The 53,199-nt window shown below is 66.7% G+C and carries 56 protein-coding genes (2 of these 56 running past the window's edge); 30 read left to right on the forward strand and 26 right to left on the reverse strand.

The window, feature by feature from the left end; genetic code table 11:
• From ACOHWE_RS10255 to hrpB, 3 genes are all read right to left on the reverse strand, one after another.
• Positions 1–87 carry the start of an inorganic phosphate transporter gene (locus ACOHWE_RS10255; RefSeq protein WP_420666146.1) on the reverse strand. Its footprint begins 1,395 nt before the window's first position, so only the first 87 of its 1,482 coding nucleotides appear in the window; the start codon lies at positions 85–87; its stop codon lies beyond the left edge, outside the window.
• A 92-nt stretch (positions 88–179) separates the two neighbouring features.
• Complete coding sequence (locus ACOHWE_RS10260) at positions 180–638, reverse strand: NUDIX hydrolase (protein WP_420666147.1); 459 nt, start codon at positions 636–638, stop codon at positions 180–182.
• A 243-nt stretch (positions 639–881) separates the two neighbouring features.
• Positions 882–3,344 (reverse strand): ATP-dependent helicase HrpB, encoded by a 2,463-nt coding sequence (hrpB, locus tag ACOHWE_RS10265; RefSeq protein ID WP_420666148.1) that lies wholly within the window; start codon positions 3,342–3,344, stop codon positions 882–884.
• 233 nt (positions 3,345–3,577) lie between these two features.
• On the opposite strand from hrpB, the gene meaB reads away from it, so the two are divergent.
• From meaB to ACOHWE_RS10285, 4 genes are all read left to right on the forward strand, one after another.
• Positions 3,578–4,555 carry a methylmalonyl Co-A mutase-associated GTPase MeaB gene (gene meaB / locus ACOHWE_RS10270; protein ID WP_420666149.1) on the forward strand — a complete coding sequence of 326 codons (978 nt, stop codon included), beginning with the start codon at positions 3,578–3,580 and terminating at the stop codon, positions 4,553–4,555.
• A gap of 229 nt (positions 4,556–4,784) precedes the next feature.
• Positions 4,785–5,075, forward strand: coding sequence for a 50S ribosomal protein L28 (gene rpmB / locus ACOHWE_RS10275; protein WP_019296104.1), 291 nt, complete (start codon positions 4,785–4,787; stop codon positions 5,073–5,075).
• 151 nt (positions 5,076–5,226) lie between these two features.
• Positions 5,227–5,580 (forward strand): hypothetical protein, encoded by a 354-nt coding sequence (locus ACOHWE_RS10280; RefSeq protein WP_420666150.1) that lies wholly within the window; start codon positions 5,227–5,229, stop codon positions 5,578–5,580.
• Between the two features lie 56 nt (positions 5,581–5,636).
• A complete protein-coding gene (locus tag ACOHWE_RS10285) occupies positions 5,637–6,137 on the forward strand; it encodes a copper chaperone PCu(A)C (protein WP_420666151.1) in 501 nt (166 codons plus the stop codon).
• Positions 6,138–6,241: 104 nt separating this feature from the next.
• Here ACOHWE_RS10285 and ACOHWE_RS10290 read toward each other — a convergent pair whose 3' ends face one another.
• Positions 6,242–6,943 (reverse strand): NAD-dependent deacylase, encoded by a 702-nt coding sequence (locus ACOHWE_RS10290; RefSeq protein WP_420666152.1) that lies wholly within the window; start codon positions 6,941–6,943, stop codon positions 6,242–6,244.
• A 50-nt stretch (positions 6,944–6,993) separates the two neighbouring features.
• On the opposite strand from ACOHWE_RS10290, the gene ACOHWE_RS10295 reads away from it, so the two are divergent.
• Positions 6,994–7,443, forward strand: a complete 450-nt coding sequence (locus tag ACOHWE_RS10295; protein ID WP_420666153.1) for a low molecular weight protein-tyrosine-phosphatase — start codon at positions 6,994–6,996, stop codon at positions 7,441–7,443.
• Between the two features lie 4 nt (positions 7,444–7,447).
• On the opposite strand, the gene ACOHWE_RS10300 is transcribed toward ACOHWE_RS10295, so the two are convergent.
• From ACOHWE_RS10300 to ACOHWE_RS10310, 3 genes are all read right to left on the reverse strand, one after another.
• Positions 7,448–8,413: a LysR family transcriptional regulator gene (locus ACOHWE_RS10300; RefSeq protein WP_420666154.1), complete on the reverse strand. Its 966-nt coding sequence runs from the start codon at positions 8,411–8,413 to the stop codon at positions 7,448–7,450.
• A gap of 196 nt (positions 8,414–8,609) precedes the next feature.
• A complete protein-coding gene (locus ACOHWE_RS10305) occupies positions 8,610–8,918 on the reverse strand; it encodes a hypothetical protein (RefSeq protein WP_420666155.1) in 309 nt (102 codons plus the stop codon).
• A gap of 253 nt (positions 8,919–9,171) precedes the next feature.
• Positions 9,172–9,354, reverse strand: a complete 183-nt coding sequence (locus ACOHWE_RS10310) for a hypothetical protein (RefSeq protein ID WP_420666156.1) — start codon at positions 9,352–9,354, stop codon at positions 9,172–9,174.
• A 409-nt stretch (positions 9,355–9,763) separates the two neighbouring features.
• Between ACOHWE_RS10310 and lepA the strand changes: the two genes are divergently transcribed.
• Entirely contained in the window at positions 9,764–11,563 is a 1,800-nt protein-coding gene (gene lepA, locus ACOHWE_RS10315) for a translation elongation factor 4 (protein ID WP_420666158.1), read from the forward strand.
• 343 nt (positions 11,564–11,906) lie between these two features.
• On the forward strand, positions 11,907–12,149 hold the full coding sequence (locus ACOHWE_RS10320; protein ID WP_420666160.1) for a hypothetical protein: 243 nt from the start codon (positions 11,907–11,909) through the stop codon (positions 12,147–12,149).
• Between the two features lie 83 nt (positions 12,150–12,232).
• Here ACOHWE_RS10320 and ACOHWE_RS10325 read toward each other — a convergent pair whose 3' ends face one another.
• Entirely contained in the window at positions 12,233–12,370 is a 138-nt protein-coding gene (locus ACOHWE_RS10325; RefSeq protein WP_420666161.1) for an entericidin A/B family lipoprotein, read from the reverse strand.
• 159 nt (positions 12,371–12,529) lie between these two features.
• On the opposite strand from ACOHWE_RS10325, the gene ACOHWE_RS10330 reads away from it, so the two are divergent.
• The 4 genes from ACOHWE_RS10330 (at position 12,530) to ACOHWE_RS10345 (ending at position 16,348) form a co-directional block, all read left to right on the forward strand.
• Positions 12,530–12,841 (forward strand): TraR/DksA family transcriptional regulator, encoded by a 312-nt coding sequence (locus tag ACOHWE_RS10330; protein WP_420666163.1) that lies wholly within the window; start codon positions 12,530–12,532, stop codon positions 12,839–12,841.
• A 229-nt stretch (positions 12,842–13,070) separates the two neighbouring features.
• Positions 13,071–13,724 (forward strand): protein-L-isoaspartate O-methyltransferase family protein, encoded by a 654-nt coding sequence (locus tag ACOHWE_RS10335; RefSeq protein WP_420666164.1) that lies wholly within the window; start codon positions 13,071–13,073, stop codon positions 13,722–13,724.
• Between the two features lie 138 nt (positions 13,725–13,862).
• Positions 13,863–15,287, forward strand: a complete 1,425-nt coding sequence (locus ACOHWE_RS10340) for a TolC family outer membrane protein (RefSeq protein ID WP_420666166.1) — start codon at positions 13,863–13,865, stop codon at positions 15,285–15,287.
• Positions 15,288–15,364: 77 nt separating this feature from the next.
• Positions 15,365–16,348, forward strand: coding sequence for a hypothetical protein (locus tag ACOHWE_RS10345; protein ID WP_420666167.1), 984 nt, complete (start codon positions 15,365–15,367; stop codon positions 16,346–16,348).
• Positions 16,349–16,675: 327 nt separating this feature from the next.
• Here ACOHWE_RS10345 and ACOHWE_RS10350 read toward each other — a convergent pair whose 3' ends face one another.
• On the reverse strand, positions 16,676–18,130 hold the full coding sequence (locus ACOHWE_RS10350) for a cobyric acid synthase (RefSeq protein WP_420666168.1): 1,455 nt from the start codon (positions 18,128–18,130) through the stop codon (positions 16,676–16,678).
• Between the two features lie 347 nt (positions 18,131–18,477).
• The gene (locus ACOHWE_RS10355) at positions 18,478–18,795 is read right to left on the reverse strand and encodes a DUF6280 family protein (RefSeq protein WP_420666169.1); all 318 of its coding nucleotides are present in this window, start codon (positions 18,793–18,795) and stop codon (positions 18,478–18,480) included.
• A gap of 217 nt (positions 18,796–19,012) precedes the next feature.
• Between ACOHWE_RS10355 and efp the strand changes: the two genes are divergently transcribed.
• Positions 19,013–19,576: an elongation factor P gene (efp, locus tag ACOHWE_RS10360; protein ID WP_420666170.1), complete on the forward strand. Its 564-nt coding sequence runs from the start codon at positions 19,013–19,015 to the stop codon at positions 19,574–19,576.
• A gap of 86 nt (positions 19,577–19,662) precedes the next feature.
• Here the strand turns inward: efp and ACOHWE_RS10365 are convergent, their stop codons facing one another.
• Both ACOHWE_RS10365 and ygfZ read right to left on the reverse strand, forming a co-directional pair.
• On the reverse strand, positions 19,663–20,199 hold the full coding sequence (locus ACOHWE_RS10365) for a hypothetical protein (RefSeq protein WP_420666171.1): 537 nt from the start codon (positions 20,197–20,199) through the stop codon (positions 19,663–19,665).
• Positions 20,200–20,337: 138 nt separating this feature from the next.
• Positions 20,338–21,072 carry a CAF17-like 4Fe-4S cluster assembly/insertion protein YgfZ gene (ygfZ, locus tag ACOHWE_RS10370; protein WP_420666172.1) on the reverse strand — a complete coding sequence of 245 codons (735 nt, stop codon included), beginning with the start codon at positions 21,070–21,072 and terminating at the stop codon, positions 20,338–20,340.
• Between the two features lie 77 nt (positions 21,073–21,149).
• Here ygfZ and ACOHWE_RS10375 point away from each other — a divergent pair, with 77 nt between their 5' ends.
• Positions 21,150–21,830 (forward strand): TIGR04283 family arsenosugar biosynthesis glycosyltransferase, encoded by a 681-nt coding sequence (locus ACOHWE_RS10375; RefSeq protein WP_420666174.1) that lies wholly within the window; start codon positions 21,150–21,152, stop codon positions 21,828–21,830.
• A gap of 29 nt (positions 21,831–21,859) precedes the next feature.
• Here ACOHWE_RS10375 and ACOHWE_RS10380 read toward each other — a convergent pair whose 3' ends face one another.
• Positions 21,860–23,719 (reverse strand): ABC transporter ATP-binding protein, encoded by a 1,860-nt coding sequence (locus ACOHWE_RS10380; protein WP_420666175.1) that lies wholly within the window; start codon positions 23,717–23,719, stop codon positions 21,860–21,862.
• Between the two features lie 194 nt (positions 23,720–23,913).
• On the opposite strand from ACOHWE_RS10380, the gene ACOHWE_RS10385 reads away from it, so the two are divergent.
• A complete protein-coding gene (locus ACOHWE_RS10385; protein WP_420666177.1) occupies positions 23,914–25,122 on the forward strand; it encodes a pyridoxal-phosphate-dependent aminotransferase family protein in 1,209 nt (402 codons plus the stop codon).
• A gap of 223 nt (positions 25,123–25,345) precedes the next feature.
• On the opposite strand, the gene ACOHWE_RS10390 is transcribed toward ACOHWE_RS10385, so the two are convergent.
• Positions 25,346–25,546: a histidinol phosphate aminotransferase gene (locus tag ACOHWE_RS10390; RefSeq protein ID WP_420666178.1), complete on the reverse strand. Its 201-nt coding sequence runs from the start codon at positions 25,544–25,546 to the stop codon at positions 25,346–25,348.
• A gap of 102 nt (positions 25,547–25,648) precedes the next feature.
• The gene (locus ACOHWE_RS10395; protein WP_420666179.1) at positions 25,649–26,761 is read right to left on the reverse strand and encodes a pyridoxal phosphate-dependent aminotransferase; all 1,113 of its coding nucleotides are present in this window, start codon (positions 26,759–26,761) and stop codon (positions 25,649–25,651) included.
• A gap of 234 nt (positions 26,762–26,995) precedes the next feature.
• Here ACOHWE_RS10395 and ACOHWE_RS10400 point away from each other — a divergent pair, with 234 nt between their 5' ends.
• The 3 genes from ACOHWE_RS10400 to ACOHWE_RS10410 all read left to right on the forward strand — a co-directional run bounded on the left by ACOHWE_RS10400 (position 26,996) and on the right by ACOHWE_RS10410 (position 28,606).
• The gene (locus ACOHWE_RS10400) at positions 26,996–27,781 is read left to right on the forward strand and encodes a crotonase/enoyl-CoA hydratase family protein (protein ID WP_420666180.1); all 786 of its coding nucleotides are present in this window, start codon (positions 26,996–26,998) and stop codon (positions 27,779–27,781) included.
• A 344-nt stretch (positions 27,782–28,125) separates the two neighbouring features.
• The gene (locus tag ACOHWE_RS10405; protein WP_420666182.1) at positions 28,126–28,344 is read left to right on the forward strand and encodes a hypothetical protein; all 219 of its coding nucleotides are present in this window, start codon (positions 28,126–28,128) and stop codon (positions 28,342–28,344) included.
• A 70-nt stretch (positions 28,345–28,414) separates the two neighbouring features.
• On the forward strand, positions 28,415–28,606 hold the full coding sequence (locus tag ACOHWE_RS10410) for a hypothetical protein (protein WP_420666183.1): 192 nt from the start codon (positions 28,415–28,417) through the stop codon (positions 28,604–28,606).
• Between the two features lie 15 nt (positions 28,607–28,621).
• Here ACOHWE_RS10410 and ACOHWE_RS10415 read toward each other — a convergent pair whose 3' ends face one another.
• The 3 genes from ACOHWE_RS10415 to ACOHWE_RS10425 form a co-directional block, all read right to left on the reverse strand.
• Complete coding sequence (locus tag ACOHWE_RS10415) at positions 28,622–29,161, reverse strand: GNAT family N-acetyltransferase (protein WP_420666184.1); 540 nt, start codon at positions 29,159–29,161, stop codon at positions 28,622–28,624.
• 105 nt (positions 29,162–29,266) lie between these two features.
• Positions 29,267–30,169 (reverse strand): fructose bisphosphate aldolase, encoded by a 903-nt coding sequence (locus tag ACOHWE_RS10420; protein ID WP_420666186.1) that lies wholly within the window; start codon positions 30,167–30,169, stop codon positions 29,267–29,269.
• Positions 30,170–30,321: 152 nt separating this feature from the next.
• On the reverse strand, positions 30,322–31,716 hold the full coding sequence (locus ACOHWE_RS10425; RefSeq protein WP_420666187.1) for an aminotransferase-like domain-containing protein: 1,395 nt from the start codon (positions 31,714–31,716) through the stop codon (positions 30,322–30,324).
• A 159-nt stretch (positions 31,717–31,875) separates the two neighbouring features.
• Here ACOHWE_RS10425 and ACOHWE_RS10430 point away from each other — a divergent pair, with 159 nt between their 5' ends.
• Entirely contained in the window at positions 31,876–32,262 is a 387-nt protein-coding gene (locus tag ACOHWE_RS10430; RefSeq protein ID WP_420666188.1) for a DUF983 domain-containing protein, read from the forward strand.
• A gap of 284 nt (positions 32,263–32,546) precedes the next feature.
• On the opposite strand, the gene ACOHWE_RS10435 is transcribed toward ACOHWE_RS10430, so the two are convergent.
• Both ACOHWE_RS10435 and secG read right to left on the reverse strand, forming a co-directional pair.
• Complete coding sequence (locus ACOHWE_RS10435) at positions 32,547–34,190, reverse strand: CTP synthase (RefSeq protein WP_420666190.1); 1,644 nt, start codon at positions 34,188–34,190, stop codon at positions 32,547–32,549.
• 172 nt (positions 34,191–34,362) lie between these two features.
• Positions 34,363–34,728 carry a preprotein translocase subunit SecG gene (gene secG, locus ACOHWE_RS10440; protein WP_420666192.1) on the reverse strand — a complete coding sequence of 122 codons (366 nt, stop codon included), beginning with the start codon at positions 34,726–34,728 and terminating at the stop codon, positions 34,363–34,365.
• A gap of 208 nt (positions 34,729–34,936) precedes the next feature.
• Here secG and nthA point away from each other — a divergent pair, with 208 nt between their 5' ends.
• The 5 genes from nthA (at position 34,937) to ACOHWE_RS10465 (ending at position 38,490) form a co-directional block, all read left to right on the forward strand.
• A complete protein-coding gene (gene nthA, locus ACOHWE_RS10445) occupies positions 34,937–35,563 on the forward strand; it encodes a nitrile hydratase subunit alpha (RefSeq protein WP_420666194.1) in 627 nt (208 codons plus the stop codon).
• Positions 35,560–36,234 carry a nitrile hydratase subunit beta gene (gene nthB, locus ACOHWE_RS10450; protein WP_420666196.1) on the forward strand — a complete coding sequence of 225 codons (675 nt, stop codon included), beginning with the start codon at positions 35,560–35,562 and terminating at the stop codon, positions 36,232–36,234. Before nthA ends, nthB begins: the two co-directional genes overlap by 4 nt.
• A complete protein-coding gene (locus ACOHWE_RS10455) occupies positions 36,231–36,563 on the forward strand; it encodes a nitrile hydratase accessory protein (protein ID WP_420666197.1) in 333 nt (110 codons plus the stop codon). The genes nthB and ACOHWE_RS10455 overlap by 4 nt, the downstream gene beginning before the upstream one ends.
• 377 nt (positions 36,564–36,940) lie before the next feature.
• Entirely contained in the window at positions 36,941–38,236 is a 1,296-nt protein-coding gene (locus ACOHWE_RS10460; protein ID WP_420666198.1) for an adenylosuccinate synthase, read from the forward strand.
• On the forward strand, positions 38,236–38,490 hold the full coding sequence (locus tag ACOHWE_RS10465; RefSeq protein ID WP_420666199.1) for a DUF2842 domain-containing protein: 255 nt from the start codon (positions 38,236–38,238) through the stop codon (positions 38,488–38,490). The genes ACOHWE_RS10460 and ACOHWE_RS10465 overlap by 1 nt, the downstream gene beginning before the upstream one ends.
• 161 nt (positions 38,491–38,651) lie before the next feature.
• On the opposite strand, the gene ACOHWE_RS10470 is transcribed toward ACOHWE_RS10465, so the two are convergent.
• Positions 38,652–40,694 (reverse strand): chemotaxis protein CheA, encoded by a 2,043-nt coding sequence (locus ACOHWE_RS10470; protein ID WP_420666201.1) that lies wholly within the window; start codon positions 40,692–40,694, stop codon positions 38,652–38,654.
• A gap of 160 nt (positions 40,695–40,854) precedes the next feature.
• Here ACOHWE_RS10470 and ACOHWE_RS10475 point away from each other — a divergent pair, with 160 nt between their 5' ends.
• Entirely contained in the window at positions 40,855–41,544 is a 690-nt protein-coding gene (locus ACOHWE_RS10475; protein WP_420666203.1) for a thiamine diphosphokinase, read from the forward strand.
• Here the strand turns inward: ACOHWE_RS10475 and ACOHWE_RS10480 are convergent.
• From ACOHWE_RS10480 to ACOHWE_RS10490, 3 genes are all read right to left on the reverse strand, one after another.
• Entirely contained in the window at positions 41,516–42,445 is a 930-nt protein-coding gene (locus ACOHWE_RS10480; protein ID WP_420666205.1) for a DMT family transporter, read from the reverse strand. The two genes, ACOHWE_RS10475 and ACOHWE_RS10480, sit on opposite strands and share 29 nt — an antisense overlap.
• Before the next feature lie 63 nt (positions 42,446–42,508).
• Entirely contained in the window at positions 42,509–43,882 is a 1,374-nt protein-coding gene (locus ACOHWE_RS10485; RefSeq protein WP_420666207.1) for an L-serine ammonia-lyase, read from the reverse strand.
• On the reverse strand, positions 43,882–44,589 hold the full coding sequence (locus tag ACOHWE_RS10490; RefSeq protein ID WP_420666208.1) for a glutathione S-transferase family protein: 708 nt from the start codon (positions 44,587–44,589) through the stop codon (positions 43,882–43,884). Before ACOHWE_RS10490 ends, ACOHWE_RS10485 begins: the two co-directional genes overlap by 1 nt.
• Before the next feature lie 211 nt (positions 44,590–44,800).
• On the opposite strand from ACOHWE_RS10490, the gene rpiA reads away from it, so the two are divergent.
• From rpiA to ACOHWE_RS10520, 6 genes are all read left to right on the forward strand, one after another.
• Positions 44,801–45,589, forward strand: a complete 789-nt coding sequence (gene rpiA, locus ACOHWE_RS10495; protein WP_420666209.1) for a ribose-5-phosphate isomerase RpiA — start codon at positions 44,801–44,803, stop codon at positions 45,587–45,589.
• A 167-nt stretch (positions 45,590–45,756) separates the two neighbouring features.
• Positions 45,757–47,112, forward strand: a complete 1,356-nt coding sequence (gor, locus tag ACOHWE_RS10500) for a glutathione-disulfide reductase (RefSeq protein ID WP_420666210.1) — start codon at positions 45,757–45,759, stop codon at positions 47,110–47,112.
• Positions 47,113–47,182: 70 nt separating this feature from the next.
• On the forward strand, positions 47,183–48,328 hold the full coding sequence (hflK, locus tag ACOHWE_RS10505; RefSeq protein ID WP_420666211.1) for an FtsH protease activity modulator HflK: 1,146 nt from the start codon (positions 47,183–47,185) through the stop codon (positions 48,326–48,328).
• Complete coding sequence (gene hflC, locus ACOHWE_RS10510; protein WP_420666213.1) at positions 48,328–49,335, forward strand: protease modulator HflC; 1,008 nt, start codon at positions 48,328–48,330, stop codon at positions 49,333–49,335. The genes hflK and hflC overlap by 1 nt, the downstream gene beginning before the upstream one ends.
• On the forward strand, positions 49,335–49,529 hold the full coding sequence (locus ACOHWE_RS10515) for a DUF2065 family protein (RefSeq protein ID WP_420666214.1): 195 nt from the start codon (positions 49,335–49,337) through the stop codon (positions 49,527–49,529). Before hflC ends, ACOHWE_RS10515 begins: the two co-directional genes overlap by 1 nt.
• Before the next feature lie 224 nt (positions 49,530–49,753).
• Positions 49,754–51,187, forward strand: a complete 1,434-nt coding sequence (locus ACOHWE_RS10520) for a DegQ family serine endoprotease (RefSeq protein WP_420666216.1) — start codon at positions 49,754–49,756, stop codon at positions 51,185–51,187.
• 764 nt (positions 51,188–51,951) lie between these two features.
• On the opposite strand, the gene ACOHWE_RS10525 is transcribed toward ACOHWE_RS10520, so the two are convergent.
• Both ACOHWE_RS10525 and ACOHWE_RS10530 read right to left on the reverse strand, forming a co-directional pair.
• Positions 51,952–52,620, reverse strand: coding sequence for a Crp/Fnr family transcriptional regulator (locus ACOHWE_RS10525; RefSeq protein ID WP_420666217.1), 669 nt, complete (start codon positions 52,618–52,620; stop codon positions 51,952–51,954).
• A 123-nt stretch (positions 52,621–52,743) separates the two neighbouring features.
• Positions 52,744–53,199 carry the 3' portion of a peptidoglycan-binding domain-containing protein gene (locus ACOHWE_RS10530; protein ID WP_420666219.1) on the reverse strand. It continues 87 nt past the right edge of the window, so 456 of the gene's 543 nt are visible here — the last part of the coding sequence; its start codon lies off the right edge, out of view; it ends in the stop codon at positions 52,744–52,746.

Below are 53,199 nucleotides of genomic sequence, written 5' to 3' on the forward strand. Positions count from 1 at the left end.
ATAGGAGGTGGCCAGTTCCAGCTGGGAGATCCGGTTCAGATCCTTATCCAGCGTATTCCATTGCGGGCGCTCAGGTGCGTCGCTCATCTTGCATGATCCCGGTTGTGGCAGGTTGCGCCGGCGCCTAACGCCCCGCCCGGGCAGGTGCAAGCTTTCGTCGTAAAAATGTCACATAATTTTTACAATTGACGCAATACGGCCTGCAGCTGCGGCTCATGCACCAGTTCCGCGGCCTGTTCGGGCGTCATCCACTCGCGTCTGCGGCTTTTGGCTTCGGGGTAGTCGTCAGCCAGCTGCTGCACCTCGGCGGCGAAGATCAGGGTGGTCACCGGCTCCTCGGTGCCATTGCCGCGGCGCTTGAGGTAGAAATATTCCCCGATCGGCTCGGACGAGATTTCGGCCTTGGCCACGCCTGCCTCCTCCCAGGCCTCCTGCAATGCGGAGCCGGGGCCGTCCTTGCCGGTGATCGGCCAGCCCTTGGGGATGATCCAGCGCCCGGTGCCGAGGCTGGTGATCATCAGAACCTCCTTGCCCTGCGCACCTTCGCGGTAGCAGAGCGCGGCAACTTGCAAGCGGTTCGGTCTTTGCAGGAGCGGCCTCAGGATTTCCTCCCAGGCGCGGGTCAGGGTGCGGGTCATGACTGCTCAGCCTTTTTCGCTGTTGTTATGGTGCCGTCGGGTCAAGTGGACAGATAATATAGAGGCAAGCCCTGAATGCAAGGTTAATGCCTGTGCGCGGCGCACGGCAGGGTTGCGCTGAAGGCCGCCAGAGGGGGGGACCGGCCAGGGCGGCTTCCGTCCGCCGCGGGGGGCAAGGGGTATGCGCCCGGGGCGGTTGGGCCGGGCAGCACGGCGTTCTGCCTGCCGCCGCAATGAGGGCCCCTATTTGCGTCGTTTGGCCCGCAGCGTCGGGTCTTCGCTTGCCGGGTCTTCGGGCCAGGGGTGCTTGGGGTATTGCGCGCGCATGTCTTTGCGCACGTCTGCGTATGACCCCTCCCAGAACCCGGGCAGGTCGCGGGTGATCTGAATCGGCCGCTGGGCCGGCGACAGGAGCGTGATCTTCAGGGGCACACCGCCAACCGAGGGATGCCGGGTGACACCAAATAGCTCTTGCAGGCGCACCTCGATCTCGGGGTCTTCTCCGCCGTAGGTAATTGGGATCTTGCGCCCCAGCGGGGTGACAAAACTGCCCGGGGCTTCGCGATCCAGGAGCTGGGTCTGCTCCCATGTGAGCGCGGTCTGCAGCGCGGGCAGGAGATCGAAGCGTTTCCAGTCAGCAGCCGTCCTCACTCCGCCCAGCATCGGCAGCAGCCAGTCCTCCAGCCGCGCCATAAGGCCGGAGACAGAGAAATCGGGCATGTCGTGGCCGTCACCGCGCACCAGCTCCACCCGCGCCGCCAGCCGCGCCGCCGCGCCCTCCAGCCGCAGCCCGAGGTCGCGCACACCGTCGAGCATTGCCCGCGCCACGGCATCTTCGGGGGCGTCCTTCCAAAGCCGGTCCTCCAGCACGATGGCACCGAGGCGTTCCTGCCGCCGGGCCACCACCCGGCGCTCGCGGCGGGACCATTCGCATATCTCCGCCCAAGCGATCTGCTCCCCGAAAAGCTCGCGGATTTCACTCAGCGGGATCTGTGCTGCCATCCGGATCCTGGCTTCGCGCGGGTTGCCGTCGGTGTCGAGTGCCACCAGGAAAGGCGCGCGGGCGAGCGTGTCGGCCTCGTCCAGCACCGCGCCCTTACCGCCCGAAAGCACGAAGCGCGGCGCCTCGCCCTTGCGGCGCTGGCCGATGCGGTCGGGGTAGGCAAGCGCGGCCATAGCGGCGGGGGAGAGCGGCGTGCGGGCGGTTTTGCCAGCCTGATTCTCCAGGCGCCGCGCCTCGCTCTTGATGCGCTCCAGCACTTGCCGGCTGAGCTGGTACGGGCGGCTTCGTTCGAACATGCGGGGATCGCGCAATGCGTCCAGCCGCAGGGAGAGATCGGCAGGCGCACCGCGCAGGGGGTCGCGCTCGGCCAGAAGCGCGGCGAGCGGCGCCGCGGCCGGGCCTGCGTGCAGCAGCATGTGGCCGAGCCGCGGGTGCAGCGGCAGTGCGGCCAGCGCCTTGCCATGCGCGGTAATCCGGCCCCGGCTGTCGAGCGCGCCGAGCATCCGCAACAGCCCTTGTGCTTCCGCCAGCGCGCCCTCTGGCGGCGGGGTGAGGAAGGCGAGGTCTTCGGACCCCGCGCCCCACAGCGCGAGCTCAAGCGCCAGCCCGGTCAGGTCGGCTGCTTCGATCTCGGCGGGGGGGAAGGCCATCAGCGCGCCTTCTTCGCCGCGGGTCCAAAGCCGGTAGCAGATGCCCTCCGCCACACGGCCCGCGCGGCCCTGGCGCTGGGTGGCCTCGGCGCGGGTCACCTTTTCGGTCACCAGCCGCGACATGCCGGCGCCGGGATCAAACCGCGCGCGCCGGGCCTGGCCCATGTCCACCACCACGCGGATGTCCTGGATGGTGAGCGAGGTCTCGGCAATCGAGGTCGCCAGCACCACCTTGCGGCCCTCTGGCTCGGGGCGGATGGCGGCGCGCTGCTCGGCAAAGGGCAGGGCGCCGAACAGCGGGCGGATGCGGCAGTTGCCCGGCAGGCGCTTTTCCAGCGCAGTAGCGGCACGGCGGATCTCGCCTTCGCCGGGCAGGAACACGAGGATGCCGCCACCGGGATCGCCGGAGGGGTTGCGGGTCTCCGCCTCGGCCTGCACTACGAGATCGACCAGTGCATCGAGGCGGCGCGCCCGGACGGGCAGGGGGCGGTCAAGCCATCGCGTCTCCACCGGGTAATTGCGGCCTTCGGAGGTCACCATTGGCGCCTCCATCAGAGCCGCCACCGGCCCGGCGTCCAGCGTCGCCGACATCGCCAGCAGCATCAGATCCTCGCGCAGGGCGCCCGAGACCTCGAGGCAAAGTGCGAGGCCGAGGTCGGCATTGAGCGAGCGTTCGTGGAATTCGTCGAAGATCACCGCGCCCACACCCGGCAGGTCCGGGTCCGATTGCAGCATCCGGGTCAGGATGCCCTCGGTCACCACTTCAATGCGGGTGGCCTTGGAGACCTTGGCATCGCCGCGGATGCGGTAGCCCACGGTCCCGCCCGCGCGCTCGCCCAGCGTCTCGGCCATGCGCTCGGCCGCAGCGCGGGCGGCGAGACGGCGGGGCTCCAGCATCACGATACGGCCCTGTATCAGCCCTGCCTCCAGCATCGCCAACGGCACCCGCGTGGTCTTGCCCGCGCCGGGCGGGGCCTGCAGCACGGCGCGCCCGCAGCTGCGGAGCGCGCCGAGCAGGGCGGGCAGGGCGTCGTCGATTGGCAGTCGTGTCATGGGGCTGGTGCTGGCGCTGGTCATGACGCGCCTTATCGCCAATGGCGGCGGCAAGGTCTAGCGCAGCCGCATCCGGCCCCGCAGGAGGTTTGCGCAAAACCCCTGCGCTGCGGCGGTTTTGCCGCCTGCGCCGGCGCCGGCGGTGCGCTAGGGTATGCGCCAAGGCTTCGGCCTCTGGACATTGGGGGCGCTGCTGCGTCAACTACGGCCGAATGAGCGCGAAGGGAAGGCGGATGGACATTGCAGAGCTGAGCGAGCGGATACTGGAGGGCAACCGCCGGGCCCTGGCGCGGGCGATCACCCTGGTGGAAAGCGGCCGCGAGGATCACCGCGCCCAGGCCACGGAGCTCCTCGCAAGCCTCGCCAAGCGTCACCGCCAGGCGCTGCGCATCGGGCTCTCCGGCACGCCGGGCGTGGGCAAATCCACCTTCATCGAAAGCTTCGGCATGATGCTGACGGGGATGGGCCTCAGGGTGGCGGTGCTGGCGGTGGACCCGAGCTCGGCACGCTCCGGCGGCTCGATCCTGGGCGACAAGACCCGGATGGAGCGGCTCAGCCGGGAGCCGAACGCCTTCATCCGCCCATCCCCCAGCCAGAGCCACCTGGGCGGGGTTGCCCGCCGCTCCCGCGAGGCGGTGGCGCTGTGCGAGGCCGCGGGCTTCGACGTGGTGCTGATCGAGACGGTAGGCGTTGGCCAGTCGGAAACCGTGGTGGCGGAGATGTCGGACCTGTTCCTCCTGCTGCTGGCACCCGCGGGCGGCGACGAGCTGCAGGGGGTGAAGCGCGGCATCATGGAGATCGCCGACCTGATTCTGGTCAACAAGGCTGACGGCGCCCTGAAGCCGGTGGCGAGCCGCACCTGCGCCGACTACGCGGGCGCGCTGCGGCTGTTGCGCAAGCGGTCGCAGGATCCCGAGGGCTACCCGAAGGCGCTGATGGTTTCCGCAGTGGAGGAGCATGGGCTGGAGGAGGCCTGGAAGGAGATTCAGGCGCTGGCCGGTTGGCGGCGGGAGACCGGCCATTGGGACCGCACCCGGGCGCAGCAGGCCCGCTACTGGTTTGCGCAGGAGGTGCGCCAGGCGCTGCTGGCGCGGCTGGACACCCCGGAGGCCAAGGCCCGTATGGCGGCCCTGTCGGAGGCAGTGGCGCGCGGCGAGGACAGCCCCTCTGCCGCGGCGCAGGCCATGCTCGAAAGTCTCGGCGCGGCCTGAGCCTTCTTCTGGCCCGATATATCCCCGCCTCAGGCATGGCCCCGCCCGGGGCCATGCCCTATGCTGGGCGGCAAGATGCTGGACGGGCCATAAAACGAACGCATACGGCTTGACCCCGGCGGCGATTCCTCCTACACGCATCCAACCAGTTTTCGGGCGCAGCCAATGGCCGCGCCCCTTGTGATTTGGATCCGGGCTGCCCGGACCTCGAGAAACGAAGGATGATGATATGTCGCGCCGTTGCGAACTGACCGGAAAAGGCCCGATGACTGGCAACAATGTCAGCCACGCCAACAACAAAACCAAGCGCCGCTTCCTGCCCAACCTGAACGATGTGACCCTGCAGTCCGAAGTTCTGGGCCGTGGCGTCAAGCTGCGCATCTCCGCAGCCGCCCTGCGCTCGGTTGACCACCGCGGCGGCCTGGACGCCTTCCTGGCAAAAGCCAAGGACGAAGAGCTGTCTGCCAACGCGCTGAAGGTGAAGAAAGAGATCGCCAAGGCGCAGGCCGCCCAGGCCTGATTTCCCTGGCCTGATCCCTTCATCGGATCACCGGATTTGACGCGCCGCGCATGAGAGATCATGCGCGGCGTTTTCCTGTGCGCGATCTGCCGCGGCCGTGGTGCGCTGCCGGGCCTTGCGGGCGTCCGCGCCCAGCGGCATATCTGCCGGTATGAAGCGGCTCTCTCGCGCATATTTCGGCCTGCTGCTGGCCCTCACTGCCGCGCTCGCTGCGCATGGCGCCGCAGCGGCGCAGGGCGGCGGGATGGCGGCGCAGCAGATGGTGATCTGCACCGGCAACGGTGCGGTTACTCTCTACGTTGACAGCGAAGGCCGCCAGGTGCCGCCGCCGCACCCGTGCCCCGACTGCGTTATGCAGCCTTTGGATGCACTGGCGGTGTATCCCGCGCAGCTGGCGCTCTGGCGCCGAAGTGCCACGCCCGCGGGCTCCGGCGCGCAGCCGGTCCTGCCGCGGAGCCGCGCGCGCTTGTCTGTCCGGGCCCGTGCGCCGCCTGCGATGGTCTGATCCTGCACCAACAGACACTTCAAAGACATGCACTGATATTCAGAAGGAGACAGATCATGTCCCTTAAATCACTCGTTTTTACGGCCGCCGCCGCCTGCACTCTTTCCTTCCTGCCGTTAGCCGCTCTGGCGGAGGAAGGAAAAACAGTGATGGTGGAGGATGCCTACGTACGCGTCGCCTCCAAGGCCGCCAAGGCTGGCGCAGCCTTCATGAAGATCGCTAACAACGGCGCCGGGGACGACCGGCTCATTGAAGTACGCTCGGACGTGGCGGCGCGGGTGCAGCTGCACACGCATGAGGCTGGCGACGGCGGCGTGATGAAGATGCGTCATGTCGAGGACGGTATTTCCATTCCGGCCGACGCAGGCCATGCGCTGAAACGCGGCGGCGATCACGTGATGTTCATGGGCTTGAAGCGCAGCTTGGAACATGGCGATACCGTGCCGCTGACCCTGGTCTTCGAGAAGGCGGGCGAGATCACCCTGCAGGTGCCGGTGGACCTGGAGCGCAAGCCGGAGGCGCATGGCGGTCTGGATCACTCCGGCCACTCCAACTGACACTTGTTCCGCAGAGGGGCGGGCGCGGCGGCAGGCTGCGCTGCGGCCCTCCTCCGCGCCTAAAGCCCGGATGCCTGGCCTGCGGGCATTTTGCCGCCCGGCGGCTAGCGGAGCAGCTCCGCTACCCAGGCGGGGACGATCTCGCTGGCCGGGCCGAAGCGGCGCACGGCGAAGCGGCTGGCCATGGCGGACGGCGCGAGGTTCAGCTCCACCGTATGCGCGCCCGCCATTCGTGCCTCCTCGACAAAGCCCGCCGCAGGGTGAACCTCGCCGGAGGTGCCGATGGCGGCAAAGAGATCCGCCTCCGCCAGATGCGCGCAGATCTCCTCCATGAAATAGGGAAACTCGCCGAACCAGACCACGTCCGGGCGGCCTGCGGGGGCCGCGCAGGCGGGGCAGGGCTCCTGCGGCTGCATCTGAAGCGGCGCTTGCCAGCGGTGGCCGCAGGCGGCGCAGAGCGCGCCTGCGAGCGTGCCATGCATGTGCAGCACGCCCTGCGCGCCTCCCGCTTCGTGCAGGCTGTCGACGTTCTGCGTGACGATTACCACCTCGCCCTCGTGTTCGGCCTGCAGGCGGGCGAGTGCACGGTGCGCACCATTGGGGGCGGCCTCCGCCGCCTGGGCGCGGCGGGCATTGTAGAAGCCCTGCACCAGTGCGGGGTCGCGGGCAAACCCTTCGGGTGTTGCCATATCCTCGATCCGGTGCTGCGCCCAAAGCCCGCCCTCGTCGCGGAAGGTGCCAAGCCCGCTTTCGGCGGAAATCCCGGCGCCGGTCAGGATCACCAGTTTTGCGGCAGGCTTTTCCATCTGCGCCAAACCTCCTATCACGGGGCCTGCACCTAAGGAGCCCCATTCCCATGCCTACCCGCATTCTGTTTGTCTGCCTAGGAAACATCTGCCGTTCGCCCGCAGCCGAGGGAGTGTTCCGCGCGCTGTGCCCGGAGGTGCAGACCGACAGCGCGGGCACGTCTTCGTACCGCATCGGCGAGCCGCCCTACGGGCCGATGCAGGCGGCGGCTCGGGCGCGGAGGCTGGACATCTCGGACCTAAGGGCGCGGCAGTTCCGGGCAGAGGACTTCGCCGCTTTCGATTTGATCGTCGCAATGGATGGCGAAAACCTCCGCGATATCGAGGCGCTGCGCCCGGCCGGCAGCGCTACGCCGGTGAAGCTGTTCACCGACTTTGCGCCAGAAGCGGCCGCGGACCACGTTCCCGACCCGTACTACACCCGCGATTTCGACGGCTGCCTCGACCTGATCGAGGCGGCGGCGCAGGGGCTGAAGCAGCGGCTGAAGGCGGCGCAGTGAGGGCCTAGTCCTCAATCACCCGGAAGTCCGGCGCCAGGAAGGGCAGCTGCTGCACCGCCGGGCTAATCATCTGCGAGTGTACCAGCCGCCGCACTGCCTGGGCCACGTCCTGCGGGACCCGGCCCGCCCAATCGGCGGCGGTGAACAGCGAGATCGTGCGCGCGTGCTGGCCGAAGGGCAGCGGGAAGACCTCGATCTCGCCGTGGAAGCGGGCCGCGCGCATGTAGCCGAGCGGCGTGGTGATGGCCCAGCCGATGCGCCGCGCCACCATTGCCATCAGTGCCAGGTGCGAGCCGATCTCGAAGCGGTTCTCGAAGGTCAGCTTTTGGCGTGCGAGCTGTGCCTCGATCTGCTGCGAGATCAGCTGGTCGCGGGCATAGCGCAGGAAGGGCAGGGCGGCGAGCTGCGGGGTGATGTCGCCGATGGACGACAGGAAGCCCTGCGGCGCCACCAGGAGGAAGGGATCCTGCACCAGCGGATATTCCACCAGCCCCTCGTGCGGCTCACCGCTGGCGGCGGCGACCGCGATATGCAGTTCGCGCGCCTCGACCGCCCGCACGACATCGTGGCTGGAGGCGGTGATCATCTTGAAGCGGCAGCGGGTCAGGCTGTCGGCCAGGATGGTGGCGAGCCGCGGCGTCAGGTCGTTGTCGAAGTCGTCGATCAGGCCGATCGACAGCTCCGGCAGGTGCGAGAGGTCCATCACGGTGAGCTCGCTCTGCGCCAGCCGCAGTTCTGAGAGCACGACGCCGGTGCGCGCGAGGAAGTTACGCCCCGCAGGGGTCAGTACCATCGGACGGCGGCCGTGATCGACAAGCGGACAGTCCAGCGCCTTCTCGAGGTTTCGCAATTGCTGGCTGACCGCTGGCTGGCTCAGGCCTGTCAATTGTGCTGCCTGGGCGACCGAGCCGGTCTTGGCGAGGGCCTCGAAAACTTCGAGCCCGCGCAGGGTAACACCTTTCATCAACATGCTAGCGCTCCAATACCTCGCCCGTGTTGTTGAGCCTTGCCCGGTGCCGGTCAAGGGGGCGGATCGGCGCGCTTTTCCCCCCGGGTAAAATTGCCGCAGGGGAAGATGTCGGGCGCTACTCCCCGAAAACGGGAAAAGGCGCCCCTGGGGCGCCTTTTGCAGTACCGCGGATGCGGCGCGGAAGGTGTGCCGCGGCTCAGCTGCAGGCGCGCGCGGCGGTGTCGCCGAAGGCTTTGTAGCGCTGCCACAGGCGCTCGTCGCTGCGGCGGCTGGACTGGCGCACGACCTGGGCCTGATGCGGATCGCGGAACCATTTCGACACTTTACGCTGTTCTGCCCGGGTCAGCTTGTGGCTGGCAATCTTCTGGATGCAGCCGCAAAGGGCGGGCGACGCACCGCGGTCGGACTGGCGGCAGGCGTTCTCGATCACGCCGGCCCCTGCGGAGCCCGGCGCCACCGCTGCCAGGCTGCCCGCGCAGAGCGCGGCCAAGAGGAAATGCTTCATCAACTGTGCCCCATTCTATTTTTTTCGGGCCCGCCAAGTAGCGGGTCTGCTTGACGGACGCAGTATGCCGCAGGCCCGGATGCGGTTCAATCGTGGTTAACCAGAAGTTTGGCCAGCAAGGAGTCCGGCACGCGGGGGGAAGCGGGTTGAGGGGCGGCGCTTTGCCGGTGATGTCACCCTGCCGGGCGCGTCCGGCCGGGCCGTCCCGGCGGTTCAGTCCGGCCGCGCACGGGGCGGCGCGGCCGGAGCGGTGTCAGGCCTGGTTCGGCCCGCGCATTGAGCGGATCGCCTGGCGCACCGCCTTCCAGTCACTGGCCTCGTCACTTTTGCCGGCCTCTTCGCATTGCCGCATTTTCTGTGCGGCTTCGGCTTCGGCCCGGTCGCCATGCGCGCTGTAGAGCGCACGGGCATATTCGGCAGCTTTCACGGCATCCATCATGGGTGTCCTCCAAGTGTTGCAGCCAAGTACGGGACGCTTCGCGCGTCCGGCGCGTGGCGGCACTATAACGTATTTCCGCCTGGTTCGCACAGTGGCTGGTAACAGGCCAGCAGCCGGACTTCCGGACGGCGCGGCCGGGCGGCGCGTGGCGGTGTTCCGGCCGCGGACATGTTCCGCAGGGAACGCCGCCCCGAACGGCCGTCCGATGGAATGGCACCGGGGAATGGTACTGGCTCCATTCCAGCGGGCCGGGCCCCCGGACCGGCAGGCACGGGCGACGTTCCGCCAGCCGTGACGGGAGCAAGGCGCCCAGCCCTCTGCCCGGCCCGGGAAAGCGTGCGCCGCCCACCGTCTGCCCACGCAATCCACCTTGACCAAAGCCGAAATCCAAATCATATCCCACCGCATGACAGACCTCGCTCATATCCGTAATTTCTCCATCGTCGCCCATATCGACCATGGCAAATCCACCCTTGCCGACCGGCTCATCCAGGAGACCGGCACGGTGCAGGACAGGGACATGAAGGCGCAGCTGCTCGACGCGATGGACATTGAGCGCGAGCGGGGCATCACCATCAAGGCCAACACCGTTCGGATCGACTACAAGGCGCAGGACGGCGAAACCTATGTGCTGAACCTGATCGACACCCCCGGCCACGTCGACTTTGCCTATGAGGTCTCCCGCTCGATGCGTGCGGTCGAAGGCTCGCTTCTGGTGGTCGATTCCACGCAGGGGGTCGAGGCGCAGACGCTCGCCAACGTCTACCAGGCGATCGACGCAGATCACGAGATCGTCCCGGTGCTGAACAAGATCGACCTCCCGGCGTCGGACTGCGACCGGGTGGCAGAGCAGATCGAGGACGTGATCGGCATCGACGCGAGCGGCGCCATCCAGGTCTCGGCCAAGACCGGCCAGGGCATCAAGGAAACGCTGGAAGCGATCGTCCAGCATCTGCCGGCACCCGAAGGCACCCGCGATGCACCCTTGAAGGCGATGCTGGTCGATAGCTGGTACGACAGCTACCTCGGCGTGATCGTTCTGGTGCGGATCATGGACGGCGTGCTGAAAAAGGGCATGCGGGTCAAGTTCATGTCGAACAGCACCCTGCACCACGTCGACCGCATCGGCGTTTTCCGCCCGGCGATGCAGGTGGTGGACGAATTGGGGCCGGGCGAGATCGGCTTTCTCACCGCCTCGATCAAGCAGGTGCGCGACACCCGCGTCGGCGACACCATCACCAATGACCGCAATGGCTGCGAAAAGCCGCTGCCGGGCTTCAAGCCCGCCCAGCCGGTGGTGTTCTGCGGATTGTTCCCGGTCGACTCGGCCGAATTCGAGGACCTGCGCGACGCCATCGACAAGCTGGCGCTCAATGACGCGTCGTTCAGCTTCGAGATGGAAACCTCCGCCGCCCTCGGCTTCGGCTTCCGCTGCGGCTTCCTTGGCCTGCTGCACCTCGAGGTGATCCGCGACCGGATCGAGCGCGAATACGATATCGACCTGATCACCACCGCTCCGAGCGTAATCTACCACGTCTACATGAAGGACGGGGAGATGATCGAGCTGCACAACCCCGCCGACATGCCCGACATGTCCAAGGTCGGCCACCTGGAGGAGCCGCGCATCAAAGCGACCATTCTGGTGCCGGATGACTACCTCGGCGACGTGCTGAAACTCTGCCAGGACCGCCGCGGCATCCAGATGGATCTCTCCTACGCCGGCTCCCGTGCGATGGTGGTCTATGACCTGCCGCTGAACGAGGTGGTCTTCGACTTCTACGACCGGCTGAAATCGGTGACCAAAGGCTATGCGTCCTTCGATTACCAGATGATCGGCTACCGGGAGGACAACCTGGTGAAGATGTCGATCCTGGTGAACGACGAGCCGGTGGATGCGCTCTCCACCATGGTCCACCGCGACCGCGCCGAGATGCGCGGCCGGGCGATGTGCGAGAAGCTCAAGGACCTGATCCCGCGCCACATGTTCAAGATCCCGATCCAGGCCGCCATCGGCGGCAAGGTGATCGCCCGCGAGACCCTGTCGGCGCTGCGCAAGGACGTGACCGCAAAATGCTACGGCGGCGACGCCACCCGGAAGCGGAAGCTTCTGGACAAGCAGAAAGCGGGCAAGAAGAAGATGCGCCAGTTCGGCAAGGTCGAGATCCCGCAGGAGGCGTTTATCTCGGCGCTGAAGATGGACAGCTGAGGCTGTCCGCACTTCAGCTCCTGCGGTGGAAGCGCCCCACCGAACTCAACTGAAAGACGGGGTCAAGACCCCGTTTTTATTGCCGAGTTGTCCAGTATTCCGCCCGGTCGGGACTCGGCATCGCCTCCGCCCAGGCCGGTCGCTGCCCTCTGCGGGGTAATCGAACACCGGAAGTTTCCCGAGAGATATGCATGGGCGTGCAATCCCGCCTGCTGCTGGCTTCGGGGCCCTCCGTCCCTATGCGCCACTCTCCGCCGGTCCTCAGCCTCCCGGCAACTCTCCGGATGAAAATGCCCGCGTTCCGTGTTATCCTCCGGACGGTTCACCTGGGGAGGATGAAATCATGAAATACCTGACTTGGGCCGCAGCCTTCAGCCTGCTGGCATCACCCGTTTTCGCAAGCCAGTGCCCCTCCGACATTGCCGCCATCGATGAGGCGATTGCCGCGGGCACCGAGCTTTCGGAAGAGGATCTGGCGCGGGTTCAGGAGCTGCGCGACGAAGGCCAGGAACTGCATGACGCCGGCGAGCATGACGCCTCGGTCGAGACCCTGGCCCAAGCCAAGGAGATGCTCGGGATCGAATGAGACCGGCGGCGGCCGGCAGAAAAACGAACGCCCGGCGGCTGACCGGGCGTTCTCCTTGTGTTGAGCGTATCAGCAGGAAAAACTCAAAAGCTGTTCTGCACGTCTTGCGCGGCGCCGGTGATGGCCTGGCCGGCCTTGGAAATGTCCCGGCCCGCGCCCTTTGTGGTCTCGCAGGCCGCAAGGCCGAGGCAGGCCAGTGCGATTAATACGGTGCGAATCATGTCTGTGTCCTTTTTCGGCCGCCGGGGCGCGGGTGGGTGTGAACGATTTTCCGCATTGATTGCGGGCCCCCCATATCCTGCGAGTTCATCGGTAGAGGTCAATATGCTATGGTGCGCCCACGTTAGGGTGCGCGACAACCGAAGCGGAGGAGGCGAAGTATGGAATTTTCCATGTCGAAGGAACTTCTTGAAGGTAAGCGCAAGAGACCCGCAGGGCGGCTGGCTGACTCGCAGCCCATTCCCGCCGCACCACGCAGATCCGGCCGCGGCATCCTGGCCCGGCGCGCCGCGGCAGCGCCGCTTGCGGAATCCGCGCCGGTCTGCATTGAAGAGCTGCGCGCCATCGATGCGGCGCTGGCCCGCCTGCGGGAAGGCTCCTACGGCTATTGCCAGATCTGCGGCGATGACATCTCCAGGGAATGGCTGAAGGAAAGCCCCTCATCGCCCTTCTGCTACAGCTGCTCGGAGTAGGGCAGGAGCCGCGCCGGGCGGCGGCGGGAGGTTCCACGGATCTGGGTCTCAGAACTTGAAATGAAGACTGCGGCGTCCGGAGTTTATCCGGGCGCCGTTTCGCTGCGGCCTGCGGCTTATCCGCCGCAGCCAGCGGCGCACCCGCGGCATTCCGGCAAGGGCCCCGTTGCCGTGCCGCAGCGGATGTGCCACAACCTCAAATAACAGACTGAACAGACGAGTTTAGCAGATGCCCGATTTCGCCGAACGCCGCCGCATGATGGTCGACACCCAGGTGCGGCCCTCGGATGTCACCAAATATCCGATCATCGAGGCGATGCTCTCGGTCCCGCGCGAGCAATTTGTTCCCGCCGGCCTGCGCGAAGCGGCCTATGCCGACAAAAATCTGGACCTCGGCGGCAACCGCGTGCTGCTGGAACCGCGCACCTTCGCCAAGATGCTCGATGCGCTGGATATCCGGGGCGACGAGCTGGTACTCGATGTGGGCTGCGGGCTGGGCTATTCCAGCGCCGTTGCCGCGCAGGTGGCGCAGATGGTGATCGGCGTCGAAGAGGACGCGCAGATGGCGGGCGAAGCGCAGTCGCTGCTGACCGGCACTGCTGCTGACAACGCAATCGTGCATGAAGGGCCGCTGTCCGAGGGTGCCAAGGAGCACGGGCCTTACGACGTGATCCTGGTGCAGGGCGGCGTGGAAGAGCTGCCCGCGGCGCTGGAGCAGCAACTGAAGGATGGCGGCCGGATTGCGGTGCTGTTCATGTCCGGTGCCCTGGGCGAAGTGAAAATCGGCTACAAGAGCGCGGGCCGGATCTCCTGGCGCTTTGAATTCAACGCCACCGCGCCGGTGCTGCCGGGGTTCGAGGCTGAGCGGGCTTTCGCGCTTTAAGCCGGGCACGGGCACAGGCGGGGGCGGAGCCGCCCCTGCAGCGGCCCGCGGCGGGCAATATCAAACGCCCCGGCGCCAAGAGCGGCGGGCATTAGCAACACTCCGCGGCGGGTGGCGCGGCAAAGGATTGGTCAAGTGATGCAGAAGAGATTTCCAGCGGGCATTCTGAAGACTTTGGTTTTTGCAGGCGGCGTTGCCGCCGCTGGGCTGGCCCCGCTGAGAGCGGCGGCTGACAATCTCACCGACGCGATGATCGGCGCCTACCGCACCAGCGGCCTCCTGGATCAGAACCGCGCCCTGTTGCGGGTGGCGGACGAGGATGCGGCAATTGCTCTGTCGGCCTTGCGGCCGGTTGTGCAATGGACCATCGACGCCAGCCACAGCTATTCGCGCGGCCCGTCACAGGGCAGTTTCTTCTCCGAGTCGACCCGCAACACGCTCTCCACCCAGCTGCAGCTGAGCCAGCTGCTTTACGACGGCGGCGCCACCCGCCTGCGCCGCCAGGCCGCGCAGGAGCTGGTTCTGGCGACCCGGCATCAGCTGATTAGTGTAGAGCAGCAGGTTCTGTTCAGCGCCGTGCAGGCCTATGTCGGCGTGCTGCAGGCGCAGGAACTCGTGGCCCTGCGCCGGAACAACCGCCGTTTGCTGCAGGAAGAGCTGAAGGCCGCGCAGGACCGTTTCGAGGTGGGCGAGGTGACCCGCACTGATGTTGCCTTGGCCGAAAGCCGCGTGGCAGCCGCCCGCGCCAGCGTGACCGACGCCGAAGGCGACCTGCTCACGGCGAAAGCGACCTACGCGCAGGTGGTCGGCCGCGCGCCCGGGCCGATTGCCGGTCAGCCCAGTTTGCCGCCGCAGGTCTCGCCGCTTGCCAAGGCGCAGGCGATCGCCCTGCGCAACCAGCCTGACCTTCTGAGCCAGCAGCGCTCGGTCAGAGCCGCCGACATCGTGGTGCAGGCCTCAACCCGCGACCTCGGCCCCAGTGTCAGCCTGTCCGCCCAGGCCGGCGTCAGCGAGGATCTGAACGACGGCGACAGCACCAGCAACAGCACCAGTATCGGCGTGCGGATGACGCAGGACCTCTATGCCGGTGGCCGCAACGCGGCGCAGCGGCGCCAGGCGATCGCCCGCGCCGATGCAGAGCGCGGCAGCCTCGTCACCGTGCAGCGCCAGGTGCAGCAGGCAGTCAGCGCGGCCTATTTCGATGTCGAATCCGCCCGTGCCAGCCTGGTCTCCTCGAACGAGCGCGTGCGCGCTGCGCGGGTCGCCTTTGACGGCATCCGTGAGGAGGCAACGCTCGGCGCGCGCACCACGCTCGACGTGCTGCAGGCCGAGCAGGAACTGCTCGACGCCCAGACCGAGCGGGTGCAGGCCCGGGCCAACCAGGCAACGGCGGCCTACCGGCTGCTGCAGGCGCAGGGTCTGCTGACCGCGGCTCACCTCGGCCTGCCGGTGGAGATCTACGATCCGGCGCTCTACTACAACCTCGTGAAAGACGCCCCCGCCCATGTCAGCAAGCGCGGCAAAGACCTGGACCGTGTGCTCAAGGCCTTGCGCCGCAACTGAGAATCCAGCTGATTGTTGTGCGGGAGCCGGAAGGCCGTTACACTCTTCGTAAAAAGGCAAGAGTGGTAATCCGAAACATGTCCGATCCCGTTACGCATGCCGAAATTGAAGACGTGCTGTCCTCGATCCGCCGCCTGGTGAGCGAGGACGGCCGCCCGCCGGAAGCGGCGCCAAAGCCGGCTGGGCGGCTGGTCCTGACCCCGGCCTTGCGGGTGCATGAGGGGCCGGAGCAGTCCGGGCACGCAGGTGCAGCCGCGGCAGATGCCGCGCAGGTGCGGGCGGAGGCTGCGGGCGTTTCGCCGGTGCTGGACCTTCTGGCCGGGCCGGATTGCCTGCAACTCCGAAGCGCCGACGTGATAACGGACGCGAAAGCTGACGCCGGTCCCAGGATGGCTGCAGAGGCCGCTCCTGCAACCTCTGCCGGGAACGGAGTACCGCCCGTCCGGGAAGATCAGGCGGGCCCAGCCGGGGTTCCGCCCGCCCCGGAAGATCATGCGGGCCCAGCTGGTGCACCAGACGCCGAAGCATTCAGTTCCGAAGCACCCTGGGCCGATCCGCGTGCCACGCTTTTTGCCGCTGCAACTTCTGCCCCGCGGATTAATGGCGCCTCAGACACCGCGGGCAGCCGTGCGGCCTCAGTTCTGCAGAAGATCGCCGAGCTGGAGGCCAAAGTCGCCCAGTCGCCCGGCGATTGGGAGCCCGACGGAGTCCCGCAGGATGCATTTTCCGGCACCGCGGCCGGGACCATCTCCTGGCAGGAAGAGCCGGAGCCGGAGAAGGAGAAGGAGGTTGAGGCGGCTGACACCGGGGCGCACGGTGAGCCGGCAGACGCCGAGGGGCGTCTTGGCGACGGCGTGGCGGAAGCCGCCTTGACCGATGCCGCACTGGAATCTCTGCCGCCGGAGGCCGCGTATCACGATGAAGACAGTTTGCGGGATCTGGTGTCCGCCATCGTGCGCGAAGAGCTGCAGGGCGCGCTCGGCGAGCGCATCACCCGCAATATCCGCAAGCTGGTCCGCCGGGAAATCCACCGCGTGCTGGCGACCCAGGACCTGCTCTAGGACGGCATTTCCGGTGTGAGGCACCGGCTGCGCCGGGCTCTGGCCAGCCGCCAGCGCTCCGCCGCTGCGCTTTCCTTTCCAGCGCGCCTGCTGCGGTAGCTTGCAAAGCGGACAGGGCCGCGCTGCGACCCGCCCCGGGGCTTTTGGTGAGAATCCCGCGCCAGTTGGGCGGCGCGCGGTTCTGCGGCGGCGAAAGGCGCCTTTCAGGAACGGCAATTCCGCCGGGAAGGCGTTGCGCGTTTCGATCGAACCGGAAAGCCTGATTGCAGGCAGGCAACGCGGGAGAGCGCAGGACGCCGCTGTCTGCGGCTGCCTTGGCTGGCGCTTTCAGAGCCGCACCGGCGCAGCCAGCTCCAGCAGACGCGGCAGGTCCATGTAGCGTTCGAGGTGCTCCGCAAGCGCGTCCAGCGTTTCCTCCACCCCGGCCTCGTAGCCCGCCTGGCTGGCGTGCCCCAGGCTGGCGAGAAATTCGGCCCGGAAGGCATCGGAGGAAAACAGCCCGTGCAGATAGGAGCCACGCACCCGGCCGCAGCGGGAGACCGCGCCTTCGGGGCGGCCATCGACACTCAGCCAGGCGCGGGCGCAATCGGGGCCGGTGCTGCGGCCCATGTGGATCTCGTAGCCGGTGACCGGCAGGCCGCTGCCTTGAGTCTGAGCCTCGGTCAGGGTCACGCGTTTTTCCACTGCCATCGTGGTCTCGACATCCAGGAGCCCGAGCCCCTCGGCGGTGCCGGGGCGGCCGTCTGCGCCCAACGGGTCGGCGATGCTGCGGCCGAGAATCTGGTAGCCGCCGCAGAGCCCAAGCACATGGCCGCCGCGGCGGTGGTGTGCGCGGATGTCGATGTCCCAGCCCTGGGCGCGCAGGAAGGCGAGATCGCCCAGCGTCGACTTGCTGCCGGGCAGGATCACCAGATCGGCATCGCCGGGCAGGGCGCGGCCGGGAGGCACGATCTCGACGGTGACGCCGGGTTCCGCCGCCAGCGGGTCGAGGTCATCGAAATTGGCCATCCGCTCCAGCTGGGGCACCACCACCTTGCAGGCGCCGCCCCGGTGCGAGGCGATGTCCATCATATCCTCGGCCGGCAGTTTCCAGGCGTCGTTGAACCAGGGGATCACCCCCAGCGCGGGCCAGCCGGTGCGGCGCGCAATATCGTCCCGGCCCGCGTCGAACAGGCTGAGATCGCCGCGGAAGCGGTTTACGATGAAGCCCGCGACATGCTCCAGGTCCTGCGGCTCCAGCACCGCCTGGGTTCCAACGAGCTGCGCGATGACCCCGCCGCGATGAATGTCGCCGGCCAGCACAACAGGCACCTGTGCGGCGCAGGCAAATCCCATGTTGGCAATGTCGTTCCTGCGCAGGTTGGTCTCGGCCGGTGAGCCCGCACCTTCGATCAGAACCAGATCGGCATCAGCGGCGAGCCGCCGGAAGCTCTCAAGCGCGGCTTCCAGAAGGCCGGTCTTGTCGCGCAGGAAGGAGCCCGCTGCCATGCTGCCGCGGCGCTTGCCCTGCACGATGAGCTGGGCGCCGGTGTCGGTTTCTGGCTTCAATAGGATCGGGTTCATGTCGGTATGCGGCGGGCGCAGGGCGGCGCGGGCCTGCAGCGCCTGGGCGCGGCCGATCTCACCGCCCTCGGGGGTGACGGCGGCGTTGTTGGACATGTTCTGCGGCTTGAAGGGCGCAACCTTCAGGCCGCGGCGCGTGAACGCGCGCGCCAGCCCCGCAACGATGAGCGACTTGCCGACATTGCTGCCGGTGCCCTGGATCATGATCGCCCGTGCCATTGCCCGCTCCCTGCCAATTCTGCCCGAAATGCGCGTCTGCCGGGCCTTCAATAGCAGGTTAGCGGCGCCGGTCCAGCGCGGCTGTGCCGCTTCCGGCACCTTCCGGTCCGGCGGCGGCGCTCATCCGCGCGGCAGCGATTCGGCGGGGCTGAGTACTCCGTCGAAAGGGCGCAAGGATCTGTCGGGGTAAATATCAATTCCGCCTGTCAGATCGCCCCGAATATGCGCCGCTCTCCGTTTTGAAACCGCAGTCGCCTTCACCAGGGGCCAGCGCGGACTGCTGCCCCCGCAGAAAAGAAAAACGCGCCCCAGGGGGACGCGCTTTTCAGCTAACATGGCAGGCGGCTTCAGGCCGCTTCGGCCTGTGCCGCGTGGCGGCGCTCGCTCTCTTCGCGCGACAGCGCAACCGAGGTCCGCACACCGCGGCCCACGAATTCCATCAGTCCGGAAACCACCCGCTCGTTGGGGTCGATCCCGGCACAGGTCAGCACTTCGCGGCCGTCCCGCGAGCGGGCCCAGCGGGCGATTTGCTCGGGGCCGTTGCCGTATTTCTTGTCATCGGCGATCGCATCATCCAAAGCAGCAAGCACAACGGCGGCAAAGAGTTTGCGCGCACGGTTGCCCTGCTCGTTGTTATATGCGGTGCCGTCAACGAAATCTCGCATCTCGCTTCCTTTGTTGTTCTTGCTGTTGCAATTTTCGCCGTGGCGCTGCTTATGACGGAAGCGTGACGATTCGGGTAGCCCGCAGATGCATAGCATTCATGCAAATTGCGCATACCTTTGCGGCACGCTCACACGACATAGGTTGTCTTGCCAGCCGACAGCCCGCCAGATATAGGGGCTGTTAAGAATACATCAACCATCTGAAAGGCATTTTTCCATGCCCAAGATCAACGGCAATGAAATCCGTCCCGGCAACGTTCTGGAGCATAATGGCGGCCTGTGGGCGGCGGTCAAGGTCGATCACGTGAAGCCGGGCAAGGGCGGTGCCTTTGCCCAGGTCGAGCTGCGCAACCTGCGCAACGGCTCTAAGCTGAATGAGCGCTTCCGCTCGGCCGACAAGGTGGAGCGCGTCCGGCTGGAGCAGAAGGACCAGCAGTTCCTCTATGAAAGCGACGGCATGCTGGTGTTCATGGACACCGAAACCTACGAGCAGATCGAACTGCCCGCGGACCTGCTTGGCGAGCGCCGCCCGTTCCTGCAGGACGGCATGACAATCGTGGTTGAATTCTACGAATCCGAGGCGTTGAACGCGACCCTCCCGCAAAAGGTGACCTGCAAGATCGCCGAGACCGAACCGGTGGTCAAAGGCCAGACGGCAGCGAACTCCTTCAAGCCCGCGATCCTGGAGAATGGCGTCAAGGTGATGGTGCCGCCCTTCGTCGGCCAGGACGAGATGATCGTCGTCAACACCGAAACTATGGAATACTCCGAGCGCGCCTGAGCCCGCTCGGCCAGCCGCACCGGCACCAGCTGTGATCGCGTTTCTTCAAGCCCCGCGCCACCCGCGCGGGGCTTTGGTGTTGGGCTTCAGCCGGGTAGCTCCAGGCTGAAGCCGCATTCATCCATCATCCTGCCATAGGCCGCGGTGAATCCGTTCAGCGAGGCAGTGAGCAAGGGCTTCCCTCCGGTCCGAATTTCAACCTGGCTGCCGGATCTCATCATCAGCAACATGGGCAGATGCATAGCAGGTTGCAGCTGGCTTTCGGCCGAAATCAGGCCTTCGCGGCTGGTCCAGACCGAGGCGGAACCATAGGCTGCACCGCCATGGTCGAAAAGAAACTCTACCGTCTGGCCCGGCTCCATCAAAGTGGAGTAATGGCGGGGCGCGGTCTCGGTTACCCGTGCCATCGGGTAGAAGTCCGGCGGCCCGCCATCGCCGTCGGAGACTTCGATCCGTAATGTCGGCATTCCGTCGCCACCAGTATAGGCGGTGCAGCTGCGGCGCAGATCCTCGCCGGTGGCTACGGCCTCAACCAATGTGTGCCAGTCGCGGTAGCTCCAGTATTCCGCGGCCGCCGGTGCGGTGGCTGCGGCGGCAAGCCCGAGGGCAAATAACAGGCGCATGTCTTCCTCCTTGCGGTTGCTCCCGGCCGGAAGAGGGAAAGGGCCGGATTTTGCGGGCAGGATAGCCAAGGGACATGAACAGGCCCCTGCCGCCTGCGGAAGAGCATGGGAGGAGCGCTGGGTAAGAAGGCTGCGCGCTTACCCGTGCCAGGAAACCCGGGCGTCCCCCGCCTGCATGTCCCCGCCCGCGCGGTCAAAGCGCAGGTAGGCGATGCCCTGGCCGCCCGACTGGGTGAAAAGCGCGCCTGCCGGCTTGCCGCCTGCGGTGATTTCGGTTCCTGCGGGGGCTTTTCCCTCGACCTTGACAGTGCGGAACCCTTTGCGCAGTTCGGTCTTGTGTTTCATCCGTGCGGTTACTTCCTGACCGACATAGCAGCCCTTGCGGAAGTCGACACCGTTCAGTGCCTCGAAACCCGCTTCCAGAATGAAGGTGTCGCCGGTCAGCTCCACTCCGGTTTCCGGGATGCAGTGGCGGACCCGTATCGCGTCCCAGTCGCTGCCGTCATCGCCGCCTTCAGCGCCATACAGCCGCCATCCCATCTCCGCATTGCGCGGATCGGCAAAGGCGCCTTCCGGCGCAGGGCCGGTACCGCGCTGTACCTTCAACTCGGTCTCCCCGATTTGCACATCGGCGCGCAGCCTGTACATTGCGAGCCTCTTCTTCAGCCCCTCGGCCAGGGGCGCGGCCACGTCCAGCAGCACCGCATCGCCCTCCGGCACAAGGAAGAAATCGGCTAGATACTTGCCCTGCGGCGTCAAGAGCGCGGCATAGACCAGCCCCTGGTCCAGACGGTCCACATTATTGGTGACAAGCCCCTGCAGGAAGCTGCGGGTGTCGGCGCCGCTCAGGCGCAGGATACAACGGTCGCTCATGTCGTGGTTCCCCAGGCATTTCAACTCTTGCGCCCGTGATATAGGAACTGGGGGGGAAGAGAACAGGAAAACCCGCCATGCCCGCACCGCTGAGCATCGTGATTCCCACCCTCAACGCCGAAGAGGAGCTGCCCGCCTGTCTCACGGCGCTGATGGAAGGGTTAAGCGCCGGGCTGATCCGGGAACTGATCCTGAGCGATGGCGGATCCGGGGACGCCACCCGCCAAATCGCCGCGGAGGCAGGGGCGCAGTGGTTAAAAGGCGCGCCTTCCCGAGGTGGCCAGCTCAGGCGGGGCTGCGCCGCTGCGCAGGGCGAATGGCTGCTCATCCTGCATGCCGACACGCAGTTGGAGGCAGGCTGGGCAGCGGCGGTAACAAAGCATCTGCAGGACGGGCAGGGGCGGCCCGCCTATTTCCGGCTCCGCTTCCGCGCCCGCGGCGCAGGCGCGGCCTGGATTGCTGGCTGGGCAAACCTCCGCGCCCGGCTGTTCGGCTTGCCCTACGGAGATCAGGGGCTGCTCGTGCGGCGGCAGGACTATGACGCGGCCGGCGGCTTCCCGGACCAGCCGCTGATGGAGGATGTGGCGCTGGTGCGCAGGCTGCCGCGGCTAACCTGCCTGCCCGCCGCGGCGCTTACCAGTGCGGCGCGTTACGAGCAGCAAGGCTGGCTCCGGCGCGGCGGCCGCAACCTATTGACCCTCGTACGCTATATTCTGGGCGCCGATCCTGAGACGCTGGCGCGCGCCTACCGCAAGTAGAGCCGTCCTCCGCGCGCCTAAGCCGAACATCAGCCGAACATCAGCCGGGCCATCCGCCGGAACCAGGTCGGCCGCGACTCCTGGCGCAGCTGCCGACGCGGCGCTTGCGGGCGCACGCCCTTGGGGTCGATCACCGTCTTGCCCTCCTGGAATTGCAGCCTGTAGAGATCGGCATAGATGCCGCCACGCGCCAGGAGTTCGTCGTGCGTGCCCTGATCCATCACCCGGCCGCGGTCCATTACCACGATCTTGTCAGCGTTGCGGATGGTCGAGAGCCGGTGCGCGATCACCAGCGTGGTGCGCCCCCCCGCGAGCTTGTCCAGCGCCTGCTGCACCACCTTTTCGGATTGCGCATCGAGCGCCGAGGTCGCCTCGTCCAGCAGCAGCACCGGCGTGTTGCGCAGGAGTGCCCGCGCGATCACCACCCGCTGGCGCTGCCCGCCGGAGAGCGCCGAACCCCGCGGCCCCACCTTGGTTTCCAGCCCGTGCGCCAGCTTCGGCAGAAAATCCGCCACATGCGAAGCTTCCAGTGCCGCCTGCAGTTCCTCCTCCGTCACATCGGTACGGCCCAGCAGAATGTTGTCGCGCAGCGTCTCATCAAACAGCATCGCGTCCTGCGTCACCACGGAAAACAGGGCCCGAAGGTCGTCGGTGCGGAGATTGTTCACCTCGACACCGCCCACTGTGACGGAACCGGCCTGGGGGTCCACCATGCGGGTAAGCAGATTAAAGATCGTCGACTTCCCCGCGCCCGACGCCCCCACCAGCGCAGTGGTCTTGCCCGCCTCGGCGATGAAAGACAGCTGGTGCAGGATCTGCGAGTCGCCGTAGCTGAGATCGACGTCCGTGAGGCTGATCTCCGGCAGGCCCTGCGGGGCAGGCTGCGGGCTCTTAGGCTCGGTCAGCAGGATCGGTGCATCGAGCAGCTCCTTGATCCGCTCCAGAGAGGCGGCGGCAGCCTGCCAGATGCCCGAGATATTGGCGAGCCGCCGCATCGGTTCGAAAGAGAGCCCGATTGAGGTAAAGAAGCTCATGAATTCGCCGACGGTCTTCTCGCCCGCGATGATCTCGGAGCCGCCGTAAAGCAGCACCGCCATAAAGCCGGCCCCCGCCATGATGTCGGTCATGCCGGAAATCGACGACGTGCCAAAGGCCGATTTCACCTCGGCCGTCACCAGCCGGTCCATCAGGCTTCCGAAGCGATTATTCTGGTACGTTTCCAGACGGTTCAGCTTGATCGGCACGATGCCGTGGAAGATCTCGTCCAGCCGGGTGGTCAGCGAAGCGCTGAGATCGCGCGCCAGCGATGCTTTCTTCCGCACGTAGCGCTGCGCCATTTTGATTGGCAGCAGCAGCACCGGCACCCCGATCAGCAGCACCGCGGTCCAGCGCCAGTCGATGCTGACCGCCACCGCCAGTACGGCGATCAGGGCCATCACATCGCGGCCCGCGCCGGTGATCATGGCGCGCCAAACCGCGTCGATGGCATTCACATCGCCTTGCACCCGCTGGATCAGAAGCCCCGGCGGATACATCTGGTGAAAGGCGGGGTCCTGCCGGATCAGCCGCGCCAGCATGTCCTTACGCAGATGCGCCGCGGACGTCTGGGAGACCTTGCTCAGCAGCACCTTCTGGGTAACGCTGGAGACACCGCGCAGGGTGAAAATGCCCAGGAAGGCCAGGCTCACCCAGAACAGCGCGCCGGTGTTGCCCTGCACGAAGACCAGATCGAACATCGGCTGCATCATGTATCCGAGCGCGCCCATGGTCGCACCCTCGAGGATCATGAATATCACCGCCACCCCCAGAAGGCCGATGTATTTGCGCAGGTAGCCGCGCCACAGCCAGCCCAAAAGCTCGCGTGCTGATTTGTACTCGGGCTTGCTCATATACGGCGGGTCCGGCAGGGAATTCGGGACATCTCAGGCCTTCTTTGACTTGCCACAGCCATTTAAGCAGCCAAGCGTCGGGGCGCAAGCGGTTCAACCCGGAGGGGAATTGACCGCCGCGCCGGTGAGGTTACTGTACCGGCGACAGGATCCGGCGGCGGCAGGCCCCCGGCAGCAGGCGGAGATTTGCGGCAATGAGCACATGGGGAAATGTTTCGGCAGGACGGCCCTATCTGGCGATTCCGGGGCCTTCGGTGATGCCGGATGCGGTGCTGCAGGCGATGCACCGGCCCTCGCCCAACATCTACGCGGGCGAGCTGGTGGAAATGACCGCCGCGATGATCCCGGACCTGAAGCGGGTGGCGCGCACCGCTCATCATGTGGCGATCTACATCGCCAATGGCCACGGTGCCTGGGAGGCAGCGCTGCAAAACACGGTGCAGCCGGGGGACAAGGTGCTGGTGCCTTCCTCTGGCCGTTTCGGCATCGGCTGGTCGGAAATGGCGGACGCGCTGGGGATTGAGGCCGAGCTTTTGGATTTCGGCACCGGCGCGGCCTGGGATCTGGAACAGATCGCGGCGCGGCTGGCGGCGGACAAGGGGCAGCGGATCAAGGCGGTGCTGGCGGTGCATGTGGATACCTCCAGCTCGATCCGCAACGACATCCCCGCGCTGCGGCAGCTTCTGAACGCGGCCGGGCACCCGGCGCTCCTGATGGCCGACTGCATCGCCTCGCTGGGCTGCGAACGGTTTGAAATGGACGAGTGGGGCGTCGACGTGATGGTCTCGGCCAGCCAGAAGGGGCTGATGGTGCCGCCGGGTCTGGGGTTCGTGTTTTTCAACGAACGCGCTGCCGCCGCCCGCGCTGCGCTGCCGCGAGTCAGCCGCTACTGGGACTGGGCGCCGCGCGCCGACCCCGGGGAGTTCTATCAGTACTTCGGCGGCACCGCGCCAACGCATCACCTTTACGGGCTGCACAAAGCGCTGGAGCTGATCCACGCAGAAGGTGTGGAGGCCGTCTGGAACCGGCACGCGCGTCTCGCCCGCGTCATCTGGGCTGCTTGCGAGGCTTGGAGCGCCGAGGGGCCGCTGCGGCTGAACGTGTCCGACCGGGCGCTGCGCTCACACGCGGTTACCGCGCTGCAGATTGGCGCTCCGCTCGGCACGCGGCTGCGTGAATGGCTGGAGCGGTCGCTGGGGCTGACGCTCGGCATCGGCCTCGGCATGGCACCGCCGCGCAGCGAAGCCTGGCACGGCTATTTCCGGCTCGGCCATATGGGGCATGTGAACGGCCATATGGTGATGGGGCTTCTGGGCGGAATCGACGCTGGACTGAAGGCGCTCGAGATCCCGCATGGGAACGGTGCCCTGACTGCAGCGGCCGGGGCGCTGAGCGGAGGCTGAGCAGTCACCGCCGCAAGTGCAATTCCCCAATCTTAGACCGGACCGCCCCGGAACACGGCCCCGGACCCGGCCGGGGCCAGGACTTGCCGTCGGCCGGGTTTTGCGGGGGGCGTTTGGTCGTCGGCGCTCCGGCAAACCTTTCTGGCATTGTCAGCCCTCGGCAGTCAGCTTCTGCGGCCAGCTGCCCTGCAGGCGGCGCGCATTCGCCAGCCGCTGCCTGCGGTCAGGCTCCACCGTCGGCCAGACGGGCCTCCAGGCGTGAAATAAAGTGGTTGATCAGCACTGCCAGCACCAGCACCGGCACCATCCCGTAAAGCATCCAGACCACGAAGAAGACCCACATCAGGTTCATTCCGGCAAAGGTGATCGCAGCGGTGAACAGATCCGGTGTGCCGTCCGGCCGTTCGGTTTCGCGCATGGCCATACTCCCAGAACAGGTTACCCAGAGATACTGTTCAAGAGAGTAGTCCGGCAGGGGTGAATGTCCGGTAAAACCCGGTTGATCTTTGTTACCGGGTGGCGGAAATCAGCCTGCCGCCCGTGCCGCCGCCAGCGCCACCGGCAGGGCCGCGGCAAAGGCGTCGAGCGCTGCATCCGGCCCGCAGCTGACCCGGATGCAGCGGTTCTGCGGCTCGGCAAAGGGCATCCGAACGAACACCCCCTGGGCCGACAGCACCTCCAGCACCGCGCGTGCGAAGGCACCGCCGCGGCCGCAGTCGATAGCGACGAAATTGGCCGCCGAGGGCAGCGGCTCGAGGCCGTTGGCCGTGGCAATTGCGGCAATCCGGCTGCGGGCGGCGGCAATACGTTCCAGCACCTCGGTCAGATAGGCGTGATCCTTCAGAGCGGCCAGCGCGCCTTCCTGCGCGATCCGGTTCACGCCGAAATGGTTGCGGACTTTGTTGAAGGCGGCGATCAAGTCCGCGTGGCCGATGCCATAGCCGATCCGCGCGCCGGCCAGCCCGTATGCCTTGGAGAACGTGCGCAAGCGGATCACCCGAGGGTCATCCGCGCGCCCCGGCCAGGCGGTGCCTTCGGGGGCACATTCCACATAGGCTTCATCCAGTACCAGCAGGCAGCCTTCGGGCAGGCGGTCGAGCAGCGGCGAAATCGTCCTGCCACCGTGCCAGCTGCCCATCGGGTTGTCGGGATTGGCGAGGTAGACCAGCTTGGCCCCGGTCTCGCACGCCTTGGCGAAGAGCGCCTCGGGATCCTCGTGATCGCCCCTGTAGGGCACAGTATGCAACGTGCCGCCAAAGCCCGCGACATGGTAGTTGAAGGTCGGATAGGCGCCCAGCGAGGTGATCACCGCATCACCCGGCCCCACGATCAGCCGTACCAGGCAGCCCAGGAGCCCGTCGATGCCTTCCCCCACGAGGATATTGCCGGGGCGCACACCATGCTGCGCCGCCAGGGCGTGGCGCAGGTCGTGGCTCTCGGAATCGCCGTATTTCCATACCTCGGCCGCGGCCTTCGCCATGGCCGCGACAGCGCGCGGAGAGGGACCGAATATGTTCTCGTTGGCGCCAAGACGGGCGGCAAAGGGCTCGCCTCGGTCGCGCTCCTGGGCTTCGGGCCCAACAAAGGGCACGGTGGCGGGCAGAGCACTGACGAGCGGGGTGTAACGGGGTCCAGTCATGCGCGCAGATAAGCGTTTCGCCGACCTCCCCGCAAGCCCCCGCGGCATGGCCATAGGCACTGCGGCGGGGGCGGGCGCGGGAATTTTCCGAACGCAGAACACCGGCCCGAAAATCTCCAGTTTCCCGCCGCTGCCGCACACGTCCTGCCCCGACGTTCCGGTGGATTCCGCGGCCGCCGCGAGGCAGGCTGGCGCGACATGGCTGCACAGGGCCAGCAGAACAGGGAGAGCGCCATGAGCCGGGTTTCCATCAGCTATAAAGACCATATCGCGCATGTGACGCTGACACGGGGCGATAAACGCAACGCACTCGACGAGGCGATGGTGAAGGCGATCATCGCCGCGGGCCAGGAGGTGGCCGCCTCCGATGCGCGCGCGGTGTTGCTCTCGGGCGAGGGCGAAAGCTTTTGTGCCGGGCTCGACCTCGGAAGTTTTGCGGGTTTCATGCAGCGCGACCTCGCGGCCTGGCTGATGGAGCGCAGCCATGAAGACGCGAACGAGATGCAGGAAGTGGCGATGGTCTGGCGCCGGGTGCCGGTGCCGGTGATCGCGGCGGTGCAGGGCGCCTGTTTCGGCGGCGGGCTGCAGCTGGCGCTCGGCGCCGATATCCGCGTCGCGGGGCCGGACGCGCGGCTGTCGGTGATGGAGATGAAATGGGGGCTGGTGCCCGACATGGGCGGTATGGTGCTGTTGCCGGGGCTTGTTCAGCCGGACGTGCTGCGCCGCCTGACCTACACGGCCGAGACGGTTCCGGCCGAAAAGGCGCTCGCCTGGGGGCTGGTGACCGAGCTGGCCGAAGACCCGCTGGCCCGGGCGCGGCAGCTGGCAGCAGAGATCGCCGCCCGCAGCCCCTCAGCCATCCGTGCCGCGAAGCGGCTTATCGCTTACGCCGAAAGCGGCGCCAGCCGGGCCGACGTGCTGTTGCGAGAAAGCGCAGAGCAGCTGGATCTGATCGGCAAGCCAGACCAGATGGAGGCGGTGGCGGCCGGGCTGTCAGGGCGGCGCCCCAACTTCGCCTGAGGACAGCGGCAGGCCGTCCCGCAACGGCCAAACCCATTGCCTTGAATTGCAATGCCGAATTTCGCTCAATTTTTCCGAAATGTGCTTCAACCGGCAAAAAGCCGCCGTCTGCCGGCGGGAAAATGCCGCGTAAAGCCAGCGCAAATGCACGTTAACCCTTTGATAACCTCCGGGGGGCGAGGGTGTCTCCAGCAAGGCGCAGAAGGGCCTGGCCAGCCGCAATTTCTTCGGGCGGCAGCTGCCTTCGCGGGGCATGGGAGTCCCTGCCGTCTTGCGATCCGTGGTGGATCCGGTTTCGGGCGGCGGCGGTCGCCCGGAGCCGGGCTTCAGAAAGGAGTGAGGCAATGCGAGTAGTTCAAAACAACCTTCGGGCAGTACAGACCAAATGGTTCATCCAGTTCGAAAGCGGCGGTCTATTGTCGCGCACGGAAAACCGGATTACTTATTTCTACGACGAGGCGCTGAGTTTCCAGAGCCGCGAGGAGGCGCTGCGCTACTTAGTCGCTAACCGGTATGCCGTCGACTGCACCGGGCTGCGCCCGTCCCTGACCGAGGCGGCCTGAGCGGCGGCGCGGCAGGTGACTCCGGAACGGCTGATAGGCGCAGGGCCAGATACTGCAGGCCGCGGCTGCCATGCCTAAAGCGATGCGGCGGCTAGCGGTCTGCCTGGGCCTGCTGATCTCGGCCGCGGCGCTGGGGTTTTGGCTCTGGATGCTGGGCGCAACCGGTTCGGATAGCTGGTTCAGCGCCGCCGCCGCCCGCCATTTCTGGCTGCCCTTCGGCACCGGTCTGGCGCTGGCGGTCGCCGCCTGCTGCAGCCGCTGAACAGTGCCGCCACCGTTACCAGAGAGCCGGGTCGTCCAGCGCCGGGACGCAGATGCAGGGGCCGGCCAGCGGCGGCATCGCGCCGCCTGACAGGCACTGCCCGATCCATCCAACGGGCTGGCTCAACGGGTGCGGCGCGGGCACCTCGGCCGGGTCCATCGGCTTGAAGCCAACCTTGCTATAGAAGGCCGGGTCGCCATAAGTGATGGCAATTTCCACCCCGGCGCCGCGCAACGCCTCCAATGCATGGCGCAGCAGGCCCTGGCCCACCCCTGTCCCTTGGCGGGCAGGTGCCACCGCCATGGGCGAGAGGATGAAGGCCGTCCGGCTGTCCTCAGCGAAAGTGAGGCGGGTGAAGATGGCGCTGCCAATCAGCTCCGTGCCGTCTTCAGCGAGGAAGATGTGAATGTCCTCCGGGGCGGTACTGGAGAGGAACCCGCGAACGAGCCGGCCGATCAGCGCGCCTTCTTCCGCTCCTTCTGAGGCGGTGAAGGCAGCGGTGAAGAGGCCAATGATGTCCTCTTCACGTCCGGTAGAGCTGTTCAGATACTGCATGCAGCTGTCTCCTGTGCTGGCGGCAAGACGGGACCGGTGTGAAAAGGGCCGCGCCCGGTTGGAGCGCGGCCCGTTCAGGCTAACTGTGCGAGGCCTCTGAGCCGCTTACACCGATGCCTCGTAGATTTGGGTGATGTTGGCGGCGAGAGCGGCGTTGTATTCCTCGTCGCTCATCGACACTTTCAGCCCCTCGGTCAGCGCCCGGCTGAAGGAGGCGATCATCTTGGGGTTCTGCGCCAGCTTCTCGCAGGCCTCATCTGTAGAATAGCCGCCCGAAAGCGCGACTACCCGGACCACGTTGGCCTGATCGGCCAGTTCGTCATAGAGACCCGGTTTGGTCGGGATGGTCAGCTTCAGCGACACCTTGGTGTCTGCGGGCAGGGCATTCAGCTCGGCGAGGATCTCTGCCCTCAGGATGTCCTCGATCGCGGCCTTGTCCGCGGCGTGGATGTCCACCTCCGGCTCGATGATCGGCACCAGCCCGGCGGCTGCGATCTGGCGGCCCACCTCGAACTGCTGCGCCACCACGGCCTTTATGCCCGCAGGATTGGCCTCCTTGATGACCGAGCGCATCTTGGTCCCGAAGATGCCCGCTTCCTTGGCGCGGGCGAGCAACGCATCGAGGTCCGGGATCGGCTTCATCACCTGGACGCCGTTTTCCTCGTCTACGAGGCCTTTGTCGACTTTCAGGAAGGGCACTACACCGCATTTCTCCCACAGATAGTCGGGTACGCGGATGCCGTCGATGGCGTTGTCCATAGTCTTTTCGAACAGGATCGCGCCGATGATCTTGCCGCTGCTGAATTCAGGTGCGGTAATGATGCGGGCGCGCATCTTCTGGATCTCGGCAAACATCTCGTCGTCGTTGGCATAGGCGTCCTCTTCGACGCCGTAGAGCTTCAGCGCCTTCGGGGTCGATCCGCCGGACTGGTCAAGCGCGGCAATGAAGCCCTTGCCAGTGGCGATGCGGTCGTATTGGTCCTGCCAGGTGGAAGCGTCTTTTGCCATAATGCGTCACTCTCTTGGAAAGGTGGGATGTCCTGCCGTGTCTATAGCGCGAATTGAACCGGAAACAACGGGGTGTTGCGCTAACACAATGGCGATTTCTGCGCGCAGGGCGGGGCCTTGTCCGGTGGCGCCGCCTGCACCCGGGCGCGGGGTCAGCCCAGCCAGTCCTTGCGGCAGACCGCATCGTTCAGCGCGGCGAGGTCGCGCCGCAGCGCGTCCAGTGGGATCGGGCCGCCGAGGCAGACCCGCATCGCCTCGGCTGGCGCGCCGGTCACCGTGAAGGCATCGCTGGGCATCAGGCCGATGCGGCATCCCGCCATCCGGCCCATCACCTCGGCCCGGCTGGTGCCGCGGGGCAGGTCGAGCCAGAGGTTGAAGGCGCCGGGTTCCGAGGCGTAGCTGCAGCCGCTCAGCACTTCCGCCGCCAATGCCTGCCGTTCCGTAGCGGCGCGGCGCACGAAGCCTTGGATCTCCGCGGCGGTGCCATCCTCGATCCACTGTCCCAGCAGCGCGAGGCTCAAGGGGGAGACCATTACATGCATTGCCCGCAAGGCCTGCGAAAACTGCCCCATAGCCTCCGCTTTCGGCACAGTGGTGCAGGCGAGCCGCAGCCCGGCGCCGAGGCATTTCGACAGCCCAGCCACATGCCAGCTCTGCCCCGGCAACTGACAGGAAATAGGCGCGGGCGCCTCCGGCGCCGTGAAGCAATAGGCGTCATCCTCCACCAGCGGCAGTTCCTGCGCACGCAGTACCGCGGCGATCTCCGCGCGGCGGGCCGTGGGTATCGTGCGGGTGGTCGGATTGTTGAGCGTCGGGTTCAGGTAGAGCGCCGCGGGCCAGTGGCTGCGGATCGCCGCCTCCAGCGCTCCGGGCAGGATTCCGTCCGCATCCGCCGCCACGCCCTGCAGCCTGAGCCCGAGTCGTGCCGCGATGGAGCGCAGCCCCGGGTAAGTTACCTCCTCGCACAGTACGGTGCTGCCCGGCTCGCCCAGAACCGAGAGGATGGCAAAGAGGCTCGCATGGGATCCGGGGGTGACCGCCAGCCGCTCCGGCGCCGCAGGCAGCCCGTTTGCCTCCATCCAGGCCGCGGAGCGGGCGCGGTCCTGGGAACTGCCGGTAACGGACTGGTAGCGCAACAGGGAAATCAGGTCGCCCGAGACCTGCGCCAGCCCGGCCTGCATCCGCGCCACGAGCGCCGGATCGTCCACCTCCGGCGGCATGTTCATCATCGGGTCTTCTTCGCGGGCGCGCTCGGGATCGGGCCTCGGGGGCAGGGTCTCGGGGGCTTTCACGAAGGTGCCGCGGCCGACGAAGCTTTCGATATGGCCGCGGCGCACGGCCTCCGCGTATCCCCGCGAGACGGTGGAAAAATCCACCGCCAGCGCCTGCGCCACCCGGCGCTGCGGCGGCAGCCGGTCGCCGGGACTTAAGTCGCCGCGGCGGATTGCCGCGCCGATGGCCTCGGCAATCTCCAGGTACCGCGGCTGCGGCGCTTCGTGCCCGGCGCGGGCGAAGCGGTCAGCAAGCTCGGGAATCCACTGTTTCACCTGCCGGGTCTCCTGCTGGCGGCGCACATGCCGTATTGTATCGAGATTGATTGGTTTAATGCCTCATGAAAAGCCGTCATGCAACAGGAATGATCGCATATTGATTGCATCGAGGCGGGGAATCGCTGTATCAGGCGGCAGTTTCAGGGAGGAAGTGCGATGCAGACGCAGGTGAGCGACGGACAGCAGGAAACGCCGCGGGCGCTGAAGCCTGCGCTGCTGAGGGGGCTGAGGCTGCGCTGCCCGGCCTGCGGGGAAGGCAAGCTCTTGCACAGCTATCTCAAGGTGAACGACGGCTGCGCCCATTGCGGCGAGGCGCTGCACCACCAGCGCGCCGACGATGGCCCGGCCTATCTGACCATCCTGGTGGTTGGCCACATCCTCGGCTTCGTCTTGCACATCGTCTATGTGCAGTTGCGCCCCGACCCCTGGACGCTGGCGCTGATCCTGTCGGCGGTCACAGTGGCGGCGTCGCTGATCATGCTGCCGCGGATGAAGGGGTTGGTGGTGGCCTATCAGTGGGCCAAGCGGATGCACGGGTTCTGAAGCCGCCCTTCGGGCAACGAAGTTGGCCGATAAACAGCGTCATGCTTCCGGCTCCGTTTGTCGCCCGGCGCCGATCACCGCATGAGGCTATGGCTGCTTTTTCTGAAGGGCCTGGCAACCGCCACACGGCACTCTGAAACAATTAAAATGCAAAAAAGGCGGGCCCTTGGCCTGCCTTTTTCCTGTTTCTCCCAGCGCCGCAAAGCGGCGCCGGGCCCAACAGGAGCTGCTCATCTGTTATGAGCATGCGACCGGCGGGAGAGCCCCGCCAGCCGCAGCAAGCCTTACACCAGACGCGAAGCTTGCTTGGCTGCGCGCACGAAATCGTCGAACAGCGGGTGCGGCGCGAAGGGTTTCGACTTCAGCTCAGGATGGAACTGCACACCGATGAACCAGGGGTGATCCGACCACTCCACGATCTCCGGGAGGCGGCCGTCCGGCGACATGCCGGAGAACTTCAGCCCGGCTTCCTCAAGCTTCTCGCGGTACTTGGTGTCGACCTCGTAGCGGTGCCGGTGGCGTTCCTCGATGTGGGTGCTGCCGTAGACTTCGGCCACTTTCGAGCCTTCCGCGAGCGTCGCGTCATAGGCGCCGAGCCGCATGGTGCCGCCCTTGTCATCGCCCACCTTGCGCTCCACGGTCTGGTTGCCGCGCACCCATTCCTTCAGATGGTAGACCACTGGCTCGAAACGCTTCTTGCCGGCCTCGTGGTCGAACTCCTCGGAGCCCGCCTCGGCCAGGCCCGCCACATTGCGCGCTGCCTCGATCACCGCCATCTGCATGCCGAGGCAGATGCCGAGATAGGGCACCTTGTTCTCGCGGGCGTATTGCGCCGCCTTGATCTTGCCCTCGGTGCCGCGCTCGCCAAAGCCGCCGGGCACCAGGATCGCGTGGAAGCCCTGCAAGTAGGGATCAGCGTCCTCCTTGTCGAAAAGCTCGGCGTCGACCCATTCGATCTTCACCTTAACCCGGTTCGACATGCCGCCGTGGGTGAGCGCTTCGGCAATGGATTTATAGGCGTCTTCCAGCTGGGTGTACTTGCCGACGATGGCCACCCGGACCTCGCCCTCCGGGTTGTAGATGCGGTCGGCGACATCTTCCCAGCGGCTGAGGTTCGGCTTCGGCGCGGGCGCAATGCCGAAGGCGTCCAGCACCGCCTGGTCGAGGCCCTCGCGGTGGTAGGCCAGCGGCGCTTCGTAGATCGACTTCAGGTCCTGCGCGGCAATCACGCTGTCGGGGCGCACGTTGCAGAACAGCGCCAGCTTTTCGCGCTCCTTCACCGGGATCGGGCCCTCGGAGCGGCAGACCAGGATGTCGGGCGCGAGGCCGATCGAGCGCAGCTCCTTCACCGAGTGCTGGGTCGGCTTGGTCTTCAGCTCGCCGGAGGCCTTGATGTAGGGCAGCAGGGTCAGGTGCATGAAGATGCACTGCCCGCGCGGCTTGTCCTGGGCGAACTGGCGGATCGCTTCGAAGAAGGGCAGGCCCTCGATGTCGCCAACGGTGCCGCCGATCTCGCAGAGCATGAAGTCGACCTCGTCCTCGCCGATGGAGATGAAGTCCTTGATCTCGTTGGTGACGTGCGGAATGACCTGGATGGTCTTGCCCAGGTAGTCGCCGCGGCGCTCCTTCTCCAGCACGTTGGTGTAGATCCGGCCCGACGAGATCGAGTCGGTCTTGCGGGCGGGCACCCCTGTGAAACGCTCGTAGTGGCCGAGGTCGAGGTCGGTTTCGGCGCCATCGTCGGTGACGAAAACTTCGCCATGCTCAAACGGGCTCATCGTGCCCGGGTCGACGTTCAGATAGGGGTCCAGCTTGCGCAGGCGGACGGAGTATCCGCGGGCCTGCAGAAGCGCCCCAAGTGCCGCCGAAGCGAGGCCTTTGCCCAGAGATGAAACAACACCGCCAGTGATGAAGATGAAACGCGCCATGAGTGTTCGGCTGCCCCCGTGAGAAGTCAGAATCTAGCTGCCCGGCGGTTTCCAGAATAGCACTAAAAACCGCAGCATCACGGGACTTCATTCATAAAGGATTCGCGCAAGCAACGCAAGGGAACCGCAAGATGCTGTTGCGGTCCCTCAAATCCTGGCTAGGTCTAGTAGTTTAGTCGGCGCTCGGCACCAGCGGTGCGTCATCGCCCTGCGCCGGCGGCAGAAGGTCGCTGCCCAGGGGCGCAACTGGCGCCTCCGGTTCGTCAGCGGTCTCTGCGCCCGGCAGGAGGATGCGGTCTGCAACCGAGCTGCCTGCCGACTTCTGCGCCGCCAAAACGGTGAGGGTGATCGAGGTGCCGATGAAGGCAACTGCCAGCACCCAGGTCAGCTTGCTGAGTGCGGTCGCGGCCGCCCGTCCGGTCATAGCGCCGCCGCCGCCGCCCATGCCCAGGCCGCCGCCTTCGGACCGCTGCAGCAGCACAACGGCGATCAGGCCCAGAGCCAGAAGAAGATGGATGATGAGAACAACGTTTTCCATGGGTCCCTGCGGCGGTTGGCTGAGTACCGGGCGGTAAATAGGGAAGATTGCCCGGAGGGGCAAGGGCGGAGTTGGCTTCCGCCGGAGCAGCCCGGGTGCGGGCCGCTCGCCAGAGTTTTGAGGCGGGCAGTGTGACGTGTGGTCCTGCGCCTCAGGTGGAGAAGTTCGGGCTGGACGTGGTATGCGCGTGCGGGGCAAAGTTTTGTCCATGCCCCATGATCATACTGGCCACCCGCACAGCCTGCTGCCGCCCGATCCCGCACTGCGCGTGAAGGCATTGGAGACGATTCTCACCCGCAAGGGGCTGGTCGACCCGGCGGCGCTGGACGAGATCATCGATACCTATGAAAACCGCATCGGCCCGCAGAACGGCGCCCGCGTGGTCGCCAGGGCCTGGTCCGATCCGGACTTCCGCGCGGCGCTGCTCACTGACCCGGACCCGGTGCTGGCCGAACTTGGCTATTACGGGCGCCAGGGCGAGCATATGGTGGTCGTGGAGAACACGGAACGGCGCCACAACATGGTCGTCTGTACCCTGTGCAGCTGCTACCCGTGGCCGCTGCTCGGCATCCCGCCCGGCTGGTACAAGTCCGATGCCTACCGCGCCCGCGCCATCCGCGAGCCGCGCGCGGTGCTGGCGGAATTCGGGGTGACGCTGCCGGAAGACACTGCCGTGCGGGTCTGGGATTCCACCGCCGAGGTCCGCTACCTGGTGCTGCCGATGCGCCCCCCGGGGAGCGAAGGCCTGGACGAGGACGCGCTTGCCGCGCTGGTCACCCGTGACAGCATGATCGGCACCGGACTGCCGCGCGCCCCCGAAGGCGGCGCACCATGACCCGCGTGCACGACATGGGCGGGCGATTCGGCGATGGACCTGTCACTTCCGAGCCGGAGGACGCCCCGGTCTTTGCCGAGGACTGGCACGCCCGCGCGCTGGCGGTCACGCTTGCCTGCGGCGCGCTCGGGCAGTGGAACATCGACACCTCCCGCCACGCGCGCGAGCGGCTGTCGCCCAAGGACTACACCCGCTTCAGCTACTACGAGAAATGGATCGCCGCGCTGGCGGATCTCCTGGTGGAGAAAGGCGTGCTCACGCGCGCGGAGCTGGAAGGGAAGGGCGCCGGGCTGCATGCGCTGGCGGAAAAGGCGCTGAAGGCAGCTGATGTGGGCGCGGTGCTGGCCAAGGGCGGACCGGCGAACCGTTCTGGCGGGCCTGCGCCGCGCTTCTCCCCAGGCCAGGCAGTGCGGGTGCGCCTGCCGGCTGGCAACCGGCTGGTCGCGGGCGGCCACAGCCGTCTGCCCCGCTATGCCGCCGGTGCCGCGGGCTATATCCAGCGGCTGCACGGCAGCCACGTGCTCCCGGACAGCAGCGCCCATGGCCTGGGCGAAGCGCCGGAGCCGCTTTATGCCGTGCGTTTCAGCGCCAGCGCGCTCTGGACGCATCCGGAACACCCCGAGGACGACGTGGTGCTCGACATCTGGCAAAGCTACCTGGAACCGGTATGAGCGGCTGCCCTGACATCTCAGCCCCGCGGCCGGTCTTCGAACAGCCCTGGCATGCCCAGGTTTTTGCGCTGACCGTGCACCTGAACGAGGCCGGGCGCTTCAGCTGGGCGGACTGGGTGCCGCGTTTTTCGGCCACCTTGAAACGGCATGGGCTGTCGCGGGAGCTGGACGGGGGCGAGGACTACTTCCGCGCCTGGCTGGAAACGCTGGAGGCAGTGCTGGCGGAGGACGGCGCCGCCCCGGCCGGTGAGGTGGAAGAGGTGCGCGGGCGCTGGGAGGAAGCCTATCTCTCGACCCCGCACGGCGCGCCGGTGCGGCTGGCGGACTGACCAGTGGGCACATGCCATAGGCGGCGGGTTGGGTAAGCGAATTCAAGCGCCGATTGAGCTACTCCTTAAGCTTCTCTTAGCTGCGGATCTGGTGCAGTTGATTACCAAGCGCGGAACAAGGCCGAAGGCCGCCGCGCATTGCCGGCGCGCGCCCACGCGGCGGCGATTTGGCTGAGGCTGGGTGGTGCCCTCGCGAAGGCGTACGGACTTTGCCGGGATAAACTGCCGGAAACGTCCCGTCGGATCGCCGCCGCACGCGTCGGCAATGCGCAGCTCACTAATGAACGAAAGCCCCTGCGGCAAAAATCCGGTTCCAATGCCGGGGCGGCAGGGCTATAGGGGGGGCTGGTTTCAACCAGAGTGCAAAAGGACCGGATATGGCCAACGTCGTCGTAGTCGGCGCCCAGTGGGGCGACGAAGGAAAAGGCAAGATCGTGGATTGGCTGAGCGAGCGCGCAGACGTGATCGCGCGCTTCCAGGGCGGCCACAACGCCGGCCACACGCTGGTGATCGACGGCAAGGTCTACAAGCTGCACGCGCTGCCCTCGGGCGTGGTGCGCGGCGGCAAACTGTCGGTGATCGGCAATGGCGTGGTGCTGGACCCCTGGCACCTGGTTAAGGAAATTGCGACCGTCCGCGGACAGGGTGTCGAGATCACCCCTAAGACCCTGATGATCGCTGAGAACACCCCGCTGATCCTGCCGCTGCACGGCGAGCTGGACCGTGCGCGCGAGGAAGCGGCCTCCAAGGGCACCAAGATCGGCACCACCGGCCGCGGCATCGGCCCGGCCTATGAAGACAAGGTCGGCCGCCGCGCCATCCGTGTTGCCGACCTCGCCGACGAGGCCACCCTGGAAGCACGTGTCGACCGCGCGCTGCAGCACCATGACCCGCTGCGCAAGGGGCTCGGTGTCGACCCGGTCGACCGCGACGCGCTGATCGCGCAGTTGAAGGAAATCGCCGCGGAAATCCTGCCCTTCGCCGCCCCGGTCTGGAAGGTGCTTAACGAGAAGCGCAAGGCCGGCAAGCGGATCCTGTTTGAAGGCGCGCAAGGCGCGCTCTTGGACATCGACTTCGGCACCTATCCCTTTGTCACCTCCTCCAACGTTATCGCGGGCCAGGCCGCGACCGGCGTCGGCATCGGCCCGGGCTCGATCGACTACGTGCTCGGCATCGTGAAGGCTTATACCACCCGCGTCGGCGAAGGCCCGTTCCCGACCGAGCTGGATGACGAGGACGGCAACCGTCTCGGCACCCGCGGCCACGAGTTCGGCACCACCACCGGCCGCAAGCGCCGCTGCGGCTGGTTCGACGCCTGCCTGGTGCGCCAGACCTGCGCCACTTCCGGCATCAATGGCATCTCGCTGACCAAGCTCGACGTGCTGGACGGCTTTGAGACGCTGAAGATCTGCACCGGCTACGAACTCGACGGCGCGCGGCTGGACTATCTGCCCACCGCTGCCGATCAGCAGGCCCGCTGCACCCCCATCTACGAGGAGATGCCGGGCTGGAGCGAGTCGACCGAAGGCGCGCGCAGCTGGGCCGATCTGCCCGCCAACGCGATTAAATACGTGCGCCGGGTGGAAGAGCTGATCGAATGCCCCGTGGCGCTCCTGTCCACCAGCCCGGAGCGGGACGACACCATCCTGGTGACCGACCCGTTCGCAGACTGATGGCTGCGGGCAAAGGGCTGAGCTACAGGGCCCGGCGGCTGTGGTCGCTGGTGATCCTGCTGGTCGGCTTGCCGCTTTACGTGGTGGCGGCGGTGACTGTGCTCAATTGGCTCGGCCGCCCGCCGCTGCTGGTGGAGCTGGCGGTCTACATCGTGCTTGGCGTGCTTTGGGCGCTGCCGTTCAAGTTCGTCTTCCGCGGGATTGGCAAGGAAGATCCCGGGGCAGTGTCCGGGTCCGATACCGGCAAGAAGTAATGCAATAGGGGAGGGGCGCTGCCCCTCTTGGCCTGCGGCCAATTCACCGCGGGTATTTCCGGTCAGAAAGCGGCCGCTGCCTTGGAGACCTCCGCAGGACGGTGTCCGGCCAAGAAACGGCGCCTCGAGGGGCGCCGTTTCTTGTTTCCGGTCCTGAGAGCTCAGCCTGCGGCGCGGCTGCCGGGCTGAAAGCCGATCTCGCCCGAAGCGGTGAACTGGCCGTTGCCCGAGCGTTCAATCTTGCCCTCGCGCAGCAGTTGGCCGAAGGAACGCAGTCCATCTTCACGGTTGAACTGGCCGCTGCCGGCGCTGCGCACCTTGTTCATCAGCTGCGGCCTGGAGAATTGGCCCCGGCCTTCGACAAAGCTCATGTAAGCCGCGGCCGCTTCGAGCAGATCCTGCAGCCCAGCCGCGCCGCATTCCGCTGCATAGGCAGCGAAACCGCTGGCGCTTTCGGCGCTTTCCTTGCCCAGCACGTCCTCGGAGACCCGGCGCGGGCGGACAGGAGCGGCTGCGCCGGAAGGCACGTCCGCTTCGCCGATGCGCTGCTCGGCCACAAGCTTGAGCGGGGCCGGGCGTTCGCCGGTTCGGCCGGCGGCTTCCGGGCGGCGCGGCCGCACGACGCTGGCGAGGTCCTGGCGGTAGGGTTCGGCACCGTCGCCGCTGTCGCTGGAGCGGTCGGCCTCGGCGGCAGCCACGGCGGCGCGCAGATGGCTGTAGGTCTCGCGCGAGGATGCGGCTTCGGGATCGTCCAGCCGGGCGTCAGCCGCGGCCATCAGGCGGTTCACGTCATTGTCGACCGAAGCCTGCGCGCGGTCAGGAGCGCCGCTTTCATCTGCCGCGGCATCCTCCGCCGGAGCGGCTCCGGCGGGAGCGTCCCCGGCAGCGGCGGTGCCTGTCAGCCGGTCCTCCGCCAGCACTTCGGGACCGGCGGGGGGGACGGCTTCAGCCTGCTCCTCTTCTTCCGGGACTGCAGCCGCGGCGGCGAGGAGTTCGGCCTCGACCTCGGCCAGCTCGCGCATCAGGTCGGCCTCGTCTTCATCCGAGAGAAGCGATTCCGCTGCGTCGAGAGGCTGCTCCTGCGGCTCGTTACTCTCCGCCGTCAGCCCGGCGGTGATTTCCTCAAGGCGGCCGCTGGCGACGGCGGCTTCGAAATCCGCGCGCTTCACCTTGGCTATGCGCGGTCCTGCCGGCGCAGCGGGCTCCGGAGCGGTTTCGGGACCTTCCGCGGATTCCGCTTCGGCCTCTTCCGCCACATCCGGTCCGGAACTGTCCCGCGGGCCTTCCAGGTCCAGGCGGTCCAGCGCGCGGGCGATTTCCGCGTCGGGCTCGTCCTCGACCGTGGAGGTTTCTTCGCGGCCGTCCTGCTCGATCGCCTGGGAGATCTCGGCGGCGGCATCCTGGAGAATGCTGTCGGCGTGCTCGTCTTCAAGAAATTCGCTTTCCGGCCCCCGCTGGGCCACGACGGCACGGATGCGCTGCAGCTTGGCGGCGATGCTGTCAGGAGAAAGCGTCCCCTGCGGCTCATCTTGCGGCTCATCGTGCGCAAAATCCTGCGCGGCTGGTGCAGTTTCGCTGGACCGGGCGGAGCCTGCGGCAAAGAATTCTTCGGCTTCGGCTTCGGCTTCGGCTTCGGCTTCGGCTTCGGCTTCGGCTTCGGCTTCGGCTTCGGCTTCGGCTTCGGCTTCGGCTTCGGCTTCGGCTTCGGCTTCGGCTTCGGCTTCGGCTTCGGCTTCGGCTTCGGGCGGGAGCTCCCCGGCCACAGCGGGCAGCCCGTCTGGCGCGGACTCCTGAACGGCTTCGGTCTCGGGTTCCTTGGCCTCCTCGGACGCTGCCTGCGGGGCAGCATGAGGCACGGCGGCGGGCGCGGGTTCGGCCTCCGGTGCCTCGGTACTATCTGCCTCGGGCTGTGGCGCCGGATGCGGGGTTCCGCCCGCGGCAGGCGGAGGGGGCGCGGAGGCCAGGGAAGGCGCTGCGGCACGCAGGTGGATGCCGCCGCCGCTGCTGCGGGCCTCGACCTGGCGGGCGATCTCGCGCTGGGCGATGCGGGCGAGCATATCGGCGTCGGGCTGCGGCGGCTCGGCACCGAAATATCGGTCGTCGGAGGCGAGGTCGCGGAAGTACTCGGCGATGGCCTTCATCGTGCCGAAGGAATCTTCGAACCCTTCCAAGGTGCAGGAAAAGGTCCCGTAGGATACGGTCAAGACTTTGTTGTTTTGTACCATTAGCGTCTCCGTCCTTGCCGCGTCCGTTGTCCCTCACTTTCGTTAGCGAAAGGACAAATTTTGCTCGAATCCGTGCAATTGATCGTATCATTTTGTGTTCACATTGTGGCTGGTTTCCAAATCTGCAAGGAATGCGCGCATGAAGCGATGGATTGTTGAGGAAACCGGGCCGGTAACCCTGGTTGGCGGCGGGGAGATTGCGCGGGGCAGCCTGGCCGAGGCGCTGGCGCTGGCACCGGTGCTGGTGGCCGCCGATGGCGGTGCGGCGGCGGCGCTGGCGGCGGGGCATATCCCGGAGGCCGTGATCGGCGATTTCGACTCTCTGCCTGCCGAGACCCGCGCCGCCCTGCCGCCAGAGCGGCTGTTTCACGTGGAAGAGCAGGACAGCACCGATTTCGACAAGGCGCTGCGCGCGATTTCGGCGCCGGTGGTGCTGGCAGTGGGGTTCCTCGGCGCGCGGCTCGACCACCAGCTGGCAGCCCTCAGCACACTGGTGCAGGGGCATGAGACACCGTGCGTTTTGATCGGCGGGACCGAGGTGATCTTTCACGCAACGGGTCCGGTGGAGCTGCCGCTGGAGGCGGGCGACGTGGTGTCGCTCTACCCGATGCAGGAGTTGAGCGGCCGCTCGGAGGGGCTGCGCTGGCCCATCGACGGGCTGACGCTGTCGCCGATGGGGCGGGTTGGCACGTCGAACCGGGCGCTGGGCCCGGTCCGGATCAGCCCCGACGGGCCGGGGCTGCTGGTGATCGTGCCGCGCCGCGCGCTGGCAGCGGTGATGCAGGCGGTCAGCCGGGGTGTCAGGCAGCAGGAGGGGCCGCGGGGGTGACGCGGGCCTTGGCGCGGGCGGTGTGGTGTTCGCGCAGCACCACGTAGAGCCCGGCCGCAACCGTCAGCGCGATCCCGGCGGTGGCCAGCGCATTGGGCAGCTCCGCGAAAATCAGCCAGCCGATGAAAGTGGCCATCGGGATCTCCAGGTATTGCATCGAGGCGAGCGTCGCGGCGGGGGCAAAGCGCAGGCTCCAGGTCATGAAGAGATGCGCCACCGTGCCGAGCGCGCCCGCAGCGGCCAGCAGCGTCCAGGTGTCCTGCGGAGGCAGTTCAAGGCTGAAGCTTGTGGAGCCTAGCGCGCCGCCGATCAGGAACACGGGCGCCAGCATCGCGGTGCCCATCGCGCCCGCCAGCGCCTGCACTGCGATCGGGTCGGTGTGCTTCGCGATTTTACGGGTAATCAGCATGAATAGCGCAAAGATCACCGCCACCGCCACTGGCCAGAGCGCGTGCCAGCCAACCTCAGCAAAGCTCGGCTGGATCACCAGCAGCGTGCCCGCAAAGCCCACAGCGCAGGCAGCCAGGCGGCGCAGGCCGACCTCCTCGCCCAGCACGTATCTGCCCAGGAGCAGCATGATAAAGGGCATCACGAACGCAATTGCCACCGCATCGGCCAGCGGCAGGTGCTTCAGCGCTATGAACATCGCGCCGATACCGCCCATCTGGAGGATCGTACGCACCACCAGCAGCGGCAGCACCTGCCGGGACACGCTGAGCGGCAGCCGCAGCGCCAGCGCCAGCGGCACCAGAAGCAGCGCCTGCGCGGCAAAGCGGATAAACACGATCTGCGCCACCGGCACGCGGGCGGCCAGCAGCTTGGCGATGGCATCGCCAAGCGGGATCACGGCACAGAAGCCCAGCATGAGGGCTATGCCAAGAAGAGGGCGGTCGTTGGTCATGGCGCCACGCTAGGGGCGGCGCCTTGGGTTGGCAAGCTGACCGTGGCGTTTTTTTGAGCGCTCTCAGCAGTTTGGAATGTTGACGGCGAGGCCGCCAAGCGAGGTTTCCTTGTACTTTTCATGCATGTCGGCGCCGGTCTGCCGCATGGTCTCGATCACCGCGTCCAGAGGCACGAAATGCTGGCCGTCGCCGCGCAGCGCCAGCGAGGCGGCGGAGACCGCCTTGATCGCGCCCAGCCCGTTGCGCTCGATGCAGGGAACCTGCACCAGTCCCTTCACCGGGTCGCAGGTCATGCCGAGGTGATGCTCCAGCGCGATTTCGGCGGCGTTTTCCACCTGTTCGGGGGTGCCGCCCATCACCGCGCACAAGCCCGCTGCCGCCATTGCCGCGGCCGAGCCGACCTCGGCCTGACAGCCCGCCTCGGCACCGGAGATCGAGGCGTTGTACTTGACCAGCCCGCCGATCGCAGCGGCGGTCAGAAGGAAGTCCTCCACGTGGCGCTCGGACGCGCCCGGCACGTGGTCGAGGTAGTAGCGCAGCACTGCCGGCAGCACGCCTGCCGCGCCGTTGGTGGGTGCGGTCACCACCTGGCCGCCGGCCGCGTTCTCCTCGTTCACGGCCATCGCGTAGACGCTCATCCAGTCGTTGATGGTGTGCGGCGCGTTGATGTTCTTGCCGCGCTCGGCGAGCAGCGCATCGTGGATCGCCTTGGCGCGCCTGCGCACCTTGAGCCCGCCGGGCAGGATGCCGTCGCGCGTGAGCCCGCGCTCTATGCAGTTGTTCATCACCTCCCAGATGCGGGCGGTGCCCTTGGCGAGGCTCTGCTCGCAGCCGCGGGAGATTTCGTTGGCGCGCTTCATCTGGGCGATGGTCTTGCCGCTCTCCCTGGCCATCTCCAGCATTTCGGCTGCGGATTTGAACGGGTAGGGGACCGGCGGACCGTCGTCGGTGTCCTTGCCCGCGGCGAGCTCCTCCTCGGTCAGCACGAAGCCGCCGCCGACCGAGTAGAACACCTGCCGCAGGATCACGTCGCCCTGGGCGTCGGTTGCCATCAGGATCATGCCGTTGGCATGGCCGGGAAGCGCCTGGTCGTAGTCGAAGATCATGTCGGCTTTGGGGTCGAAGCGCAGTTCCGGCAGGCCCTCGGGCTGCATGGTCCTGGTCTCGGCCAGCCGGGCAAGGAAGGCTTCAGCCTTCTCGTCATCGTAGGTTTCCGGCTCGAAGCCGCCCAAGCCCAGGATCGTCGCGCGGTCGGTGGCGTGGCCAGCGCCGGTGAAGGCCAGCGAGCCGTGCAGCGAGGCGCGCAGGCCGCGGAATTCAAACGGTGAGGCGCGCATCATGTCGAGGAAGCGCGCGGCGGCCACCATCGGCCCCATCGTGTGCGATGAGGAGGGGCCGATGCCGACCTTGAACATGTCGAAGACGGAGAGGAACATCAGGTGGCGGATCCTTCTGGGGGATTGGCATAAACAGGAGAAGTGAAGGGCCGGGGCCCGAGGCCTTCGGCAGCTTGCGCGGCGGCGGTGGCGGGGCGCTGCTCCAGCCCGGCGCAGAGGCGCTGCAGGCAGGGGTAGCGGCCAAGCGCGAACCACGACCGGTCGTCATTCGCCGGGTAGAGCGCCATCCAGCGCAAGAGGCAGGCGAGATAGTAGTCCAGCACCGATGGCTGCGGCGCGCCGAGCCAGGACGGGCGCTCGGCGGCGGCGCTTTCGACGCGCTTAAGGTGTGCGTGCAGGCGCTCGCGCAGCACGTGGCGCAGCTGCGTCTGGTGGCTGTCGCCGCTGCCGACGTATTTCTCCGGGTAGAACAGCATGCGAAGGTCAGCATGCAGCGTGTTGGAGGTGAAGACCAGCCACTTGAGGAACCCGGCCCGCTCGGAACTCAGCTCTGCCGGGGCCATCGCGTTTTGCCGCCCGCTGAGCCACAGCAGGATCGCCGCGGTTTCGAAAATCGGACCATCCGGCGTCTCCAGCACCGGGATCAGCCCGTGCGGGTTGAGCGCCAAATAATCCGGGCTCTGGTGCGCGCCGGCCCCGCGGTCGACCAGCTGGCAGGTGTAGGGCAGGCGCAGCTCCTCCAGGACCAGCCGGACGATCAGGCTGGCATTGTCGGGCGCGTAATGGAGACGGCAGGTTTCGGTCATGGCGCGACACTATGCACAATGGCGCGGAAAACTAGCCCGTTTCCGCCGTTTCCGATAGGAAACACGCCGCAGCGGTGCATCTTTTTCAACCCATGGCCCGATTGCCCGGAGATTTGTGGCCGGGCCGGACGAAACCCGCGCAATGGCCCCTCGCACCGCGCTGCCAATGCGCCTATAAGCGGCGCAAAAGCTTAGTACGGGAGCCTCGCTCATGACCTCAGAACTGTCGCCTGTCGACAAGGCAAAATTCGTCGCCGCCAAGCGGGCGGCCGACATGGTTGAAGACGGTATGCGTGTCGGTCTCGGCACCGGCTCTACTGCCGCCTGGCTGGTGCGCTGCCTCGGCAGCCGGGTGCGCGACGAGGGGCTGAAGATCACCGCCGTGCCGACCTCCTCCCGCACCGCCGCTCTGGCGCGTGAAGTGGGCATCAGCGTGGTCACGCTGGACGAGGCGAAATGGCTCGACCTCACCATCGACGGCGCTGACGAGTTTGACGCCGATCTGAATCTTATCAAGGGCGGCGGCGGCGCGCATCTGCAGGAAAAGATCGTCGCCACGGCCTCGGACCAGATGGTGGTGATCGCCGACGCCGGCAAATCGGTGGAGACGCTGGGCGCCTTCCCGCTGCCTGTGGAGGTGATTCCCTTCGGCTGGCAGTCCACCCGCTCGCTGATCGAGGAGACGCTGGTATCGATGGACGTTCTTGGCCGCGATACCTCGCTGCGGATGGACGGTGACGAGCCCTTCATCACCGACGAAGGGAATCACATCCTGGACCTGCACCTCAACCGCATCGGCAATCCGCGCCAGCTGTCGCTGGTGCTGAACCAGATTCCCGGCGTGGTCGAGAACGGGCTGTTCATCGACATCTGCGATTCCGTGGTGATCGGCTATGGCGACGGCAGGGTCGAGGTGCGCGACATCAACGAAGGCACCGTGGAGCAGGACCAGCTCGACGCGGGTGAGACCGAAAACCTGTTCAAGGACCTCCCCGGCTGACGGCCTTCCCCCCGCGGTCGGTGCCGCGGGGGATCACAAACGCGCGGGGTGCCGGTCCGGCAGGACCGCTGGCAGTTGAATCCCGCGCTTTTGCGCCCACTTAGGCATATGGCGTTTGGTGTCCCGTTGTGGGATACCGGATCTGGAAATGCAAAAGGCGGGACATCATGAGCTTTGATTATGATCTGTTTGTCATCGGCGGCGGCTCCGGCGGGGTGCGGGCTGCGCGGGTCGCGGCGCAGGAGGGCGCCAAGGTGGCGCTGGCCGAGGAGGACCGCTATGGCGGCACCTGCGTGATCCGCGGCTGCGTGCCGAAAAAGCTGATGGTGTTTGCCTCGGAATATTCGGACGCGCTGGAAGATGCGCGCAGCTACGGCTGGGACGTGCGCCGCGGCAGCTTCGATTGGCCTGCCTTCAAGGACAAGCTGCACAGCGAGCTGGATCGGCTCGAGAACGTCTACCGCGGTATCCTGAAAAACAACGGGGTCGACAGCTACGACCGGCGCGCCAGGCTGGCCGATCCCCACACGGTGGAACTCGCCGACGGCACCCGCAAGACCGCTAAGCACATCCTGATCGCCACCGGCGGCTGGCCCTCGGTACCGGATTTCCCGGGCTGTGAGCTGGCGATCACCTCGAACGAGATGTTCCACCTCGACAAGCTGCCCGAAAGCCTTCTGATCGTCGGCGGCGGCTATATTGCCTGTGAGTTTGCGGGTATCATGAACGGGCTCGGCGTGAAGACCACCCAGTTCTACCGCGGCGCCCAGATCCTGCGCGGATTCGACGACGAGGCGCGCGGCCTGATCTCCGAGGAAATGTGCCAGGCGGGCGTGGACCTGCGTCTCGGCACCAACGTGCTGGAGATGCGCAAGGAAGGTGATAAGATCTGGGTCAAATCGACCAACGGCCAGGAGCAGCTGTTCGATAAGGTGATGTACGCCACCGGCCGCAATCCGAACGCGGACAACCTCGGGCTGGAGGACATCGGGGTCGAGCGCGGCCGGGCCGGCGAGATCATGGTGGACGAATACAGCCAAACCTCCGTGCCCTCGGTCTATGCGATCGGCGATGTCACCGACCGGGTGCAGCTGACCCCGGTGGCGATCCGCGAGGCGATGGCCTTTGTCGAGACCGTGTTCAAGGGCAACCCGACGAAGCCCGATCATGACCTGATCCCGACCGCGATCTTCACTCAGCCGGAGATGGGCACCATCGGGATGAGCGAGGAGGAGGCGCGCGAGCGGGAGGAGATCGAGGTCTACGCGACCTCCTTCAAGCCGATGCAGCAGGCCTTTGCCGGGCGCACGCGGCGGGTGCTGATGAAGCTGATCGTCTCCAAGGCCAGCCGCAAGGTGCTGGGCTGCCATATCGTCGCACCCAGCGCGGGCGAGATGATCCAGCTGGCGGGAATCGCGGTAAAGATGGGCGCGACCAAGGAAGATTTCGATCGCACCGTTGCGGTGCATCCGACAATGTCGGAAGAGTTGGTGACCATGAAGACTCCGGTGCGCACGGCCTGAGGGCCGGGCGCACCGGCAATAACCGGAAACAAGAGCCGCCCGGCGCGGCGGAAGTTTGGATAGGAGACATATGGCGGGCAACAGTGGCGGCCCCTGGGGGGGCGGAGGCTCATCCGGCGGCGGAGGAGGAAACCGGGGTGACAAGGGCGGCAGCGGCGGTGGCGGCGGACGCAGACCCGATGACCCCCAGATCCCCGAAATCGACGAGCTCGTGAAGAAGGGCCAGGAACAGCTGCGCGTGCTGATGGGCGGCCGCGGCGGCCGCGGCGGCGGCTCCGGCCGCGGCCCGGGCGGCGGCGCACCGCTGTTCACCAGGGGCACCCTGGGTCTGGCTGCACTTGCGGGTGTTGTGCTCTGGGGCATGGCGAGCTTCTATACCGTGAAACCGGAAGAGCAGTCGGTCGAGCTGTTCCTGGGCGAATATATGGCGACCGGCCAGCCCGGCCTGAACTTCGCGCCATGGCCGCTGGTCACCTACGAGGTGATCCCGGTGCGGGTGGAGCAGGTGGAGAACATTGGCGCGGGCGGCCGCGGCTCGGATGCCGGGCTGATGCTGACTGGCGACGAGAACATCATCGACGTCGACTTCCAGGTGGTCTGGAACATCTCTGATCCGGCCCGCTATCTGTTCAACCTCCGCGACCCGCGCGCGACCATCCAGGCGGTGGCGGAATCGGCGATGCGCGAGATCATCGCCCAGTCCGAACTGGCGCCGATCCTGAACCGCGACCGCGGCGCGATCTCGGCCCGGCTCGAAGAACTGATCCAGTTCACGCTCGACAGCTACGACAGCGGCGTGAACATCGTCCGGGTGAACTTCGACGGCGCTGACCCGCCGGAGCCGGTGAAGGACGCCTTCCGGGAAGTGCAATCGGCAGGCCAGGAGCGCGACCGGCTTGAAAAGCAGGCCGACGCCTACGCCAACCGCAAGCTGGCAGGCGCCCGCGGCCAGTCCGCGCAAACGCTGGAAGAGGCCGAAGCCTACCGCGCCCGCGTGGTGAACGAGGCCCAGGGTGAAGCCAGCCGCTTCATCGCGGTTCTGGAGGAATACCAGAAGGCACCCGAGGTGACCCGCAAGCGTCTCTACCTGGAAACCATGGAAGAGGTGCTGGGCCGCGTGGACAAGATCATCCTGGACCAGGCCGGCCAGGGCCAGAGCCAGGGAGTGGTGCCCTACCTGCCGCTCAACGAACTGCGCCGGACGGAGAGCAACTGATGCGTAAGACGACCTTTCTTCTGCCGGTACTTGTAGTTGCACTGATCGCCGTGCTTTCGGCGATCTTCATCGTGGACGAGCGCCAGAAGGCGCTGGTGCTGCGGTTTGGCCGCGTCGTGGCGGTCGAGGAACAGCCCGGTCTCGCCTTCAAGGTGCCGCTGATCGACAATGTGGTGCGCTACGACGACCGCATCCTCAGCCTGGAAGTCGGCCCGCTGGAAGTCACTCCGCTGGACGACCGCCGCCTGATCGTGGACGCCTTTGCGCGCTACCGGATCGTTGACGTGGAGCGCTTCCGCCAGGCGGTTGGCGCGGGTGGCATTTCGGGCGCGGAATCACGGCTCGACAAGATCATGCGTGCCCAGACCCGCGAGGTGCTCGGCTCGGTCAGCTCGAACGACATCCTGTCCTCGGACCGGGCCGCGCTGATGCTGCGCATCCGCAACGGCGCGATTGCCGAAGCCCGCAGCTTCGGGCTTGAGGTGATCGACGTGCGCCTGAAGCGCACCGACCTTCCGCAAGCCAACCTTGATGCCACCTTCGCCCGGATGCGGGCCGAGCGGGAGCGCGAGGCGGCGGACGAGATCGCCCGCGGCGAGGAAGCCGCCCAGCGGGTCCGCGCCCAGGCCGACCGCACCGAGGTCGAGCTGGTTTCGGAGGCGCGCCGCGAGGCTGAAGTGATCCGCGGTGAGGCCGATGCAGAACGCAACGCCATTTTTGCAGAGGCCTATGGCCGCGACGGGGAGTTTTTCGAGTTCTACCGCAGCCTCAACGCCTACGCGCGGGCGCTGCGGGAGGGCAACTCTTCGATGGTGCTGTCACCGGATTCGGACTTCTTCAACTATCTGAAGTTCTCCGGCGGCGCTGCGGGGTCGCGTGCCCCGGCTGCGCCGGGCGCGGCGCAAGCCCCGGCCGCCGCACCCGAAGCGCCTGCCTCCGAGTCGCGCGCGCCGGAAACGCCCGCCGCAAACAACGCCGCGCAGGCCGGCGGTGCTGAAAGCGAGTGATGGCGATGCTGCTGCTGGCCATCGGGCTGGTGTTGATCGTGGAGGGGCTGGTCTACGTGCTGGCCCCTTCGCTTATTGAGCGCTTGCTGGAAATGCTGCGCCTCCTGACCGAGGAACAGCGCCGGATTGCGGGACTGTCCGCCGTGGCGCTGGGACTGTTGCTGGTGTGGCTCGCTTTCCGCCTTGGCCTATGACCCGGCGGCAGGGCGGCGCTGTGCTCACGCGGGCTTGATTGCCTGCAACATACATTGCGGTACGGCGGCAAACCCCTACATTGGAGCCGTGACCGCCCGCCGGCGGCCTGTTTCCCAGGGCGCGCACCGGCGCAGACAAGAACAAGACGGCTATGACAAGGAGTAATTCCGTGGAGCCACAGGCAATAGTTTTATCCAAACAGAACAGCGAACGGCCCGCCGCCATGCGGCTCTTCCTCCTGACGCTGCTGAGCGCGGCCATTCTGCTGCTGCAGGCGTTGCCCGGGCTGGCACGGCCGGAAAGTCTGGCACCGCTGGCAGAAAAGATCAGCCCCTCGGTAGTCAATATCACCACCTCCACCATGATCGAGGGCCGCACTGGCCCGCAAGGCATTGTGCCCGAGGGCTCCCCGTTCGAGGATTTCTTCCGCGAATTCCAGGACCGCAACGGCAACGGCACCCCGCGGCCGCGCCGCTCTTCTGCGCTTGGTTCGGGATTCGTGATTTCCGAGGACGGCTACATCGTCACGAACAACCACGTGATCGAGGCCGCCGACGAGATCGAGATCGAATTCTACCCGGGCGAAGGCCAGCCATCGCGTCCGCTGCCCGCCAAGGTGGTCGGCACCGATCCCAACACCGATATTGCGCTTCTGAAGGTGGAGGCACCCGGCCCCTTGAAGTTCGTCAAATTCGGCGACAGCGACACCGCGCGCGTCGGCGACTGGGTGGTCGCGATGGGCAACCCGCTGGGGCAGGGTTTCTCGGTCTCAGCCGGTATCGTCTCCGCCCGCAACCGCGAGCTGTCGGGCACCTACGATGACTACATCCAGACCGATGCGGCGATCAACCGCGGCAACTCGGGCGGGCCGCTCTTCAATATGGACGGCGAGGTCGTGGGCGTGAACACCGCAATCCTTTCGCCCAACGGCGGCTCCATCGGCATTGGCTTTTCGATGGCTTCCAACGTGGTCAGCAAGGTGGTCGAGCAGCTGAAGGAATTCGGCGAAACCCGCCGCGGCTGGCTGGGCGTGAAGATCCAGGACGTGGATTCTGATCTCGCGGAGGCAATCGGCCTCGACAGGCCCAAGGGCGCGCTGGTCACCGAGGTGCCGGACGGCCCGGCCAAGCAGGCGGGCATGATGGCGGGAGACGTGATCGTCAGCTTCGACGGCACCGATGTTGCCGACACCCGCGCTCTGGTGCGCCAGGTTGGCAACACCGAGGTCGGCAAGACCGTGCGCGTCGTGGTCCACCGCGAAGGCAAGACCGAAACCCTGCGGGTGACCCTCGGGCGCCGCGAGGACGCCGTGGGCGGCTCCTCCCTGCCGGAAGCCGAAGGCGGTCCGGACGTCACCGAGAAGGAGCTTCTCGGCCTCTCTGTCGGTGTGCTGAACGATGAGCTGCGCCGCGAGCTGAACGTGCCCGCCGGCGTCGAGGGCCTGGCCATCCTGTCGGTCGATGAAGCCTCCGAGGCTTGGGAGAAGGGCCTGCGAGCTGGTGACGTGATCACCGAGGCGGGCCAGCAGAAGGTCTCATCCATCGCTGAGCTGGAAAACCAGGTCGCGGATGCCCGGGAAGCGGGCCGCAAGTCGCTGCTGCTTCTGGTGCGCCGCGGCGGCGAGCCGCGCTTTGTCGCGCTGAACCTGGCGGAGTAACCCCCGCAGCGAGACCTTGTTTGAACTGCCGAAGGCCGGGCTTCTGCCCGGCCTTTTTCCTTGTCGGCGGCAGTGTCAGGCCTGCTGCATGAACAGCAGGCCGCGGCTGTCCCTTCGGTTGCACCAGGCCCCCGCGCGCCGCCGCAATGACCTTACGGAAGTCTTCCAGATTGCGCGGTTCGACGGCGATCAGCACCCAGCCACCCTTGCGCATATGCGGCAGTCAGCGGGCCAGAACTGCCCGCCGGTCCGGGGCGGCCAGCATGTGCAGGGTCCGGCCGAACAGCAGGATGCCGTATTCCCCGTCCGGTTCCCAGAGTAACGGCCGGGGAGGGAGCCCCAGCGCATCCGGGGTTTTGCGGTACAGTCTGTCCTAGTCATATGCCATGCGCGGCAGGTTAGCGGTCCGGTTCCGGAAAGCCTAAGTGAATATGTTTTGAACAAAGAGGGACAAAGCGGCCCAAATTATGGCAGCCGGAGAGGAGAAGACCGGCCAAGGACTCTTCGGAATAGTCTTGGGCAAGAGTTTTCAGAAAACTTTTTCGCCCGGCGTCTCCCAGGCTGTGGAGGGCTGGGCACCGGGCAAGGGAAGAGCCATGTGCTTGCGGGCACATGGCTCTTGTTGGACAGGCAGCCATCGGGATGGAACGGATAATGGCTGTCCGCAGAGCGGTTATGGCGCGGCAGCGCCAAGGCTTCTGTAACCCGGATTACAGAGCGCGGATTTTCTTAGGGAGTTTCGGACGAATTGCAGCGGGTGGGGGTCAGATCGAGTCCGGTTGGGCCAGTACTGCCAGTTCCGTGCGGTCCAGGATCTCCACTCCGCCGCGGCTGATGCCGACCACCCCGCCGCGTTTCCAGGCTGCCAGCGTCTTGGAGACCGCCTCCCGGGTGGCACCGACGAACTCCGCCAGCTCCGCCTGGGAAAGCGCCACCCGCCCATTGCCGTTTTCCGGCGCCAGATAGATCAGCTTGCGCGCCAGCCGCACAGGCATTGGCAGGAATACCTGCTCGTTCAGCTGCGCGTTCATCCACCGCATCCGCTGCCCGGCCAGGCGCAGAAGATCGGCGGCCAGGTCGGGATGCTGGCGGATCTGCGCCATCACGTCGCGGCTGCGCACCCGGCGCAGGCGGCTGGGCTCTGCGGCCGTTGCTGTGGCGGTGCGCTCGCCCGGGTCGAAGAGCGCAATCTCGCCAAAAACCGCGCCGGGGCGCATCATGTCCAGCGACAGCTTGCGCCCGGAGGCTGACAGGATGGAGAACTCCAGCGCGCCCTCGATAATCGCATATAGTGCATCGCCCGTGTCACCGTGCTCGAACAGTGTCTCGCCCTGGCGCAGCCGCACTTCGGTGGATTGGCTCTCGAGCATGCGCTTGAGCGGCCTGGAAGCGCCGGAGAGGAACCCGGTGTCGGGCAGGCTGGTTTTCAGCATGGCGGGCGGTTCTCCTATGCGGCGGGGCGGACGGCGGAGCCGCCCAAGCGGAGCCTAACAGACGGGCGCAAAGCTGGGAACTGCCTGCGCGGGCAGGGCGACCGGAGGTGAAGCGGGGCTGCATCAGCTCCCGATCGCCACCAGCCCCAGTTTGCGCGCGGCTGCGAGCGACAGGGTGCCGTTGTCCAGCCCCGACGGCCGCTGATAGCGCTGCACGGCATCACGGGTGGCGGCGTCCATGCGGCCATGCACCGGCCCGCTGTAGAACCCGCGGGCTGCCAGCGCGCGCTGCACCGTGCGGATGAACTCCGGCGTCATGCTGAGGGCGCAGGGAATCTCGAACCAGGTCTCGCGGCGCGGCTCGACAATCTCCTGCCGGGTTTCGGTGCGGAACAGCGCCGCGCGGAGCACCCCGCCCGCGGCGTCGGTCTCGGCAGGCCGCACCATTACTTGGCTGGTCACGGTCTCGATCACGGCCGGGCGGGTGTGCTTGCTCCAGCAGGTTCCGGGCGGCGCGCCGGGGGGGGCGTAATGGCCCGCGCGGGTGGCGGCGCCTTCGGTGCCCGCGGCGCTGCAGGC

Origin of the sequence: Cribrihabitans neustonicus, assembly GCF_048820895.1 — a bacterium.
In the GTDB taxonomy this organism is placed as follows: Bacteria; Pseudomonadota; Alphaproteobacteria; order Rhodobacterales; family Rhodobacteraceae; genus Cribrihabitans_A; species Cribrihabitans_A neustonicus.

Excerpts from the sequence above, each read along its gene's own strand:
- ACOHWE_RS10515 (WP_420666214.1), top strand. The coding sequence starts at position 49,335 with ATGGCGATGCTGCTGCTGGCCATCGGGCTGGTGTTGATCGTGGAGGGG.
- ACOHWE_RS10435 (WP_420666190.1), bottom strand. The coding sequence starts at position 34,190 with ATGGCGCGTTTCATCTTCATCACTGGCGGTGTTGTTTCATCTCTGGGC.
- ACOHWE_RS10430 (WP_420666188.1), top strand. The coding sequence starts at position 31,876 with ATGCAGACGCAGGTGAGCGACGGACAGCAGGAAACGCCGCGGGCGCTG.
- ACOHWE_RS10340 (WP_420666166.1), top strand. The coding sequence starts at position 13,863 with ATGCAGAAGAGATTTCCAGCGGGCATTCTGAAGACTTTGGTTTTTGCA.
- ACOHWE_RS10385 (WP_420666177.1), top strand. The coding sequence starts at position 23,914 with ATGAGCACATGGGGAAATGTTTCGGCAGGACGGCCCTATCTGGCGATT.
- ACOHWE_RS10390 (WP_420666178.1), bottom strand. The coding sequence starts at position 25,546 with ATGGCCATGCGCGAAACCGAACGGCCGGACGGCACACCGGATCTGTTC.
- ACOHWE_RS10295 (WP_420666153.1), top strand. The coding sequence starts at position 6,994 with ATGCCTACCCGCATTCTGTTTGTCTGCCTAGGAAACATCTGCCGTTCG.
- ACOHWE_RS10465 (WP_420666199.1), top strand. The coding sequence starts at position 38,236 with ATGGCTGCGGGCAAAGGGCTGAGCTACAGGGCCCGGCGGCTGTGGTCG.
- ACOHWE_RS10290 (WP_420666152.1), bottom strand. The coding sequence starts at position 6,943 with ATGGAAAAGCCTGCCGCAAAACTGGTGATCCTGACCGGCGCCGGGATT.
- ACOHWE_RS10410 (WP_420666183.1), top strand. The coding sequence starts at position 28,415 with ATGCCTAAAGCGATGCGGCGGCTAGCGGTCTGCCTGGGCCTGCTGATC.
- ACOHWE_RS10320 (WP_420666160.1), top strand. The coding sequence starts at position 11,907 with ATGAAATACCTGACTTGGGCCGCAGCCTTCAGCCTGCTGGCATCACCC.
- secG (WP_420666192.1), bottom strand. The coding sequence starts at position 34,728 with ATGGAAAACGTTGTTCTCATCATCCATCTTCTTCTGGCTCTGGGCCTG.
- hrpB (WP_420666148.1), bottom strand. The coding sequence starts at position 3,344 with ATGACACGACTGCCAATCGACGACGCCCTGCCCGCCCTGCTCGGCGCG.
- ACOHWE_RS10260 (WP_420666147.1), bottom strand. The coding sequence starts at position 638 with ATGACCCGCACCCTGACCCGCGCCTGGGAGGAAATCCTGAGGCCGCTC.
- ACOHWE_RS10285 (WP_420666151.1), top strand. The coding sequence starts at position 5,637 with ATGTCCCTTAAATCACTCGTTTTTACGGCCGCCGCCGCCTGCACTCTT.
- ACOHWE_RS10480 (WP_420666205.1), bottom strand. The coding sequence starts at position 42,445 with ATGACCAACGACCGCCCTCTTCTTGGCATAGCCCTCATGCTGGGCTTC.
- ACOHWE_RS10520 (WP_420666216.1), top strand. The coding sequence starts at position 49,754 with ATGCGGCTCTTCCTCCTGACGCTGCTGAGCGCGGCCATTCTGCTGCTG.
- ACOHWE_RS10345 (WP_420666167.1), top strand. The coding sequence starts at position 15,365 with ATGTCCGATCCCGTTACGCATGCCGAAATTGAAGACGTGCTGTCCTCG.
- ACOHWE_RS10475 (WP_420666203.1), top strand. The coding sequence starts at position 40,855 with ATGAAGCGATGGATTGTTGAGGAAACCGGGCCGGTAACCCTGGTTGGC.
- ACOHWE_RS10400 (WP_420666180.1), top strand. The coding sequence starts at position 26,996 with ATGAGCCGGGTTTCCATCAGCTATAAAGACCATATCGCGCATGTGACG.
- ACOHWE_RS10300 (WP_420666154.1), bottom strand. The coding sequence starts at position 8,413 with ATGTTGATGAAAGGTGTTACCCTGCGCGGGCTCGAAGTTTTCGAGGCC.
- ACOHWE_RS10485 (WP_420666207.1), bottom strand. The coding sequence starts at position 43,882 with ATGTTCCTCTCCGTCTTCGACATGTTCAAGGTCGGCATCGGCCCCTCC.
- gor (WP_420666210.1), top strand. The coding sequence starts at position 45,757 with ATGAGCTTTGATTATGATCTGTTTGTCATCGGCGGCGGCTCCGGCGGG.
- ACOHWE_RS10335 (WP_420666164.1), top strand. The coding sequence starts at position 13,071 with ATGCCCGATTTCGCCGAACGCCGCCGCATGATGGTCGACACCCAGGTG.
- lepA (WP_420666158.1), top strand. The coding sequence starts at position 9,764 with ATGACAGACCTCGCTCATATCCGTAATTTCTCCATCGTCGCCCATATC.
- ACOHWE_RS10325 (WP_420666161.1), bottom strand. The coding sequence starts at position 12,370 with ATGATTCGCACCGTATTAATCGCACTGGCCTGCCTCGGCCTTGCGGCC.
- hflC (WP_420666213.1), top strand. The coding sequence starts at position 48,328 with ATGCGTAAGACGACCTTTCTTCTGCCGGTACTTGTAGTTGCACTGATC.
- efp (WP_420666170.1), top strand. The coding sequence starts at position 19,013 with ATGCCCAAGATCAACGGCAATGAAATCCGTCCCGGCAACGTTCTGGAG.
- rpiA (WP_420666209.1), top strand. The coding sequence starts at position 44,801 with ATGACCTCAGAACTGTCGCCTGTCGACAAGGCAAAATTCGTCGCCGCC.
- rpmB (WP_019296104.1), top strand. The coding sequence starts at position 4,785 with ATGTCGCGCCGTTGCGAACTGACCGGAAAAGGCCCGATGACTGGCAAC.
- ACOHWE_RS10305 (WP_420666155.1), bottom strand. The coding sequence starts at position 8,918 with ATGAAGCATTTCCTCTTGGCCGCGCTCTGCGCGGGCAGCCTGGCAGCG.
- nthB (WP_420666196.1), top strand. The coding sequence starts at position 35,560 with ATGACCCGCGTGCACGACATGGGCGGGCGATTCGGCGATGGACCTGTC.
- ACOHWE_RS10330 (WP_420666163.1), top strand. The coding sequence starts at position 12,530 with ATGGAATTTTCCATGTCGAAGGAACTTCTTGAAGGTAAGCGCAAGAGA.
- ACOHWE_RS10455 (WP_420666197.1), top strand. The coding sequence starts at position 36,231 with ATGAGCGGCTGCCCTGACATCTCAGCCCCGCGGCCGGTCTTCGAACAG.
- ACOHWE_RS10280 (WP_420666150.1), top strand. The coding sequence starts at position 5,227 with ATGAAGCGGCTCTCTCGCGCATATTTCGGCCTGCTGCTGGCCCTCACT.
- ACOHWE_RS10490 (WP_420666208.1), bottom strand. The coding sequence starts at position 44,589 with ATGACCGAAACCTGCCGTCTCCATTACGCGCCCGACAATGCCAGCCTG.
- ACOHWE_RS10395 (WP_420666179.1), bottom strand. The coding sequence starts at position 26,761 with ATGACTGGACCCCGTTACACCCCGCTCGTCAGTGCTCTGCCCGCCACC.
- nthA (WP_420666194.1), top strand. The coding sequence starts at position 34,937 with ATGCCCCATGATCATACTGGCCACCCGCACAGCCTGCTGCCGCCCGAT.
- ACOHWE_RS10350 (WP_420666168.1), bottom strand. The coding sequence starts at position 18,130 with ATGGCACGGGCGATCATGATCCAGGGCACCGGCAGCAATGTCGGCAAG.
- hflK (WP_420666211.1), top strand. The coding sequence starts at position 47,183 with ATGGCGGGCAACAGTGGCGGCCCCTGGGGGGGCGGAGGCTCATCCGGC.
- ACOHWE_RS10310 (WP_420666156.1), bottom strand. The coding sequence starts at position 9,354 with ATGGATGCCGTGAAAGCTGCCGAATATGCCCGTGCGCTCTACAGCGCG.
- ACOHWE_RS10460 (WP_420666198.1), top strand. The coding sequence starts at position 36,941 with ATGGCCAACGTCGTCGTAGTCGGCGCCCAGTGGGGCGACGAAGGAAAA.
- ACOHWE_RS10405 (WP_420666182.1), top strand. The coding sequence starts at position 28,126 with ATGCGAGTAGTTCAAAACAACCTTCGGGCAGTACAGACCAAATGGTTC.
- meaB (WP_420666149.1), top strand. The coding sequence starts at position 3,578 with ATGGACATTGCAGAGCTGAGCGAGCGGATACTGGAGGGCAACCGCCGG.
- ygfZ (WP_420666172.1), bottom strand. The coding sequence starts at position 21,072 with ATGAGCGACCGTTGTATCCTGCGCCTGAGCGGCGCCGACACCCGCAGC.
- ACOHWE_RS10415 (WP_420666184.1), bottom strand. The coding sequence starts at position 29,161 with ATGCAGTATCTGAACAGCTCTACCGGACGTGAAGAGGACATCATTGGC.
- ACOHWE_RS10420 (WP_420666186.1), bottom strand. The coding sequence starts at position 30,169 with ATGGCAAAAGACGCTTCCACCTGGCAGGACCAATACGACCGCATCGCC.
- ACOHWE_RS10355 (WP_420666169.1), bottom strand. The coding sequence starts at position 18,795 with ATGCGAGATTTCGTTGACGGCACCGCATATAACAACGAGCAGGGCAAC.
- ACOHWE_RS10375 (WP_420666174.1), top strand. The coding sequence starts at position 21,150 with ATGCCCGCACCGCTGAGCATCGTGATTCCCACCCTCAACGCCGAAGAG.
- ACOHWE_RS10525 (WP_420666217.1), bottom strand. The coding sequence starts at position 52,620 with ATGCTGAAAACCAGCCTGCCCGACACCGGGTTCCTCTCCGGCGCTTCC.
- ACOHWE_RS10380 (WP_420666175.1), bottom strand. The coding sequence starts at position 23,719 with ATGAGCAAGCCCGAGTACAAATCAGCACGCGAGCTTTTGGGCTGGCTG.
- ACOHWE_RS10365 (WP_420666171.1), bottom strand. The coding sequence starts at position 20,199 with ATGCGCCTGTTATTTGCCCTCGGGCTTGCCGCCGCAGCCACCGCACCG.